The organism is Blautia schinkii (genome assembly GCF_013304825.1).
Taxonomy (GTDB): Bacteria; Bacillota; Clostridia; order Lachnospirales; family Lachnospiraceae; genus Blautia_A; species Blautia_A schinkii_B.
This window is the reverse complement of the sequence record NZ_JAAWUO010000013.1, coordinates 57,672-115,342: the sequence shown is the minus strand read 5'-3', so window position 1 is coordinate 115,342 and position 57,671 is coordinate 57,672. Positions and strand designations below refer to the sequence as shown.

Here is a 57,671-nt window from a genome sequence, read left to right as displayed (position 1 = left end):
GGATGAAATATATTCCGCTGTTTTTGTACTCGTTCCGGTGGAATATTGAAACAAGCTACTATGAGCAGAAAACCTTCTGGTTACTTTGCTGTTATATGGTACGAAGCTGCAAAGGTATTGAAATGCTGGTAAATCTGATCAATATCTGTTATTGTGCAATGAAGATCTTACCCTATCAGGATGAGCAGTTTTCCGAATACCGTACAAAAAGTGTACAGGAGTTTCGTTTTGAATTAAGTCAGGGCATTCGCAGCCAGATATTTTTGACCAATTTCGTTAGAAACATCGAAACACATATAAAATCAAATGTTATCATAAAGGCTTTAAAACAGCTGATTCGTCAGCAAGTCTATTAATTATAAAGTTGTAAACTGGTGTAATAAACAGAATCAAAAAAATTCGTCTAAAGAGAATAAGATATAAAAACAGAATATAAAGCGTAAGAGCATGTAGAATCTATCTATGTGCTCTATTTTTTATATTTTTTCAAGAAAAGGGACTAACAGTCCGGCAGAAAGGAAATGGAAGCGATATTGCTTGGGTATAAAAGATGGACTGAGCCTAAAAAGTACGGTAAAATCAGTATTAGAAATGAAGCTCTGAAATCGGGAGCTGATGGAGGATAATCGTTATGATCAGAAAGATGCAGAATACAGATATTAATAGAGTTGCTGACATATGGTTAAAGACCAATTTAAAAGCACATGATTTTATTCCTGAGCAATATTGGACAAGTAATTATGAATTAGTGAAAGAAATGATGTCACAAGCGGAAGTCTATGTGTATGAAGATAATAAAATGATTCAGGGATTTGTAGGACTAAGTAACGAATACATTGAAGGGATTTTTGTTTCTAATGAAATGCAGTCATGTGGTATAGGTAAACTTTTATTAGACTATATCAAGAATAAAAAAATTAGGTTACGATTAAACGTATACCAGAAGAATGCCAGAGCCATCTCTTTTTACCAAAGAGAAGGGTTCGATATTCAATGTGAAGGATTAGATGATGCTACTGGTGAAAAAGAATACATAATGTTGTGGCAACAGAAATAGAAAGCGGATTTTGGGGGAGAATTTTATATGGAGTTACACTGCAGCCAAGGGTGGGATTTCAGCATTAACTCATGCGTTGGCAGTCAGTCTTGCAGGAAGAGTACGAGTCAATTCAATCTCTCCGGGATGGATAGATACTGACTTTATCGAATATACAGGAGCAGATGCAGTGCAGCAGCCGGTTCATCGTGTCGGAAATCCTATGGATATTGCCAATATGGTACTGTTTCTTTGCTCTGAAAAAGCAGGCTTTATCACAGGTGAAAACATCTGTATTGATGGTGGCATGACAAAACAAATGATTTACCATGGTGATTGCGGTTGGAGATTTGACATGAAGATTTAAAAAGCAGAATATGAAGATATATAATGCAATATCAGAAATAAAATTACGGAAACAGGTATATAAAACATAAAAATTGGAAATATCTGCTGGAGAAATCTAAGTCAATCTCCAGTGTAGTCAAAGATAAAATCTGGAGAATTAGACTTTTCATGAAAGATAAAAATCGTTATAATTAGAATACGTGTAAGGGACAGAATTTGCTTGAATATACATCAATAATGGTGCGTAAACAGTTATATATTACTAAAGGATAAAACGCGCAGATTTCAAAAGTGAGTAAAATCAATTATAGAGATGGATATTGATAAACAATATATTAAGAACAGAGAGGTCGTGATAGGATGTTAAAAATATGGTACTATGCCAATATCGAATACATGAAAGATGCACCTTCGTATTTTGATAATGTATATGAAGATGAATGGATTGAAGATAGTTTTGTAAAAGAAATGATTCAGGATGTGGATCATTGCACAGTTATCAGTTCACATGTTATTGACAGTCCTATACTGGGAGCCATAACGCCACGCGAATTGTCTGGTGGTGTGAAAGTTTTGATTCTTATGTTGAAGGATGATTCTTTTATTTACAACATGTCTAATTGTGGAGATAACTGCGCAAAATGGATTTTAAAGATTGCAGAGAAAAAGGATCTGACAGTATATTTGCAACATATAATGCGGTTTGAAGGTGAATTTAAAATTCAAATTATGAATACAGGGAAGATTGTATGCAATTCTGCAGAATATGTAGAAGGATTATTGGAAGCAGAGGAGATGGAAGATGAAAGGAAGTTACTGGTTTAAGGCTAAGAGTAAAAAAGTATTATTTGAATTTTCCATTAGAAGAAATATTACCATTATAAAAGGTGACAGTGCAACAGGAAAGACTACTCTTTTACGTATTTTATATGAATACTTGAGAATTGGAAGGCAGTCAGGATATGCTGTTTCTACAAATGCATCATATTATGTATATATTCGAGATGAAGTGGGACGTGATTGGAAGGATGCATTATATCCGTTAAAAAATACAGTTATTTTTATTGAAGAAAATAATGAATTTGTATTTACAAAGGAATTTGCCAGTTATGTAAAAGAATCTGGAAATTATTTTGTTTTTGTAACTCGTGCACCATTGAAGATGCTGCCTTATAGCATTCACGAAATTTATGAAATTATTACGGATGGAAAGCGTACAGATATAAAAGAATCTTATCATGAATTCAAAGAAATATATAGCAATTATCCTATTATAGAAAATAACAAAATTCAGAATGTTGTTACAGAGGATAGTAATTCAGGATATCAGTTCTGGATGCACGCATTTAAGAATAGTAATGTTACCAGTTCTAATGGAAATGGGAATCTCATTAAATGTGTAAAAGAACTGGGATTAGGAGATACATTGGTAATAGCTGATGGGGCTGCTTTTGGCTCCTTAATTGAAACTTGCATAAGTTCATTTCAGATACAAACAGAACGAAGAATTTCATTATGGCTTCCAGAATCATTTGAATATTTGATTTTGAAATCTGGTATTCTTAAGTCCGAAAAATTAATTCAGATTTTAGATAATATTCCTGAATATGTCGAATGTGAAAAATATGAAAGTTGGGAAAAGTTTTTTACAGAGATTTTGATTACGTTGACTGCGGATGGCGTTGAGAAGTATTCTAAGAACATACTGAATAGTTACTATTTGCAAGATTGGGTAGTTGATAAGATAAAAGAACAATTGCCTATAGAAGTTATAAACAAATAGGTGCCAACTTGCCTACCAACTCAGTACTTATGTAAGTTGTCTGCTGAGCGCTTACGAAATAGCCAGGCATCAGCGTTATAGACCAAATAGTATTCCATTGACGTAAAATTTATATACACAACGCCTCAGTTTTGCTGTATAATATAGAAGTAGACCATTTATAACAGATGAAAATTTAATAGAGTTACCAATTCCGCGAAAGTACGGAGTCGGTAGCCTATAGATTGATTGGCGCAGGATTTGAGCGCCGTCTACACAGTGACTGGCAATCCGGTACTGAGAACTTTATTAGCTCATGCCAACAAAATGCCAACATTTATGCCTGAAACGGGAGCTTTCAAGGACGATATAAAAGCTGACAGCGAAGTGCCCACGAGAGCTAAGAAAGCCCGTAAATCAGGGGTTTTCAAAGACAGTATAAAACATAAATAGTCCCAGAGGAAGATGCCGAGTGCCTTGCTCCTAAGCTCTAGCTGTGGGTTCGATTCCCGCAGGGGATGCTTTAATGGACTAAAGTGGAAATGGATAGCAGGTAATGCTGGACCATCTCCACTTTTTTTCTTGGTCAAAAACTTCTGTTAACTAAATTCGCTGATCTGTTAGCAAGTTGCTAACGGAATCCGGTACCCTGCTAACATCACTTAAAATAGGGGAAAGATTTGGAGTTCGATTTGCTAACGCCCACAAAAGGGAAAGCTATGCTAATCGTTGGGGAAAGCCTGGGTTCGTTAGAGTCCAAAATGGAAATGAAAAATAACATATCCGGATCATTCCGGGAGCAGATATGAAGCTCGTTTGGGTTAAATTATGAAAAATCAACCTGACTGGTAAGTTCATCTGCAAGAAACGACGCTTTTTCACGGAGAATCGTAAGCGCTTAAATCTTGGGTAGCTTTACTGTCTACGTTTTTAAACTCATAATGATAGTAAATAGATTTTTACTACACTCCGCTTGATAGGAGATAGAAATTTACTACATTTGGAGGTTTCATTATGAGTAAGAAACGTGCCCCAGGGCGTTCCCTGGACGAATGGATGGAACTGGTAACCGAATGCAGACAAAGTGGCCCGACAGATGCTGCATGGTGTAATGAGCATGGGATATCTCCCAGCTGTTTTTACAATGCAGTTACCCGTCTCCGCAAAAAAGCCTGTCAGATACCGGATCCAGTTGGAAAAGCCAGCACTCTTGACCTTACATCCCATAAACAGGATGTAGTCCAGATTGCTATAGAACCGGAGTCTTCTCCAGCAGGACTGATCCCAGATAATGGGAACAGACCTATGCACCTTGCTACGAGTTTTATTTTCATAGCAAGGTGCTCCGGCTACTGAAAAGTAGTCGGGGATTTTTCTATCATACCTAAAAATTAAGCGCTTACATTGGAAGAGAGTTTCTGCAGTTGATTGAAACAACGGATATGCAGAAAGTGTATAAGATGCCGATCCTGTACGGTTTCTATAACGAGGGAGACGTACGGCTGGCTGTTACAGATGCTGAGGTAGTGGAGAGCTGGAAAAAGTTCTTTGATCGAGGAACGAACTGGAAGGATTTTCCAAAAGTAACCTCATACGAAGAGTATCGGAAGATAACAGACAAACAGCATTTAAGCAAAGCCAAAAGTATGCCGATTAAGTTTTTAAAAGCTTCGGGTAAAGGATTTTTTATAGATAGGGACGGCTATGCACTGGGAATACGAGATGAATTGGCAGATGTAATTAAAGTTGATGCATTTAAGAAGCAGATGAAAGATATTATTGAGTATCGTACGATGGAATATTATCGGAGAAGGTATGTAGAAAACTGATTCTTAATATTATCTCCAGAGGAATTGAGTTATGATGTACACAGTAAAACGAATCGATGAAGACCTGAATTTTGGTTGTGAAGAACGACCGGATGATGCACCAGTCATGGCAATAGTGACTCTTGTGGATTCTTCAGGAAAAGAAGTGACAGTAAAAGCGGAGGACGCCAGGCTCTATGAGCGTAATATCAATGAAGGAGACAAAGTTTGTCTCGATGTAAATAATAAATTGGAAAAAGTAGAATGAAAGCTACAGGGAGAAAAAATGGTAAAGCAAATTGTAAGAGACATTTTCTTTTTAGGCCAGCCATCTGAACCAGCCACGAAAGCAGATATTCAGGTTGGGAAGGATCTGCAGGACACACTGCAGGCGAACCGGGAGCGATGCGTTGGTATGGCTGCCAATATGATTGGTGTAAAGAAGAATATCATCATTGTGAATATGGGATTCATGGATGTTGTGATGTTCAATCCGGTGATTGTTTCAAAGCGTGATATGTATGAGACAGAAGAAGGCTGTCTGTCTCTGGATGGTGTTCGTAAGACGACCAGATACCAGGAAATTGAAGTAGAATATTATGACTTCAACTGGAAAAAACAGCGCCAGAAATTGTCAGGATGGACAGCACAGATTTGCCAGCATGAAATTGATCATTTGTCTGGAAAGATTATTTAACCGCATGCGGATTGCGAATATTCGCTTGACTCAAAGCGGATTGTGAGGTGACGGATATGCTGAAAAACGTACTGATCGTGGTGGATGATATAGAAAAATCCATAGAGTTTTATAAGGACTTATTTGGACTGCAAGTGATTCTTAAGAATGAAGGTAATGTGATCTTATCGGAGGGACTTGTTTTGCAGGACGCCGACGTATGGGGGAAAACATTGAATGAAACTTCTACGCCATTCAATAACATGATGGAACTGTATTTCGAGGACTTTGATATAGATGGATTGCTTGCGAAATATGAATCTGGTAAGTATTTCGTTCGATATGCCACAGAACTGACAGAACTTGCAGGTGGGCAGATGCTTGTAAGACTCTATGATCCCAGTGGTAATCTTATTGAGGTTCGTACGCCATTTAGTTGCAATTAAAGGAGAAAATATGCAGATTTTTGTTGATGCAGATGCCTGTCCGGTAGTTGGTATTGTAGAAAAAGTTGCAAAAGAGCATAGTGTCCCGGTAACGTTGTTGTGTGATACCAATCATGTGTTAGCATCTGATTACAGTGAAGTGATCGTAGTTGGAGCCGGAGCAGATGCAGTGGATTATAAACTGATCAGCATTTGCCATAAAGGCGATATTGTTGTATCACAGGATTATGGAGTTGCGGCAATGGCACTTGGAAAGGGCGCATATGCGATTCATCAATCCGGGAAATGGTATACCAATGAGAATATTGACCAGATGCTTATGGAGCGTCACTTAAATAAGAAAGCACGAAGGGCATCCGGAAAGAATCACTTAAAAGGCCCAAGAAAACGAACATCGGAGGATGATGAGCATTTCAGAGAATCCTTCGAGAAAATGATACATATGGCGATGGATAAGGAGAACTGATTTGAATATACAGATTTTTGGGACAAAGAAGTGCAATGATACAAAGAAAGCAGAACGTTTCTTTAAGGAACGTGGGATCAAGTTTCAGTTTATTGATATGAAAGAAAAGGGCATGAGTAAGGGCGAATTTAATTCAGTTGCTCAGGCAAATGGTGGACTGGAAAATATGATCAACTGGGAGGGCAAGGATAAAGATCTGCTTGCGCTCATTAAGTACATTGCAGAGGAAGATAAACTTGAGAAGGTACTGGAAAACCCGCAGGTAATTAAGACACCGGTGGTTCGTAATGGAAAACAATCCACTCTTGGATATCAGCCGGATATCTGGAAGACGTGGAAGTAAGAGTGCCGGTAGATTTTTGACCAGGATAAAACAAATGATTCAACTGAAAGGCAAGGTACGTGGTGGAGCCATGCAAGATATCCTGAGCGAGAGACACCTAAAAATTTCAACATTCCGGAGACGGAAACCCGGCGTCCAGCCTTTTTGGCAGCTTCCGTCTTCTCAGACACTTCAAGATAAATGGCTTCCGTCATTTTCCCAGAATGTTGATTGCTTTTTTTAACACATCAAGTGCATCTTGGGCATCACGTAATTCACGTCTGAGACGGGCAATTTCCTTCTGCTCATACAGCATGATGAAAATGTACTTCTTCTGCGGACGAAAAACGTGATGTCAACCCTGACATCTGAAAGCGTAAATCACCGTAAATATATGTTCATGAGCTGTAAGGAACGTCTGATGAAGTATCTTTTAGAGTCCTACGCATGTAAAAAAGAAATAAATACTTGCATATTGCGGCTGAACAAGACACAGATGGAGCTGTCCGACAGAGTTGGATTCAATGTGAGAAGTGTTCAGAGAAGTATTGCAGCCTTGGAAAAAGAGAATCTGATCACCCTGGAAAGCGGAAAGATTACCGTATCTCAAGAACAGTTCGTGAAAATGAGGGAATATTTGGAAGAGTAGGAAGGAGACAAAAACCATGAAGAAATATAAGAGAATATTTACTATTGTAATAGACTCTTTTGGGGCAGGAGAAATGCCGGATGCGGCTCAGTATGGGGATGAAGGAACAGATACTATGGGACATATTTCCCAGAATGTAGATGAATTTACGATTCCAAACCTTCAGAAACTTGGAATTGCAAATCTTCATCCGTTGAAACAGGTTGCAGCAGTGGAACGACCAATGGGTTATTATACATTTTTAGAAGAAGCCAGTACCGGAAAAGACACTATGACAGGACACTGGGAAATGATGGGACTTCACATCACAAAACCGTTTAAGACTTTTACTGAGACCGGATTTCCAAAAGAGCTGATCGATGAGCTTGAGAAGAGAACGGGACATAAAGTAATTGGAAACAAGAGCTCCAGTGGAACAGAGATCCTTGATGAACTGGCTGAGGAAGAAATCGCTACCGGTCATATGATCGTTTACACATCTGCTGATTCTGTATTACAGATCTGCGGAAACGAGGAGACATTCGGACTGGATGAACTGTATCGCTGCTGTGAGATCGCTCGTGATATCACTATGAGGGATGAGTGGAAAGTCGGACGTGTTATTGCAAGACCTTACCTTGGCAAGAAAAAAGGTGAGTTCAAACGTACCAGCAACCGCCATGATTATGCACTGAAGCCCTACGGGAAAACTGCGCTTAATGCATTGAAGGATGCAGGTTATGATGTGATCTCCGTTGGAAAGATTTTTGATATTTTTGACGGTGAGGGACTGACAGAGTCCAATAAGTCAAAAAGCTCTGTTCATGGAATGGAGCAGACAATTGACATTGCAAAAAGAGAATTTGAGGGGCTTTGTTTTGTAAATCTTGTAGATTTCGATGCTCTTTGGGGACATCGACGCAATGTAAAGGGATATGCAGAGGAACTTGAAAGATTTGATGTAAAACTTGGTGAACTTCTTGATGAACTTCGTGAGGATGACCTTCTGATCATTACAGCTGACCACGGAAATGATCCGACACATACAGGAACTGATCACACAAGAGAAAAAGTACCATTTTTTGCTTATTCCCCATCTATGGAGGGATATGGAAAGCTGGAAGATCAGAATACTTTTGCAGTAATTGGTGCAACAATCGCAGATAATTTTGAGGTTAAGATGCCAGAAGGAACAATTGGAAGTTCTCTTCTGAGTGAACTGAAGTAAAAGGAACGGGAAAGAGGAAACTGGTATGAAACCCTTATTAAATGTGGTTGGGATTTTGTGAAGAAAACGGTGTGTATGTAAAAGAACTATAAAAATACATTAGGTAATCGATATAAAATGATTCGTGCGAACCAATAACTAAAAGACAGGTCTAGATACATTGAAATGATTTCAGTGTGTCCAGACCTGTTTTTTTTACAGCTTCAGGTAGTTCAGATGCAATACAGATTTTTCTCTTTCTGAGAATGGATTTCATTTTTGACCACATTTTTTCAATAGGGTTTAAATCCAGGCTGTTTTATGTTTACTTTATACAGTACTATTTCTGATTGCACTGATTTTTTCGATATAGAAGAAACAGCATAAATAATAGAATTACCGGAAAAATAAGTCCGCATCCCATGCCAATCCGAATATTATTTCCAGCATTTTGAGTAATACGACCAACGATTCCAGGTCCAATACTGCCGCCTAAATCTCCCGCCATGGCAAGAAGAGAGAACATAGCCGTTCCGCCTGTTGGAAAAGTTTTTGAGGAAATACTGATTGTTCCAGGCCACATGATTCCAACTGAAAATCCACATGCAATACAACCGATAAGTCCGATAATCGGGCTGGATGACAAAGCGGCAAGTAGATAACAGACAACGCATAATATGCCTGAACCACTCATAAACTTCATTAAATCTAACTGTTCTCCATATTTACCAAAAATTATACGGCTGATTCCCATTGTTACTGCAAACATACATGGACCTGTTAAATCTCCTAGGGCTTTTGATAATCCAAGTGCTGATTCTGCATAAGCAGATGCCCATTGAGCCATTGCAAGTTCAGAAGCTCCGGAACAGATCATCAGACATATTGCAACCCAGAAAAATGGTTTGGAAAACAGATTCTTAATTCTCATTCCAGAACCATTGTCAACCAGAGATTCAATGGGACAGGTTATGAAGTTATAAGTATTAACTGCAGGAATGATTGCCCATATTACAGCGAGCCATTTCCAGTTGTCTATTCCAAATATCAGGAAAAATAAGCTGGAAATCAAAATTGTCCCAACAGCTCCCCAACAGTAAAACGAATGGAGCAGACTCATAGTTGCTTCTTTGTTTTCAAACGGACAGGCCTCGATAATAGGGCTACAAAGTACTTCTATTAAACCGCTTCCGATGGCATAAATAATAACACTACATATAATTCCAATAAAAGGATCAGGTAAAAAATCAGGTAAAAATGCCAGTCCAAGCAGACCCAGTGCAGAAAATATTTCTGATGCAATAATGCACACACGATATCCGATATGATCTACGAATTTGGCACAGAACAGGTCAACCAGAAGCTGTGTGAAAAAGAAGAAAGTGGATATCAGAGCAATGTTACCGAGAGAAATATGGTAGTCACTGTGAAATTTCAAAAAAAGAAGCGGTGCGAAGTTTGCCGCAATAGCCTGTGTGATAAAGCCCATATAACAGGCAATTTTTGTCTTATGGTAGTCAGTTTTTTTAATAGCATTCATTTTTTATTTTCCACTCCGAATGTTTTTAACAGTTTTATGTTCGATAGAAAGATGCTCATAACAACATTTTGCCTAGTGACTGTCATCTGCCATTACCATTACAGAAGCAGAATCATAGGTCTCTTTAAAATCATGAGATACTTTTACTTTAAGGATAAAGTCGCCTTCAATGCTGATCTCACTTTCATTCATCCATTTAAAAATCATAAGAATACCTCTTTCCTTTTTTTTACTTGATTATATAGCAAATATTAGATATATACATTGAATTAAATTGTAGAAATACTGTATAATATCGTAAAAGAAAGAATGTGATATGAAGATGGATTATAATAAAACATATAATAAGATACTTACAGACGAGGAGTTCATGGAAATTAAACAGCATGGAAGCAGTGCTTATCCATTCCAGTATTATTATGATAATCTGGAATTGTTTGATTTTCATTGTATTGAATGGCACTGGCACAGGGAATTTGAGTTTTTATATGTCGAGTCTGGACAAGTTACATGTGGGATAGGCGAAAAAAAGATTATATTGTCAGAAGGAGAAGCGATTTTTATCAATTCTAAAATATTACATCAGTTTTATGCATCATCTGATGGTGTTATTCCTAATTTTGTATGTATGCCCGAATTTATTGCGCCAGAGAACAGTTTGATCTATAAAAAATATATTTTACCAATCATTTCATCGAATATATCCTTTCAATGTTTTCGAATTAATGAATCATGGCAGGTAAAAATTATACAAATTATGATAAAAATAATGGAAATACAGGAGAATGAGAAAATAAGAGAGCTTGCTACTTTGGCATTGTTGCAGAATTTATGGCTGATTTTTTATGAAAATGTAAAGTTATCTGGTAAAGAAGAGGTGCAAACAGTTGATGAGGCTGCACAGAAAAGAGTACAGTTAATGATGCAATATATACATGAAAATTATAATCATGGGTTGTCGCTGGATGAAATAGCTTCACATATAGGAGTAAGCAAAAGTACAGCACTTAATTTGTTTCGACGATTTTTACATACTACGCCGGTTGATTATCTGATAGGATATCGTTTACAGGCAGCTTCCTGGTTATTGAAAAATACGAATAAAAAAGTAAAAACAATTGCTTATGAAAGCGGATTCCGTAATGTGGATTATTTTTGTAGATTGTTTAAAAGGCGTTATCATTTAACACCATCAGAATATCGTTGCATATGCTTAAAATAGTATAATTTATGAATAATAAAAAGATTCTGCATATGAAGGAATTCGTCAAATTCTTGTAGATAAGGAGACGGGAGTTAATTACCTTTGTTGGACATCCGGAAATGGAGCCGGTATTACACTTCTTCTGGATTCTGAAGAGTTTGATAAGAGTTTTACTTACAAAGAGAAACTCAAGCTCCCAGGATAACTTTTCTAAAAGGAAATTAATCTGATGATGGTGGGGAGATTTACTTCTCCCCGCTTGAAATCGACAAATTTATAACCAGGAAGTCGCTGGGGAATAGATATGGAAGTAAGATCTGGTTGATTTTTATGGAATCAGTGCACAGATGAAGACTTTTATTGACCGTACTTATCCAATCTGGCAGCATCTTGGTAAAAAAGAGGTTTACTATATTATATCGGCTGGTCTGGGTGAGGACATTATTTAAAGTAAGGGGATGTGTTGATTTGCTATCCGGTACCGGCGTTAATTTATACAGGTGATATTATGAAAATTACTTACATTAATCACAGTGGATTTTTACTTGAAACAAGAGACTGCTACTATATTTTTGATTATTACAAGGGTGAATTACCGAATCTTGACAAGGAAAAAGAAGTGATCGTCTTTTGCAGTCACTTCCATAAGGATCATTTTAACCCACAAATCTTTGGGATCCTTGATGATATGGGTATGACTTATCAGGCAGTTCTGGCGAATGATATACGAAAAAGGAACCATTTGTCGGGTATGAAGATCACATATGTTTATCATGATCAAACTTATAATCTGGATAATGGAACCCAAGTCGATACATTACTATCCAACGATAGTGGTGTTGCATTTATTGTTAAAACAAAGGAAGGCATCATTTACCATGCCGGTGACTTAAACGACTGGTATTGGGATGGTGAGTCGAAAACTGATAATCAGAGACTTACTTCAGCATATCGTGCGGAGATCAGGAAAATCAAGGGTATGTATTTTGACGCTGCATTTGTTCCACTGGATCCGAGACAGGGAGATCACTATGCCGACGGGATCCTGTATTTTCTTAAAAATGTAGATTGCAATGTCATTTTTCCAATGCATTACTGGAATGATGCCAATGTAATTAAGCGGTTTATTACTGAATATCCGCAATATAAGTCACGCATTAGAAACACAGAATGTACAAAACTAATTTTGATGAAAGGAAGAATAAGTGAAATTATGAAACCTGTGGGGGAATATGATAATGTCAAAAGATGAGTATTTAATCACAGATGCGCCTCTTAAAGCGCTGACGTTTTTTGCAATGCCAATGATTCTGGGCAGTTTTTTTCAGCAAATATATAATATGGCTGACTCCATCATCGTTGGTCAGTTTGTTGGCTCCTCCGCACTTGCGGCTGTCGGTGCCTGTGCAGCACTGACCAACGTTTTCATTTGTGTGGCACTGGGCGCCGGGGTCGGTGCAGGTGTGCTCGTGAGCCGCTATTTCGGTGCCAGGGAGTATGGAAAAATGAAAACCATCGTGTCAACATCCTTGTTTAGCTTTTTAATTCTAAGCATAGTCCTTGGTGTTTTCGGCTTTTGCTTTTCCCACTGGATGATGAGTGTGTTGCAAACCCCTGGAGATATACTGAATGATGCAGTGTTATATCTGCGGGTATATTTCGTGGGATTTCCTTTTTTGTTTATGTATAACATTCTTTCCAATATGTTTACTTCCATAGGCGAATCAAAAATCCCACTGGGGCTTTTGATATTTTCGTCAATCTTAAATATTTTTATGGACCTTTGGATGGTGGCCGGACTTGGTCTCGGCGTGTTTGGCGCAGCTCTTGCGACTCTTATAGCACAGGGAATTTCTGCGGTGTTTTCACTCTTGCTTTTCCTTAGCAGGATGCGTCGATATAAAAGTCACTTTGACTGGTTTGACAGGCAGGAGTTACATTCCATGCTTCAAATTGCTGTACCATCGGTTCTTCAGCAGTCTACAGTGTCCATCGGTATGATGATCGTACAGGCAGTTGTAAATCCCTTCGGTACACAGGCACTCGCGGGGTATGCTGCGACGATGCGGGTAGAGAATGTTTTTTCATTGATTTTTGTATCGATTGGCAATGCGGTTTCCCCATATGTTTCCCAGAATCTTGGTGCAAAGAAAATTGAACGGATCAAAAAAGGATATCACGCAGCACTGGTGTTAGATATATGTTTTGCAGTTCTTGCTTTTATAGTCATTGAAACATTACATACTCAGATTTCCTCGCTATTTCTTGGTAAAGATGGAACTGCCTTGGCTTACCAGGTATCCGAGGGTTATATGAGATGGCTCGGTTACTTCTTCATCTTTATGGGAATCAAAATGGCAACAGATGGGGTCCTTCGTGGTCTCGGAATCATGCGCCCGTTCCTCATTGCAAACATGGTGAACCTGGCGATTCGCCTGTCTGTTGCTTTGATCTGTGCACCGCGTTTTGGCATTGTATTTGTCTGGCTCGCTGTACCAGCTGGTTGGTTTGCGAACTTTTTAATATCCTATGTGGCTCTCAGAAGATCATGGCCGCCTGTTGAAGTGGTGTCACAATTGCCAGGGACACCTGGCTTGAAAAACTGATGGCATAACAATATGATGCTATGCTATAATAAAGTGAACGATTTGAAATATAAATTCAGAAATTCAGAAATTCGGGAAGAAAATGGCAAATGGAGAAACTTGGAATTAGGCAGAAAACCAAAAATCATTTTGGATTTTCAGGCGGGGGAAAAGAGTATGGATGATTTCAAAAAACTCACAGAGCAGCTTTTGAAAATATATATTAACGCTGATTCAGCAAATGATCTGGGTATCGAAAATTACTTTGACGAAAATATCAGTCTGATTGGAACCGGGAAACATGAACTTTACAGGAATCTGCAGGAGTTTTTAGAATCATTTAAATTGGATGTAAAACGGAGAGATAAAATCAGAATTGAAGTGCGAAATTTACATCAGGAAGAAGAAAGACTTGATGATGACCATGTTCTTGCATATGGGACAGTAGATTTTGTGGGTCTGTTTAAGGATGGTTCAAGCTGTTTTGAAATGGAGACAAGATTTACGATTATCTATAAGCGGGCGAATGGGAAATGGCTGGTTCAGCATCTGCATCAATCAGTACCAGATCTGGAACAGATGGACGGTGAAGAGTTTCCTCTCACATTGGGAAAGCAGGTCAAAAAAACTCGGCAGGCACTTCAGGGATTGGGCACTGCCTATTATCACATCTCAAGGCTGAATTTAAAAACAAAGAAGGTTGAACTTGTCAAAAGATCTCGAAAAATGGATTTGGATATAAAAGATAATATTGCAGATTGGGATCCTCAGTTTAAGATTATTGAAGGTGTGATAGCAGAACCGTTTGTACAGAAGTATATAGATTTTTTTGATTTACAAACCATGGCGGCACGGCTCCATAATAAAGAATCTATGTCTTCCGAATTCAAAAAAAAGGATGGAGCATGGTTTCTTTCCATGGTTGTTCCTCAGAGCTATGATAAAAATGGAAAGGTTACATCAGTTCTGATTGCAAATCGAGATGTGACAGAAGAAAAACTGCGGGAATTAAGACAAGAGGAAGAATTGCGGGAAGCTAAATTAAAAGCAGAATGTGCAAATAAAGCAAAATCATCATTCCTGTTCAATATGTCTCATGACATCAGGACTCCTATGAATGCAATTATTGGTTATGCAGATCTGGCATCCAGACATTTGAAAGAAACAGAAAAACTTGGCAGATATCTTGAAACAATACAAATATGCGGAGAAAGACTTTTGTCGTTACTCAGTAATGTTCTGGATCTTGCAAGGATTGAAAATAATAAGATCGAAATGGAATATGATGTTTCGGATGTCCATGAAAACTTTGAAAATTGTGTCGCTATGTTCCAACAGCTGGCAGAAAGTAAAAATCAGACAATCTCTCTGACGGAACAAATTATGTATCCGTATGTATATATGGATGCACCACACTTATCAGAAATCTGTTTCAACATTATAAGCAATGCTATAAAGTATACAAATACAGGAGGTACGATATCCTGTGATGTTGTACAGAAATCCTGTGAAAAAGATGACTGGTGCAATATGATCATCACCATTACCGATAATGGAATTGGTATGTCTGAAGATTTTCAAAAGCACATTTTTGAAATTTTTGAAAGAGAACGTAACTCTACAGTCAGTCATATTGAGGGCAGCGGCATCGGAATGGGTATTACGAAAAAGCTTGTAGATCTCATGGATGGCACAATAGAAGTGAAAAGCAAGCAGGGTGAGGGATCCATATTTACAGTGACTGTTCCTTGCAGAAAAGCGTCAAAAGAAGATTCTATGATGAAGAAAAAAAGTAATCTGCGTAATAAGAATTGCCTGAACGGCGTTCGGATTTTATTAGTCGAAGATAATGAGATCAACGCAGAAATCGCAACGGAGCTATTGACGGAAGAAGGCTGTATTGTTGAGACTGCAAATGATGGTGTTGCATGCATTGACATGATTGAAAAGGCTGATGCTGATTATTACAAGATGATCCTTATGGATATTCAGATGCCGGTTATGAATGGATATGATGCCACATTAGCCATTCGAAAGATGAAGGATACTAAAAAAGCCGGGATTCCAATTATTGCGATGACTGCCAATGCCTTCGCGGAAGATACACAAAAGATTCTTTCTGTTGGAATGAATGCTCATATTGCAAAGCCTGTTGATATGAATATTCTTGTTCCAACAATGATGAAATATTTATAAAGAACATAAAGAAACAACATACCGCTAAGGCTCTTATGAAATGGTAGAAGCCCCCACTATTTTGTGGGGGCTTTGAAAAATTTATTTATTATGCTTCACCAGTGCTTTGAGGTCTTCTTCCGGTGTGGTAATAGGTGCAATACCATAATTTTCTACCAGAAAATTCAAAATATTAGGAGAAAGGAATGCCGGAAGAGAAGGACCAAGACGGATATTTTTGATACCCAGATGCAGGAGGGTTAACAGGATACAGACTGCTTTCTGTTCATACCAGGAGAGTACGAAGGAAAGCGGAAGCTCATTTACAGAACATCCAAATGCATCTGCAAGTGCCACAGCAACCTGGATCGCACCATAAGCATCATTACACTGTCCCATATCCATCAGTCGTGGCAGACCACCGATCTCTCCCAGATCGAGATCATTGAAACGGAATTTTCCACATGCCAGGGTGAGGACAATACTGTCAGAAGGTGTCTGCTTCACAAATTCCGTATAATAGTTTCGACCTGGCTTGGCACCGTCACAGCCGGCAACCAGGAAGAAATGGCGGATCGCGCCTGATTTTACAGCTTCTACCACAGTACCTGCATGGGACAGGATAGCTGCATGACCAAAACCGGTTGTCACTTTTTTACCACCGTTGATACCGGAGAACATCTGATCTTCTTTGTAACCACCCAGCTCCAGTGCTTTTTCAATAAGCGGTGTGAAATCTTTCTTCTCGTCAATATGGACAGCTCCTGGGAAGGCAACTACTTCTGTTGTAAATACTCTGTCAGCGTAGCTGCTTTTTGGAGGCATCAGACAGTTGGTAGTGTAGAGGATCGGGGCCGGAAGATGGTCAAATTCTTTCTGCTGATTCTGCCATGCAGTTCCGAAATTGCCTTTCAGGTGAGAGTATTTCTTTAAGAATGGATAGGCATGGGCAGGGAGCATTTCACCATGTGTATAGATATTGATTCCTTTTCCCTCAGTCTGTTCAAGCAAAAGCTGCAAATCTTTCAGATCATGTCCGGTCACGACAATAAAAGGCCCTTTTTCTACTGTAAGTGTAACATCAGTTGGCTCTGGTGTTCCATAGGTTTCTGTATTTGCCTTATCAAGAAGTGCCATGCACTTCAGATTGATCTCTCCTGTTTTGAGTACTGTGGAAAGCAGTGCTTCTGTGCTTTCTTCATAACCGATCTTAGATAATGCCTCGCAGAAGAACTGATTCACTTCGGCATCTTCATAATTCAGAACATTTGCATGATAGGCATAGGCAGCCATTCCGCGGATACCAAAGAGAATAAGAGATTTCAAGGAGCGGATATCTTCATTGGCATTCCACAGCTGCTGAAGATCATATTCCTTTGTTCTGCAGTCAGGAGCCAGCCTTTCTTTTTCAGCTCTGACTTTTTGTATCATATTTTCGATTGCTGCATTGTCAAAACTTACATTTGTAACTGTAGTAAACAGTCCTTCGATTATGATCTGTCCGGTCCTTTTTGAAATAGTTTCCGTGCTGTCGGCAGCTTTAGCCAGACTGATCAACGCACCTGTCAGTTCGTCCTGTAATTTCGCTGTATCTGCTTTTTTTCCGCAGACACCGGCATTTCCTGTACAGCCGGTACATCCGACTGTCTGTTCACACTGAAAACAAAACATTTTTTTATCCATTATTGTATTCTCCTTTTATTCTGTGATTTTTCCGAAGGATCTTTCTTATTATTTTATCCTCGGCCAGTAGTATTTATCCTTGGTTTCTGTTAGGAGTATAGTATAATAATTACAACGTGTATGTTTGATTTCCAACAGGAGGATTAATTTTGAAAAAATATTTATCCATTCTAAGAACGAGCCCTTTCTTTAAAGGTCTTACTGATAATGAGATATTATCCATACTGCATTGTGTAAATGCAGCAACGATCTCCAGAAAACGGGATTCTTATATTTTCAGAGCCGGAGACTCTACTGAAGTAATGGGACTTGTGGTGTCAGGCTGTGTTCTTGTTATTCAGGAAGACCTGTGGGGACATCGGAATATTCTGTCAAAATGTCATGCAGGAGATTTTTTTGGTGAACCATATGCAGCAAGTCCGGGAGCTGTTCTGAATGTCAGTGTGGTAGCAGACGAGGATTGTGAGATTATTTTATTAAATGTTCAAAGGCTTCTGGTTTCCTGCCCAACAGTATGTGACCATCATCAGAAGCTGATCCGTAACCTGGTCGGGGTCCTGGCAAATAAGATCCTGATCCTCAACGATAAGATCACACATGTTGGCAAGCGAACGACAAGGGATAAGCTGCTGTCCTATCTGTCGGCAGTATCCATCAGACAGGCATCGTTATCCTTTGACATTCCTTTTGACCGGCAGCAGCTGGCAGATTATCTTTGCATTGACCGTGCGGCAATGTCTTCGGAGATATCAAAGCTGCAAAAAGAAGGGCTTATAAAAACAAACAGAAACCATTTTGAGCTGACTGTCTGTAATGATACGGATTCAGGAATAAAAATGTGATATACATCACGGAAAACGATAAACTTTTTCATTATAATACAAAAGGAAAGCGAGACAAGAGTAGTTTATTATCAGAAACTGCAAAAGCTATACCAGTGAGGTTGATACAATGGGACAGATAACACTCAGGGAACTGGAGAAGATGGATTTTTTTAAAGAAATACCAAAGGATATTCTGCAGAACCTGCTTAATGAAAGTAAAGTTGTTTCTTATAAGAAAAAAGAAGTGATTTTTCATTCACGCAGCAGAACCAAAACAGTATATTTTGTGTATTCCGGCGAAGTGATGCTTTATAATCTGACCAAGCATGGAAATCGAAAGGTGATTTTTATCCTGGGAAAAGGACGGCTTTTAAATCAGAGCATTGTAAGCAAAAAGCCGAATGCACTTTTTTGTGAGGCTGCCTGTCCGGTGCAGGTGATAGAAATTGCAGAAAAACAGTTTCTTCAGCTTATGGAACAGAGCCATGCTTTGACAAGATCTGTTCTGAGAGAGTATGAGAGAAATCTCTGGCGAATGGGGCACCAGCTAAAGAATACGACCGGAAACATGCAGATGGAGCGAAAAATAGCTGCAAAATTATGGAAGCTCGGTCGTGATTTTGGCGTAGATACGGAAGACGGGGTGATGATAGATATTGATCTTACCATTACCCTGATGGCTGATCTGGTTGGTGCACCAAGGGAAAATGTATCTCGTGCCTGTAAGGTTCTTACGGACAGAGGTCTGATCTGTTATGGCAATAAGCGATTTATTCTGATAGATTTTGATGGTCTTGCAAAATTTTATAAAATGTGATTATGAGAAAGGGGTATCTGATGGGAAAACGAGTCAGCAGTGATGAGATGCAGAATATTTTTAAAATTTTGCAGAAATCCTATGATGTGTATGGACCGAAAATTTACCAGGGGACAGGATGCTTTTCAGATACAGATGTAGTTCGTTATGGTCTGCTGAACAGCTGGGAAGAGATTGTCTGGAATCAGAAGTCGGATTACAGCTTTAAGGAGGTACTGCTTCCGATTTCTGAGACGATTCTTTATTTTACGGAGAATGAGATGAAAACAGCAGACGGAGCAGCAAGACAGCGGTTGATTTTCTTAAAAAGCTGTGATTTTCATGCCCTGAAACGCCTGGACGACATGTATTTGAAAAATGGTGCAGAGGATTATTATTACAGAAGAATGCGGGAAAATACAGTTTTTGCTGTGATGGGGTGTAAGGAATCCGGAAAAAATTGTTTTTGCGTAAGTATGGGAACGAATCGTTGTGAAGAATATGATATGTATATTTTTCAGGATGAAAATGGATGTTACATGGAGCTGAAATGCAGAGAACTGGAAGAATTATTATGGGATTATGGACAGAATGTTCAGGAGAAACCGATTTTTGTGGAAAATAATGAGGTTCATGTAGAGGTTCCGGAAAAACTTCCAAATATAATTCACCAGGATTCCATGTGGCAGGAATATGGCAGTCGATGTATTGGCTGTGGACGCTGTAATTTTGTCTGTCCTACGTGTACCTGTTTTACTATGCAGGATATTTTTTATAAAGATAATCCAAAGGCCGGAGAGCGTCGTCGTGTATGGGCTTCCTGCCAGGTAGATGGATATTCTGATATTGCCGGAGGACACAGCTTCCGCCAAAGTCAGGGTGAAAGAATGCGTTTTAAGGTATTACATAAAATTTCAGATCATAAGAAAAGATTCGGATATCATATGTGCGTCGGCTGCGGACGTTGTGAAAATGTCTGTCCGGAGTATATTTCCTATATTGCATGTCTTCAGAAACTGAAAGAAAAGGAGGGAAAGTGAGATGACGAATGAATATATTCCTTTCTTATCTAAGATAAAAGAAATCGTGAAGCATACAGAGACAGAATATACATTCCGTATGACATATGTGGGTGAAGTAAGACCGGGACAGTTTTTTGAAGTTTCTATTCCTAAATATGGTGAGGCACCGATTTCTGTCAGTGGCATAGGAGAAGATTATGTCGACCTGACCATACGTAAGGTTGGTAAGGTGACCGGAGAGATTTTTGAATTGAATGAGGGAAGCAGTTTTTTTATGCGTGGCCCGTATGGAAATGGTTTTGAGAAGGAGAATTATCAGGGAAAAGAACTGATCGTGGTAGCTGGTGGAACAGGAGTATCTCCTGTGAGAGGAGTGATCAGTTACTTCGGTGAGCATCCGGATGAAGTGAAAAAATTACACACGATCCTTGGGTTTAAATCGCCGTCAGATATTTTGTTCCGTGAGGATCTGAAGATCTGGGAACAGCAGATGGAGCTGATCCTGACAGTGGATTCCGCTGATGACGATTCTTATAGGACAGGACTTGTTACAAAATATATTCCGGAACTTGAGCTTGATAATATCCATGAGACTGCAGCTATTGTTGTCGGACCACCGGTCATGATGAAATTTGCAGTAGCAGAGCTTTTAAAGCTGGGAATGAAGGAAGAACAGATCTGGATATCTCAGGAGAGAAAAATGTGCTGTGGACTTGGTAAATGCGGACATTGTCGAATGAATGATACATATATTTGTCTGGATGGTCCGGTATTCTGTTATTCAGAAGGCAAAAAACTGTTTGATTAGGGGGGAGGAAATTGTAATGGATATCAATACAAAGAAACTGAAGAAAAATGCCTTCCGTGTATCAAAGGTCCGTGGGCTTACGGCTTCCAGAGTGCGTGTTCCGGGAGGGTGCTGTAATGCAGATGTTATGCAGCAGGTGGTGGATATTGCCAGAAAATATGGAAACGGACAGATCCATGTTACCACCCGTCAGGGATTCGAAATTGAAGGAATCCATATGGAAGATATGGATAAAGTTAATGAGATGCTTCAACCGATCATTGATAATCTTCAGATCAATCAAAATGAGGCAGGTACCGGGTATTCAGCATCAGGAACCAGAAATGTCTGTGCATGTATCGGAAACAGAGTCTGTCCTTTTGGAAATTATAATACAGCAGCTTTTGCGAAGAGAATCGAAAAGGCTATATTTCCTAATGATCTTCATTTTAAAATTGCACTTACAGGTTGTGCCAATGACTGTATCAAAGCAAGAATGCACGATTTTGGAATTATTGGTATGACAGAGCCACAATATGACCCTGATCGTTGTGTATCCTGTGGCGCCTGTGTAAAAGGCTGTGATAAGCTTTCGGTGGATGCGTTAAAGATGGATAATTACAGAATCGTGCGCAATGAAGAAAAATGCGTAGGCTGTGGAGTATGTGTGACAAAATGTCCGACCAGAGCATGGACCAGAAGCGAAAAGAAATATTATCGTCTGACACTTATGGGACGAACAGGAAAGAAAAATCCACGCCTGGGAGAAGATTTTTTGATCTGGGCAGATGAAGACACCATCATCAAAGTTATCCTGAACACCTATAAATTTGTAAAAAAATATATTGATCCAAGTGCGCCTGGTGGCAAGGAACATGTGGGATATATTATTGACCGTGTAGGGTTTGCAGAATATAAAAGGTGGGCATTGGATGGTGTAGTGCTTCCGAAGGAAACGATAGTGAAAGATAATATTTACTGGAGCGGAATACATTACAGATAATTATAAATAAGATAATTCCAATATAAGGAATTTTGCAAAAGAAGGTTGAACGGAAAAAAATTGCCTGTCTAAAATGATGCTATTGTTATAAGCTTTCTTAAGTGATATACCGAATATACACAGGGAAAGAAACCATGTGAAATTACAGTTTTGTTTTCACATGGTTTCTTTTATATACAGAGGTTAGTTTACACTAACAGAAGAGGGCGGATTGCTTTTGCAACCGTCGATTTTTCTTTACCAGGAATCCACACGATGGTATTATGGTATGTATAAAGAACCTATAAAATCAGTTGTTGAGAAACAGGGAGGATAAAAATGATCATTAGAAAAGCAGAAGAAAAAGATATTCCGAGAATCCTGGAATTGTTAGGGCAGGTGCTGCAGATTCATGCAGATATAAGGCCTGATATTTTTATTCCAGCCACAACAAAATATAAGACAGACGAATTAGCAGAGCTTCTGAAAAACGAAGAAAAGCCAATATATGTTGCAGCAGATGAGGCTGATGTTTGTGTGGGATATGCATTCTGTCAATTACAGGAGCAGCCTTTTTCAAACAATATGGTGCCGTTTAAGTCTCTTTTTATAGATGATCTGTGTGTCGATCAGGAGGCACGAGGTCAGCATATTGGGGAAAGCCTGTTTGAATATGTAAAAAACGAAGCAAAGCAGCTGGGATGCTATGAAGTAACATTGAATGTATGGGCAGGTAATATTTCAGCAGAAAAATTTTATGAGAAAATGGGAATGCGGACAAAAGAAAGGCAGCTGGAATATATATTATAAGGCGGTTCGCTTGTTCAGGGAAAATTTGTTTCATAAAGTGCGGCATCTGCATAGCACATGAGCTGTGAACGGCTGGATGCAAATGGGATCATGTTAGGGAGAATACTGAAAAAACCTCGCGGTTTTGTAAGGTATATGATATACTGTTCTCTATAAGTAAATAGCTTATAGGAATTCACTGAGGACCTGAGTAGTGCTGCAAAACCGGTCCTGGACAGATGAGAATTTCCTTCCACTCAATGACAGGATGGAGCTGTATTTTGAGGACTTCGATATGGACGGATTGCCTGCGAAAGATGAGTCAGTCAGGCATTTTGTCAGATATGCCACAGGATTATAAATTCTAAGAACTAAGGAAGAACTGTTGTATGTTAAATAAAAAAGATTTCTTGAAATATGCATCAAAATTAGCATTTCCGATCATGATTCAAAATCTGATCGGAACACTGGTAAATGTTGCTGATACCGTAATGCTGGGATATGTAAGCCAGACTGCCATGTCGGCTTCGTCCCTTGCCAACCAGTATACATTTATTCTTTTCTGTTTATATTACGGCATGGCCACAGGTACCTCGGTTTTATGTGCCCAGTACTGGGGAAAGGGGGATAAAAAGACAGTAGAAAAGATTCTCGGCCTGGCAGAGAGAATCTCGCTGATCGTTTCTCTTGTATTTTTCGTTATCTCCTTTTCCATGCCGACTACGATTATGAAGATTTTCACAAACAGTCCGGATACTATTGCTGCCGGCAGTGAATATTTGAAGGTAATCTCATTTTCCTTTATGTTTATGGGATTCTCTCAGGTTTTTATGAGTGCTCTTCGAAGTGTCGGAAAAATAATGATACCTTCTGTTACATACATTGTATCTCTTTGTGTCAATGTGCTTTGTAATGCCTCCTTTATCTTTGGATTGTTTGGACTTCCAAAGCTTGGCGTTACAGGTGTTGCTCTTGGTACTGTTATTGCCAGAATCGCAGAGGTATTGATTTGTCTCATCTATTCATTAAACAGCTCCGATGTCAGATTCCGGATAAAATATTTCTTTGCAAAATCTGGTATTCTGTTTCGGGACTTTATGAAAATTGCCTCTCCGGCTGTAATAAATGATGTTGTCTGGAGCTTTGCCAGCTCAGCATTTGCAGCGATTCTTGGCCACATTGGTGATGATATGGTTGCCGCAAATGCCGTTGCTGTTATGGTGGTAAACATTGGTGCTATCGCCTGTCGCGGCTTTGCCAACGCTACTACCATTATTATCAGCCAGGAGCTTGGTAAAGACCATAAGGATACAGCAAGAGAATATGGGAAACGTATGCTGATAATAACAATTATTGTAAGTCTGATCGGATGTGCCATTATTTTGGCAGTCCGTCCTATGATACTTGATTTCTACCGGGATAAACTGACAGAGACAGCCATTTATTATCTTGGCATTTTTATAGTTATGACCACCTGGCGTCTTGTGGGAGAGGGTATCAATACCTGTCTTATATGCGGCTGTTTCAGAGGCGGTGGTGATTCCAGGTTTGGAATGATCGTGGATTCCATATTTATGTGGCTTGTTGCAGTTCCTCTTACTTTCCTTGCAGCATATGTTTTAAAACTGCCGCCTGTCTGGGTATATTTTATAATGACTCTGGATGAGTTCGAAAAAATGCCTGTGGTATTCATCCACTATTTCAGAAATAAGTGGCTTACGAACATTACCAGAGATTTTGACTGATCATGTGGCTGCAGCTATCAGAACTGTATAGATCAACGGAGACTTACCGGACGATGAGAGAAGAAATACTTGGAATTTTAATAAAATTTAAAGGGATATATTGACGTGGTAAACTTATGGTATTATTCTTATCAAAGAAAATAAAATAATAAAGAGCAAAACGGTTGAAAAGCCGTGACGCAAAGCCAAATGGGACTAAAGTCAGAGAAATTGACCATGTCAGCCGGTTGCCACTGTTTTTATATGAATAAAGATGTGATAAAGAGAAATGCCAGCATTTTTTATGCTATATAAATATGTGATGATTTAGAAAAAACATAGCAAGGGCACCTGCAGACTTATCTGACAGGTGCCTTTTTTTCGTGGCTGGAATTAATGAAAAGCAGAATGGATCAGGATAGCAATAGCATAAGATGGGGGAGAATTTCTAAGAAATGAGTTGTATAAGGAACTATGAAGATAAAATATATTCTTCAAACATGACAGCACTTGGAGATAATGTATTTGAGGCACTTCAGAAAACAATAGTAAATAATGGTGGAGTAGGCACGATCACGGGCTATTTTGATTCAGAGCTGACTATTTTGTCAGTAAGTGAACTGTTGTTATATAATATTGGTTATACATATGAGTCTTTTATGAAGCAGACAAAAGGTTCCCTTAAGAATCTTTTTTACGGTGAAAATGTCAGCTTTCTGGATGAAGAACGTTTCCCCTTTATCAAAGGGAGAGGAGAAGGGCGGATTCTTACAGCAGACGGATCTCCGATCAATGTGTATCTTTATAAGGAGAATACAACAGATAAGAATGGTCAGGAAATCTGGGCGATGTCTGTACAGGTTAACTGGGAATATGAGAATCTGACCCTGATAAACGGAGCAATCTGTTCCGGACACTGGTATTTTGATTGTGACGAAAACGGCAAAATCGTTGATGTAAGCTGGAGTCATGCTTTTCGAAGAATGCTGGGCTATCAAGATATTCTGGATTTTCCGAATAAACTTGATTCCTGGTCAGAGCTTTTGCACCCGCAGGATAAAGAAAGGGTGATGAATCAGCTTTATTCAGCGATTGCAGATAGGACCAATCAGATAAAATATAATGTAGAATACCGTCTCAGAATGAAGGATAACAGATATCAGTGGTTTCGTGCATCAGCAGAAGTGATACGCCGCGTGGATGGTACGGCCAACAGGATTGCGGGAATTTTTGTTAATATCGATACAGAGAAAAAAAGAATTATACAGGAACAGAAGTTAGCTGCCCTTCACCGTGCTTTTACAAAGTCGAATTTATGCGAATATTATGTAAATCTGGAAAAAAATTCTTTTGATACCTTTAAGGTGGAAGCTTCTTTGATGACTGCATTTGAAAAAAGCCATACCTGGGATGAACTTATCAGTCATTTTGTAGAATATTATGTTATAGATGAGAACAAAAAGGCAGTAACAGATTTCTATAATCGTTCTTATATCGCAGAAAAATTAAAGGGTCTGGAGACGGAGCTGAGTTTGGAATGCCGTATCATACTGAACGGAAAAGAACGCTGGGTACGCAATGTGATCATGCGTGGTGAAATAGAAGATTCTGAATATGCCATGATTTTCCTCAGAGATATTACAGAGGCAAAGGAAGAAAATATAAAGCTGCAAAAAATGGCTTCTGATAATGCTAACAAGGAACAGCTGATCCAGAGTATGGTGCGTCTGGTTGACCGTTTTGCTGTCTGTGATCTGAAAAATGACAGGTACAGATTTTATAATCTGAAGGGGCAGATGATCTATAAACCGCTGGGCAGATACAGTGAGTTTCAGGAGCAGCTTCTTGTAAATTATAAAACTATGAAACCACTGGAACCAATGGATATGCTGCTTTCACCGGAAAATATCTGTAAAAATCTGACCGGAGAAAATGATATTTATAAATTTGAATATTGTTCCCGAAATGAAGATGTTTATAAAATCGCTTCCTTTATCCCATTGGAATGGGAGGCTGAAAAGCCGGTAAAGGTATTGTGGGTTTCCATGGATGTATCTCAGGAGAAAAAGGCAGAGATTGAATCTCACAAAGCTCTGAAGGATGCATACAAGGCAGCAGAAAATGCCAGCCGTGCGAAGTCAGAGTTCCTTTCTAATATGTCTCATGATATCCGGACTCCGATGAATGCCATTGTCGGACTGACTGCGATCGCAGGTGCGAATATTGATAATAAGGCCAGAGTGATGGAATGTCTGTGTAAGATCACGAAATCAAGCCGCCATTTGCTGGGGCTGGTAAATGAAGTACTGGATATGGCACGCATTGAAAGCGGAAGGATGTCACTGTCAGAGGAAGATTTCAGTCTGCCTGAACTGGTAGATAATCTTGTTACACTTACAAAACCGAGTATAGACGAGCATAAGCATGCTCTGGAAGTGCATGTCAGACACATTGAACATGAGGCTGTTTGCGGTGACAGTCTGAAAATCCAGCAGCTGTTTGTAAACCTGTTGAGTAATGCTATCAAATATACTCCGGATGGAGGAAATATTACGTTTTCCATTGAGGAAATACCAAATGGATTTTCGGAGCTTGGCTGTTATGAGTTTATCATCGAGGATAACGGGATCGGTATGTCACCTGAATTTCAGAAGATCATGTTTGAGCCCTTCAGCCGTGCAGACGATCAGAGAACTACCAGGATTCAGGGAACAGGTCTTGGTATGGCAATTACCAGAAATATTGTGAATCTGATGAATGGCAGCATCAAGGTTGACAGTGCACTGAACCGGGGAACAAAGATAACAGTAACTATTTTTCTGAAGCTTCAGGAAAGTGAAAAAGAGCAGGAAAAGGAACTGGCCGAACTTCCGGTTCTGGTTGTGGATGATGATAAAATCTGTTGTGAAAGTACAGTGGCAACTTTGAGTGAAATAGGAATTGCCGGTGAATGGGTGCTTTCCGGGAAAGAAGCGGTACAAAGATGTTATGAGCACCACGAAAAAAAAGAAGATTATTTTGCCATAATCCTGGACTGGAAGATGCCGGAGATGGATGGAATTGAAACCGCCCGCCAGATCAGAAAACGTATTGGAAGTGATATTACGATCATTCTCCTGTCTTCTTTTGAATTCAGTGAGATTGAGGAGGAGGCAAAGGCAGCAGGTGTAGATGCTTTTATAGCAAAACCGCTGTTTCGATCCAGGCTGACTGCTACACTGAGACGATTTGTTTCAGAAAAAAAAGAAAAGACAGCAAGGGATTATCTGGAAAGCGCAGATTACAGCGGAAAACGAATTTTACTGGTGGAAGATAATGAATTAAACAGAGAAATTACTTCTGAGATTCTGCAGATGACAGGTGTTGAAGTCGAATATGCCGAAAATGGAAAGATCGCAGTGGAAAAGGTTCTGAATGCTCCTGCAAACAGGTATGATCTTGCATTTATGGATATTCAGATGCCCGTTATGAACGGCTATGAGGCAACAGCTGCTATCCGTGGGTTATCGGGTGAACGAGGACAGCTGCCGATTGTTGCCATGACTGCAAACGCCTTTGCTGAAGATGTACAGATGGCAAAAAATGCAGGAATGAATGGGCATATCGCGAAACCACTGGATGTAAAGAAGCTGAGCGAAATTTTGAAAAAATGGCTGTAAATTATTATATAAAATATCGGAGCTGCTGACAGGCAGAAAACGAAATAAAGTACTTGATTTTGATAGCGTGCTTGCTACCGATGACGGAATTGCAGTCATTGCGGTTAAATATGCAAAGCATGATTTCTGTGCATCGCGAAGCGCGTTGCTGGTCACGGAGTGAATAGTAACTGTTGTTGAGAAAACAGGAAAAAGAGTTTCACAGTTCTGATGGAACAGCATACGTGCATGTGGTACAATAAAAATAAAGACGAACAGTTTTGTCAGATGAATACAGATAAGTGTATAACAAAGAGGTTATGAACAGGATATAGATGCTTATTTTGCTGTAGGAAGGTGGGATTATAGTTGTATGAACATACAGATTTTTGGAACAAAGAAGAGTTTTGACAGTAAGAAAGCAGAACGTTATTTCAAGGAACGGGGAATTAAATATCAGTTTGTGGATATGAAGGAAAAAGGCCTGAGCAAAGGTGAATTTAACCGAATCAAGTAAGTCCCTGCTTCAATTGCGAGGAGCAATAAGCAGTGGGTGGGACTTACTTGTATCAGGAGGGGTACAAGCCCCTCCTGATAAACTGCGGAGCAGTTATTCGGTTATGAGCAAGTAGCGAAAGCGGATTGCGAATATCCGATTGACTTCTGTATGCCAGGCTGTGGGCGGTTATGAGAAACTGATCGATGAGAACTGCAAGGATAAAGATCTGCTGGCACTGATCAAATATATTGCAGAGGAAGACCGTGCAGAAAAAATTCTTGAAAATCAGAAAGTGCTGAAACTTCCCATCGTCAGAAACGGAAAACAGGCCACGGTGGGATATCAGCCGGATGTATGGAAAAACTGGAAGTAAGGAAAGCGAGGAAAAGAAAATGAGTAAAATCGTAAATATTACATCAAAAGAGGATAAAGAGCAGAAGCTGCAGGATATTGCAAATTCCCTGCAGGAATTGAAAGAAGTTATGGCAGAGGTGATCGAGGCCTACGAAGAAGAAAATGCAGATAACAGAAAAATGGATACACTGACAGAAGCACTGGATGCGTTGGAGGATGCTTACGATGCAGTTAGTGATGTGATGCTGGACGAGCTGTAAAGAAACAGAGAGAAGATATAAGCTGCAGAGCGGTTATCCGGTGTGCTTTGTGGTGTATGGAAGTAATAAGCTGGAAGAGCGTATGCAGCTACGGCTGGAAGTGATAAAAAGTTTGCGGAGGAAAGTTCCGGGACAGAATTTGCTGCCGCAGAAATCCTGCAAAGAGTGTCATGATGGAATGTCTGGTTGACCAATAGAAAAGATGTTGGAATGATTTTCAGGAGGTAAGAACATGGGAGCTTTGATCGAGACAGTAATGGGCGATATTACAAAGGTTACAGATGTTGAAGCGATTGTTAATGCTGCGAACAACAGTCTTCTTGGCGGAGGTGGTGTAGACGGCGCAATTCACCATGCAGCAGGACCGGAATTGCTGAAAGAGTGTGCAGGCCTGCATGGATGTAAAACAGGTCAGGCGAAGCTTACAGGGGCTTACAGGCTGCCATGTAAATACGTGATCCATACAGTGGGGCCAATCTGGCATGGAGGAGACAGTGGAGAACCGGAAGATTTGAGAAATGCCTATCATAATTCTCTACAGGTGGCATCAGATCATGGAATCCGCAGGATCGCATTTCCGTCCATATCCACAGGAGTATATCACTATCCTTTAGAAAAAGCAGCCCGTATTGCTGTAAAAACAGTAAAAGAATTCTGTGAAGCAAATCCCGGCCAGTTTGATGTTGTACGATTTGTTCTGTTCAATGAGAGAACGTTGAAAGCATATGAGGATGTTTTATCTGCCTGATGAAAGCTTGTCTGAATACAAATGAATGTCTTACTGAAAATGTTTTGCTGAAGTGGACAGGATGGAGGAACTTTAATAGTGAAATGTAAAGTGCTGAGGATAGAAGAAGATATCGATTTTGGCTGTGAAGAACGGCAGCCAGGGGCAGAACTTATGTCGGTAGTTCTTCTGGAAAATGAGGATGGACAGGAGATCAGTCTGCGGCACAACGACAGGCTGCTGTATGAGGGAGATATTAATGAAGGTGATACGGTCATGCTGGATGAGAACCGTGAATTAAAAAAAGTGTAATTGTAATATCTGACCGCTATGTGTTTCACGTGAAACATATGGCGGCTTTTATATACGCTTTTATAGTGAAAACGATTGCAAAAAAAGCTCAGTACACATTCTTGACAGTCACAGACAGAAAAAGTAAAGTATAACGTGAAAATAAAAGAAAGGAAATCCATCTGAGGTATGAAGAAAAAAGCATTTAAAGCAGCTTTGCCATACACTCTGCCTATTTGTGTGGGGTTTCTGTTTCTGGGCATGTCCTATGGTTTTATGATGCGAAGCAAGGGCTTTTCTTTTGTATATCCGTTGTGCATGAGCTTTTTTATTTACGCAGGATCTATGGAGTTTGTTACGGCGAATCTACTTTTATCAGCGTTTAATCCGGTATATGCGTTCTTTCTTACGTTAATGGTAAATGCGAGACATCTGTTCTATGGTATTTCCATGCTGGAAAAGTACAAAAATACAGGCTGGAAGAAGTTTTATCTTATCTTTGGCATGTGTGATGAGTCATTTACTGTTAACTGTACTGTAGACCCGCCGGAAGATGTGGACAGAGGCTGGTTTATGTTTTTTGTTAATGCACTGAATCAGTTTTACTGGGTGACTGGAGCGACAGCAGGGGCACTTCTGGGGTATGTGATCCATTTCAATACAACTGGTATTGAATTCGTTATGACTGCATTGTTTGTGGTTATGTTCATCAATCAATGGGAAGAAGCAAAGGATCATAAGTCGGCACTGGTAGGAGTGGCATGCTCGGTGATATGCCTGATGATTTTCGGAAGTGATAATTTTATACTTCCGGCTATGGCATCTATTATTCTGTGTTTTGTGGGAATGAAAAAACATGATGAGAATAAAAGAAAAGAGAGACTGGGAAAGGCTGAGAAGACGATATCATAGCAATAAAGCAGACTGCATGACGAAAGGAAATATAAAATGACAATAACACAACAGATTGTAACTATCGCAGTGGTCGTTCTGGGTACGATGACAACACGTTTTCTGCCGTTTCTTATCTTTCCGGAAGGAAAAGAACCGCCTGCAGTGATCACATATCTCGGCACTGTGTTGCCGTATGCAGTGATCGGACTGCTGGTAGTGTACTGTATGAAGGATGTTCCGGGAAGCGGCCATTATGGTGTTCCGGAGCTGATCACAATTGTATTTATTGCAATACTGCATAAGTGGAAGAGGAGTACGCTGCTTAGTATTGGGGGTGGAACTGTGCTGTATATGCTGCTTGTACAGATGGTATTTTAACCGAATCAAGTAAGTCCCCTGCTTCAATTGCGAGGAGCAATAAGCAGTGGGTGGAGACTTACCTTTATCGGGATAAGCAAGCAGTGGATGTGGATGATTTTATCGGATGCCTGACAGAAATCAATCAATAGTCTTTTGCCTGACTGTGAAAAACAGTCAGCAGAGGACTTTTTTTATGCGTTAAGTGCATTTCGGCATAAATTCTATGGGAAAACAATGATGTCCGTAATATACGCACAAATGTATTTCTTTCTTGCTGCAAAAATATTGAAATATAAGGGGTGAAATCTCAAAAATGGATGTATCTCGGGAGCTTATGGGAGTAATTCTTATAGTTTATAGTCCCTCTTTTATATATTCTCTCTATGAATCAGCCGGTTTTTCTGCCTTAATCTGTGATTGTCTGTTATGGAAATAACGAAAATGAGTATCTTTTGAGCTGATATTGAATGAAAAACAACAACATAATATGCGAAATTTTAAACAAAAATCAGCTAATACAAGACTTCCTAATGTAAATTAAAAAAGGATAGAAAGTGTGAATAAATTAACATGTATTTTTAAACAACATACTCAAGATATAACCATGACATATTGACAAAAATTAAAATAAATGATAATATGTGACCATAACAAAGAAAAACGACACAATATAAATATAACCATGAAACAAAATCAAAAAATGAAAGGGGTATTGTTAAAAATGGCTGAAATTAAAAAAATGGGTTACTGTGTAAACGGTGAGTGGAAAGAGTCCAAAGCAGAGAAATATATGGATGTAACAGATTCCAGTACAGGCGAGGTGATTGCACAGGTTCCCTGCTGTACACCAGATGAGGTGGAGGAGGCGATTGCATCTGCACAGGCTGCATATCCGGAATGGTCAGCACTTTCACTGGCTAAGAGACAGCAGTACATGTTTAAATGGAGAGATATCCTTTATGCACATAAAGAAGAGCTTTCCGTGCTTTGTGCGAAAGAACTCGGAAAGAATATTAAAGAAGCAAGAGGAGATGTTCAGAAAGCGATCGAGCCTACAGAAGAGGCCTGTGCACTTCCGACCATGATCCAGGGTGATGCTGCAATGCAGGTAACAACAGGCTATGATACAGCTACATATCGTAAACCACTTGGAGTAACTGCTGGTATTGTTCCGATGAACTTCCCTGCAATGATCCCCTGGGGCTGGATGGTTCCGCTTTCCATCGCATGCGGAAATACAGTCGTACTGAAAGCGAGCTCCCAGACACCGCTTACATCTATGAGAATCATGGAGCTCTTTTACAAAGAAGGTGGATTCCCGAAGGGAGTTGTAAACCTTGTAACCTGCAGCCGTGTAGAGGCCGATATCCTTCTTACAGATGAGAGGGTAAAAGCTGTCACATTCGTAGGAACAACAGGTGTTGGTAAACAGGTATATTCCAAAGCAGCAGCTCATGGTAAACGTGTTCAGGCTCAGTGTGAAGCTAAGAACCATGCACTTGTTCTTGAGGACTGTAACCTTGAGGCAACTGTAAATGCTATCATCAACTCTACATATGGATGTGCCGGTATGAGATGTATGGCTCTTCCGGTTGTATGCGTACAGGAGAGTATCGCAGACGAGTTCGTTGCACTTCTTAAGAAGAAAGCAGAAGCTATGAAACTTGGATGTGCTTACGATGAAGATACAGACCTTGGCCCGGTTGTAAACGCCGGACATAAAGAGAAAATCTGCAGCTGGATCCAGAAAGGTATTGATGAGGGTGCAGAGCTTGTTCTTGACGGACGTAATGTAGTAGTTCCGGGATATGAGAACGGATTCTTTGTAGGGCCGACAATCCTTGATCATGTAACATCGGAAATGACAGTAGGAAACCGAGAGATCTTCGGACCTGTTACATGTATCAAACGTGTGAAAGATTATGAAGAGGGAATCAGGGTCATGAATGCTAACCCGTTTGCAAATGGTTCCTGTATCTTTACACAGAGCGGATACTACAGCCGTAAATTTGCTATGGAAACAGACGGCGGTATGGTAGGAATCAACGTTGGTATTCCGGTTCCGACAGCATACTTCCCATTCTCCGGAAATAAAGATTCTTTCTTCGGTGATCTTCATGTTCTCGGAAGAGATGGATATCGTTTCTTCACAAGAGCAAAAACAGTTACAACTCACTGGTTCGACGAGGCTGCCGGAAAGAGAAAAGTCGGCACATGGGAAGGAAGTACTGAGGCATAATACAGACCTCGTGAATAAATCTATGTTAATACAGAGCGGATTATAAAGATCCGCTCACAAGATAAAATCCTCTGATGAAATAAGCATATTCAAAAATAATGCACCTGCTGAATTCTTGGCAGGTGCATTATTTTTTGATAAAAGCTGATCAGTCGATAGTCATAACCCGGATTCCGTGATCCTGACAGAAGCTGTCGTATTCTTCGGGCAGGGTCTGGTCTGTAACAATACCATCCAGTTTTTCCATTGGAGAGTAAGTCATAAGTGAGATCCGGCCGAATTTGGAATGGTCGGCAAGAAGGATCAGGCTGTTGGCATTCTCTGCAATGGCTTTCTTGGTGATGTATTCTTCTGCACTGGCATTGGTGAGACCGCTCTTTATAGTAACGCCTGTACAGGCCATAAATGCCATGGAAATGTTGTAAGTCTTCAGATAATCATTGATATCCGGGCCTGTGAAGGACAGAGTTTTACGATTCAGTCTTCCGGGAACGGAGATGATATCCAGGTTAGGATAAGATGCTGCTTTGTTGAAGATAAGAAGACTGTTTGTAAGGATGGTGCAATGTTTGTCTGCAATATAATCGACCAGGTTCAGGCAGGTTGTGCCGGTATCAATATAGATGGTGTCGTCTTCAGCCACAAGCTCTGCGGCGCGGCGGCAGATTTCTTTCTTTTCTTCAGGGAAACGGCCGCCCCGTTCTTCGTAGGACAGAAGAGGAAGTGTCTGAGGGGTCTCAAGTGCGGCAACACCGCCGTATACCTTCATAATACTGCCACGTTTCAGAAGGATATCGACATCTCTTCTGATGGTGTTTTTTGATACGTTGAATGTTTCACATAATGTATCAAGAGAAGCGTTCTTGTGTTCCAACACATATTCTTCGATCATATCAAGTCGCTGTGATTTCATAGAGGTCTGCCTTCTTTCTGTTGGTTAAGTCTTGGTTATATTTTATCATAAAAAAAGGTGGAGATAAAGTGCTTTTATGCGAACATACCAGTTTTTTTGACTGCGAAATGAAGAATCAGAAAATCAGTGACATATGTTACGAAAAAACGGCTTGACGAAAAATTTTTTTGAATGTAATATGAAAACGGTTTTCAAATTCAAATTTTAACCGAATCAAGTAAGTCCCCTGCTTCAATTGCGAGGAGCAATAAGCAGTGGGTGGGACTTACTTGTATCAGGAGGGGTACAAGCCCCTCCTGATAAACTGCGGAGCAGTTATTCGGTTATGAGCAAGTAGCGAAAGCGGATTGCGAATATCCGATTGACGATTGAGTGATTATAGTACTCCCGGAAATTACTGCATCAGGTTCAGCTGTGCAGAACATGAATTGTCGGAATTGCTATAGTTGAAAGAGAGTGGCAGATATATGGAAGAAAAAATTAAATACAGTACCAGGCAGCAGAAATTGATTCTGGAATGTCTGCAGGAGCATGGAGATATTTTTTATACGATTGATCAGTTTATGGATATTCTTCGCGGAAAGGATATCCATATAGGAAGGACGACGGTGTACAGGGGGCTTGAGCGGCTGCAGAAAGAAGGTGCGGTGCTGAAGGTTCCGTCTGTGGAAGGAGCAGCGGCTCAGTACCGTTTTGTCCGGGACGAAGAGCGGAAAAATTATGGAAAGCTTGTGTGCCTGGAATGCGGACATACGATTCCGCTGCAGTGCGGCTGTATTGATCATTTCGTTGGGCATGTGCTGGATGAGCATGGGTTTGAAATCGATCAGAGCCGGACGGTATTTTATGGATATTGTGATGGATGCCGGAGGAAGAGAAGATAATGAGTTCTAACAAAAATAAGATCGGGGCGGCAGCAGTTCTGGCAGCAACGATCCTTATCGTTGGCAGTGTGGTTGGATATGGACTGCACAGAGCCGGAACTGTGGGGAAGCCTTTTTCGGATGACGGGCAGATTAAGGTTATGGCGAGTTTTTATCCCATGTACGACTTCGCGCAGAAAGTTGGCGGAGATAAGGTTGAGGTGAAAGACATGGTTCCGGCGGGAACGGAGCCTCATGACTGGGAACCTGCAGCTACGGATATCCGTAATCTTGAGGATGCGGATGTTTTTGTATATAACGGTGCAGATCTGGAGCACTGGGCTGAGGATGTGCTGGCCACGCTGGAGAATCAGGATCTGATCGCAGCTGAGGCATCGGATGGTGTGGAACTTCTGGATGGTGAGGGGGATCATGCTCATGGAGATAACGGGAAAGATCCTCATGTCTGGCTGGATCCTCTGAGGGCAAAGCAGGAGATGAAAAATATTCGAGATGCTTTTTGCCAGGCAGATCCGGAGAACCGGGATTATTATGAAGCAAACTACGAGAAGTATGCGGGGGAGTTTGATGAATTGGATCAGGAATTCCGGGAAGGGCTGGCAGATATAAAGAGCAGGGATATCATTGTGGCTCATGAAGCTTTCGGGTATCTGTGTAATGCTTATGATCTGAAGCAGCTGGCCATTGAAGGTTTGACACCGGATTCGGAACCGGATCCTGCGAAGATGCAGGAAGTGATTGAATATGCGAAAGAGTTTGATATCCATACCATTTTCTTTGAGGAGCTGGCAAGCCCCAAGGTGGCGAAAACGGTGGCAAAGGAAGTGGATGCGGTTACGGCTGTGCTGAATCCTATTGAGGGATTAAGTGAGGAGGATATTCAGGACGGAGAGGATTATTTTTCTGTGATGAGAAAGAATCTGGCAGCATTGAAGATGGCGTTAAACTAAGGGATTGATGGTCATGGCTGAACAGCTGTGCTGCATGGCATGAAATAGAAAGCAGGTGAGATGATGGGAATTTCAATAGAGAATCTTTCGTTTCATTATACTGGGACGCCTGTGCTGGATCAGGTGAATCTGGAGGTGAAGGATGGCGATTATGCGATTCTTACCGGTGAGAACGGAAGTGGAAAAAGTACATTTCTGAAGCTTCTTCTTGGTGAGCTGAAAGCTCAGGAGGGAAGTATTAAAGTAAATGGAAAAGATATCTCCGCAACATTCGGAAAGGGAGATCTGGGATATGTTCCGCAAAACAGTATCAGCAGGAACCAGAATTTTCCGGCTACTGTGGAGGAGATTATGATGACGGGAATCTATTCCTCATCATGGAGGGCGCGTTTTCGGGCGAAAAAGGAGATCCCCCGGCTGAAAGCTGTTCTTGCGGAAATGGAGATGGAAGAATACTGGAAAAGGCGGATCGGTGAGCTTTCCGGCGGGCAGCAGCAGAGAGTCATGCTGGCACGTGCACTGGTGGGAAATCCGAAAATCCTGATCCTGGATGAGCCGACAACGGGAATGGATACAGTTTCTGTGAAAACACTTGCCCGGGTTTTGAAGAAGCGTAATGAAGAACAGGGGCTTACGATCCTTATGGTGACACATGGAAACTCCAGTGAATTTAAAGGAGCCAACCGTTTTTTCAGAGCAGAAGAAGGGAGAATTGACGAGGTATGAGTATTTTACAATATGGATTTATGCAGAGGGCTTTTCTCGTGGGAATCCTTCTGGCTGTGATCACTCCCTGTATCGGAATAACGATCGTACTGAAGAGAATGTCCATGATCGGAGATGCACTTTCCCATTCGTCCCTGGCAGGAGTGGTGCTGGGACTGATCCTTGGGATAAATCCTGTGGCTGGTGCTGTGGTAATGTGTATTGTTGCGGCACTTGGGATTGAAGCCATCCGGAAAAAAATCCCGCGGTATTCGGAGGTGGCGATCTCGATCGTTATGTCTGCCGGGATCGGACTGGCAGGTGTTTTGTCCGGATTCGTGGAAAACGGTGCCAGTCTGAACAGCTTCTTATTCGGAAGTATTGTGTCTATCAGTGAGGGAGAGCTTGCACTGGTAGTTGTGATCAGTGTACTGGTTCTGGCTGCGGTACTGTTTTTTTACAGGGAGCTTTTTTATATTGGGTTTGATGAGAATGCAGCAAGGATCTCAGGGGTTTCTGTGCGGAATATTAATTTTATGTTTACGATCCTGACTGCGTTGACTGTCTCTGTTGCATCCCGTACAGTGGGAACGCTGATCGTTTCTTCCATGCTGGTCGTGCCGGTGGCCTGCGGCATGCAGATGGCAAAAAGCTATAAGGGGACACTGATCTGTGCGGTTCTTGTAGCTGTCTGCACTACCATTGCGGGACTTTTTCTTTCCTATTATGCCGGGCTGAAGCCGGGTGGAATGATCGTACTTCTTGAGGTTGCATGGTTTGTAATTGTGATGTCCGTGAAAAGTTTTAACAAATAAAACACATTTTTCCCACAAAGTAAACACAATTGGATCATATACTTTGAAGCATCAAAAGGAAACAGAGAGAACTTTTTCCAGGGAGGGACTTAATCATGAACAATAACAGAAAATTAAAAATAAAGAAACTTGTTAAAAAAGGTGCAACCATCAGCCTGTGTGCAGTGCTTGCTGGTGGTATTGGTGTCGGAGCTTACGAGGGTATTAACTATTTCTCAGGTGCACAGTCTGTACAGGCAGCAACAGATAGCTCTGAGAAGCTTACACTTATGAAATCCGAGAAGAAAGCTGATGAAGAAACAGAAGATACCAGTGATACAAAAGCTTCTGATACAAAAGGCAGTCTGGATGTATCCGATGTTGCTGAGGAAGCAATGCCTTCCGTTGTAGCGATCACAACAAAATCTGTTCAGGAGGTTCAGAATTACTACAGCATGTTCGGCTCTCAGTATGCACCGAGCCAGGAGCAGGAAGTAGAGGGAAGTGGTTCCGGTATTATCATCGGAAAAACAAAATCCGAGCTTCTGATCGCAACAAACTATCATGTAGTTGACGGAGCAGATACATTATCTGTTGCTTTTGCAGACGGCAGTGCTTATGAGGCAACTGTAAAAGGATTTGATGAAAATGAGGATCTGGCAGTTGTATCTGTTGATACAAAAGACGTTTCTGATGATACAATGGATGCTATTTCCGTTGCAAAGATCGGAAGCTCTGATGATCTGAAGATCGGTGAGCAGATTGTTGCCATTGGTAATGCACTTGGCTATGGACAGTCTGTTACTACAGGTATTGTCAGTGCAAAGAACCGTAAGATCGATTCTTCAGGTCAGGTTGAGTCGGATGATTCTTCTGATAACAGCAGCAGCCTGAATAAGGGCGTTAACCTGATCCAGACAGATGCGGCTATCAATCCTGGTAACAGTGGCGGTGCGCTTCTGAATATGGATGGTGAGGTTGTTGGTATTAACTCTTCCAAGCTTGCTTCTACTGAGGTTGAGGGTATGGGTTATGCCATTGCGATTTCTGATGTTGCAGATTCTCTTGAGAATATGATGAATGCGAAAGCCAGAGATAAGGTTGATAATCATGGTATTCTTGGAATCACAGGCAGTACAGTCAGTGATGAGGCTGTTCAGATCTATGGTATCCCGCAGGGTGTATTTGTTTCAAAGGTAACTGAGGATGGTCCTGCTGATGATGCTGGTATTACCAAGAATATGGTTATCACAGAGTTTGATGGTAAGACGATCACAAGTATTGATCAGTTGGTTGAACTGCTTCAGTATTATGAGCCGAAGGAAAAAATTGATGTGACAGTTGCTGTTCAGGATGGCAATGAGTATAAAGAGAAGACTTTTACTGTGAAGCTTGGTAAGGATGACAGTTCCGATAAGGATAGTAAGGACAGCTCTGAGGAGAGTGCGGCACAGGATAGTCAGGATTCCCAGGATGCGGATATCCAGGGTGGACAGGATGGTTCTAAGCAGGATGATGCAGATGTGTTTGCTGATGATGGTGAGGCCAGTATGTTCAGGGATTTTGAGCAGAATGGATTGTATGACTAACTGTATATAATGAGAAAGGCTCTGTGGCTGACCCGGGATCGGGTGGCTGCGGAGCCTTTTTCGGATAACCTTTTGACATTATTACTGCATGCGTAATCGGAGGAGTTCCCACCGGGAGGTTACATTGGTTTTGCGGAAGATATTCTGCAGGTGTTTCTGGAGGGTGTTTTCACGGATGCCGAGGGACTGGGCGATCTCGTCGTTGTTGCGGTACTGGAAGATCTGTTCGGCGATCTGAAGTTCTCTGGCAGTGAGATGGTTGTTGGTTTTCAGGTGGCCGAGGGTTTGCTTAAGGCTGTTGGTCTGAGGCTGCTGGTGGGCAATCTGGTAGAGGACTGCGTTTAAGTGCATGCCGATGGCCTGAAGGTAGAACATGTCTTCATTGGTGAAGGGACCGTCCTTTTCAGTGCGGAAGAGGGTGAGGACACCCAGGAGCTCCTGCTGGTAGACGCTGGCGTACTGCATGGAATCAAATATATGAAATTTGCGGTAGCAGTGGACATAGAGTGGAGAGTTAAGGCGCTGCTGATCCTCCAGGAGGTCGCTTTCACGGACAAGACGAGGCTCGCGGGAGTGGAGGAGCCAGAGGAGATGATCTTCATCGGCTACTTTCATGTATTCGTTTTCGGCTTCGATGAAGGCTTCCGGGATACAAATGGGACTGGTGAGACGGATGGTGTCGGGATCTTCGGTATTTTCATGGAGAAGGATGCTGGCGTAGCTGTAAGGGATCACCATTTTCAGGCGATGCAGAAATTTAGCCTTGATCTCGTTGAGACTGGTGCAGGAATAGAGATCGTAGATTATGTCGTTGATCATCAGGAAGGTATTTTTTTCCATGAGGGTTCTCCTTTTCTTATGCAGATTGCGAATAACACTTGACAATAAGTATACTGCTACATATACTTGAAATCAAGTAGATATAATTAAAAAGAATTAATTCAACTCCCGAAATTAAGCATTGTATCAGAAACGGAAAAAGAATAGTATATCAATATCAAAAAAGAAAAACACGAAACATATGAAACATACAATGGTGTATTTATTGCGATAGAGCAGTAAATGCGCCGTTTTTTGTTTCGGGAAAAAAGAGCTGTTTTATGCGAAGGGGCATATCCGTTGATCGGGTATGTCCTTTTTCGTTTGGCAGAAAGAAAGGGGAGAAAAAAATGAACACTGGATTGATTGCAATTTTTATTCTTCTGGTTATTATTGTTGGAGCTATCGCAACCAGAAGATGCGTGGTTTTATACAGATGCAACACTTCTTTCTTCACAGAGTGCAGGAATTGACAATATGGAGCACGCACTGACACAGCTTCCATACGTCATCATTGCAAGTGTACTTTCCGTTGTGGGATTTCTGATCTGCGGTTTCGTGATGTAGGAGGAAGGGCTTATGGGAAAATTTATTTTAAGAAGCAGAAATGTTTTTACAGGGCTTGAAGATTTCCCAAGACCGGCTGCGATTGCAGTTGAGGATAAAAAGATCCGGGCAGTTCTTCCATGGGATTACCACAGAGATAAGGATTATGCGGACTGGTCTCTTTATGATTACGGAGAAAAAATGATCATGTCATCTTTTCTGGATGCACATACACATCTTTTTTCCGGAGCCGTTGACGGAAGCAGATATGTGTGTTCAGATCTGGGAAGGGGACGTTCTCAGGCAGAATGTGTAAAGATCATAAAAGAATTTGCGGATGCACATCCGGATTATAAAAGAATTCGAGGTTCTGGATGGTTTATTACAAACTGGGGTGACGAACCACTTCCGGATAAGAGACTTCTGGATGAAGCTATTCCTGACAGACCGGTATATCTTACCTGTGCCGACTGCCACAGCATGTGGCTGAATTCCAGAGCACTGGAAGAGGCGGGGATCGATCCGGACCGGAAAATGGATAACGGTGTGAATGTAAAATTTGAGAATGGTGAGCTCAGCGGTCTTCTCCTGGAACCGGCAGCCTGCGAACCTGCACAGAAAAAATATATGGAGTTTTCAGAGGAAGAAATGCTGGAAATCCATCGGAATTTTCAGGATGTGCTGGCAGATCACGGAATTGCCGCTGCAAGCGAAATGTTTGCAGATGACTATACAGAAGATACCATGAAAAAATATGAGATTCTGAAAAAACTGGATGAGGAAGAGGGACTGAAAGCGCAGATTTTTTCCTACATGAAGCTTTTCGGATATACAGAATTTTCCAGGTATTTCAGATTTCAGAAACATTTTGATTCGCCTCATTTTCATATTGCAGGAGTGAAGGGATTTATTGATGGTGTGACAGAAACATATACGGGACTTCTGCTGGAGCCTTATACAGACAAGCCGGAAACCTGCGGCGAGGGGCTTCCGCTGTGGCCTGAGAAAAAAATGCAGAAGGAGATCATCGCAGCGAATAAGGCAGGAATACAGGTAAGGCTTCACTGTATTGCGGATGGTTCGGTGCGGATGGCACTGGATCTTTTTGAAAAGTCGGCAGAAGTGAACGGAGAGCACAGGCTTCGAAATACGATAGAGCATATCGAAAATATCCATCCAGATGATCTGGATCGTTTTGCAGAGCTGGATGTGATCCCTTCGATTCAGCCTTATCATGTAACACTTGCAGCTAATGGAAAGGTGAACCAGATCGGAGAAAAACGGGCAAGGCTTCAGTGGCCGTTCCGGACATTGGCAGAACATGGCGGCCAGCTTGCTCTTGGAACTGACTATCCAGTTGTTTCGGTAGATCCGTTTACAACGATCTATGCAGCAGTTACAAGAAGAGACGATGAGGGAAAACTTACATCGACCAACCCGTGGGAAAAAATTCCCATGGCAGATACACTGAAAGCTTACACTATTGGCGCGGCTCATGTTTATCATGTGGAGGATTCAATGGGAACGCTGGAGCCGGGAAAAATGGCGGATATCATTGTTCTGAGCGGAGATCTTTTTGATGTGGATAAGGAAGAGATCCGGGGAATGAAGGTGGAAGCGAATTATTTTGAAAGTGAAAAGATCAGATAAAGGAGGACGATTATGGAGCTTCAGAAAATGTTTATTGACGGTGAATGGGTAGAAGGCAGCACAGGAAAATCTGTTCCTACATTAAATCCTGCAAATGGTGAGGTTCTTGCCATGGTAACAGAAGGTAATGCCACGGATGTTGATAAAGCGATCGCAGCAGCAAAGAAATCTTTTTATGTGACAAGGGAATGGCGTGATATGGACAGCCAGACAAGGGCAGATGTTCTTCTTAAGATTGCAGATGCTATTGATGCAGAAAGAGATGATTTTGCGAAGCTGGACTGTATGGATCATGGAAAGCCTTTAAGAGAGGCGGAGGCAGATGTGGATGACGCCATCCATTGTTTCCGTTATTATGCCGGAATCTTAAAAATGCCTCATGGTGGTGTTTATGAAGTAAATGAGGGGTTCGGAAAAATGCATTCCTATACCGTTCATGAGCCGGTTGGTGTGTGCGGGCTGATCACTCCGTGGAACTATCCGCTCCTGATGGGCGTGTGGAAGCTGGCTCCTGCACTGGCGGCAGGAAACAGCGTTGTGTTTAAACCAAGCTCCAACTGTGTGCTTTCCTGCGTGAAGCTGTTTGGGATCTTTGAAAAGATCGGAATGCCGAAGGGCAGTGTGAACCTGATCCTGGGTCCCGGTGGAATTACAGGAAACCGTATTGCAGAGAGTAAGGATGTGGATATGGTTACTTTTACCGGAAGTACAGAGGTTGGACAGAGTATTATGCGTGCGGCAGCAGGTAATGTGAAAAAGATCGGCCTCGAGCTTGGCGGAAAATCCCCGAATGTGATCTTTGCAGATGCAGATCTGGATGGTGCAGTGGAGTGGGCTATGATCGGTGTTTTCCTGAATCAGGGAGAGGTGTGCTCTGCAGGCTCCAGAATTATCATTGAGGAAAGCATTAAGGATGAATTTGTGAAACGTCTTGCAAAGAAAGCAAATGCAATCACCATTGGAAATCCTATGGAAAATCCGGATATGGGCCCGTTGGTGTCTGAAAGCCATATGAATAAAGTTCTGGGTTACATTAAGAAGGGTGTTGAGGAAGGTGCTGTTCTTGTGTGCGGTGGTGAACGCTATACAGAGGGAGAGTGTGCGAACGGCTTTTATGTAAGACCAACCATATTTGATAACTGTACTCCTGATATGACCATTGTCCGGGAGGAGATTTTCGGACCGGTCGTGACTGTCCAGACGTTTAAAACAGAGCAGGAGGCCATTGATATGGCAAACGATACGGAGTATGGTCTGGCCGGAGCAGTATTTACCGCCGATGGTTCCAGAGCACTCAGGGTGATCAAAGAGATCCGTGCAGGTATTACCTGGGTCAACTGTTACAACCCGACATTTAACGAAGCTCCGTGGGGCGGCTACAAGAAATCCGGAATCGGCCGTGATCTTGGTGTTCAGGGACTTGAGGAATATCAGGAGATCAAACAGATCAATATCAATCTGAATCCTGGAATCGTTGGATGGTATGAACATTAAAAACATCAAATCGGGAGGAACTTTTATATGGGAAAAAGTAAATATGTAGTTACGATCACCAGGCAGTTCGGCAGCATGGGCCGTCCCATTGCAAAAAAAATGGCCGAAAAGCTTGGTATTGAATATTATTACAGGGATATCGTGGACCAGGCAGCCAGAAAACTGAATCTTCCGGTTTCTGTAGTGGATGAAGCAGAGGAGACGGCAAAAAAAGTTAAGGTAAGTCCTTTTTCCAGGATGATGTTTCCTCTTGGAAAAGGAACCAGCAATACCCAGGATAAGATTTTTGAGGCACAGCGGATTTCCTGGTAGATGCTGTTAAGAGAAAATTTCAGCTGTAGAATGTCAGAGATAGGATTTGCAGAGACGGGCAGTGAAGCGATGGATTGTTTGAACGTATGAAAAAAAACAGAAGGGATTTGGTGGATTATGCGGAAAGTTGTAGTGGCAGCTACGCAGATGGCATGCAGCTGGGACAGAGAGGCGACACTTGCGAAGGCAGAAAAACTGGTACGGGAGGCAGCTGCAAAAGAGCTGGACATTGTGATTCCGGTAAGTTTTTTTGAGCGTACGGGAAATGTGGCATTTAATTCCGTTGTGATAATTGATGCGGATGGCTGCCTGCCTGTGTTATTATAGCTGTATAAAATTTTTATAGAAAGCTTCTTTGAAATGTGGGGCTGACAGGAGGAGAAATTATGCAGGAACTGATGATCAGGCCGACGATTTACAGCTTTGATAATTGCCGGCAGTTTGCGGAGGAATTTAAGCTTGGTGAGGGAGATCTGCTGTTTACCAATAAGAGATTGTTTAAGAAATTTTTTGAGCCGCTTGGTCTTGGCTGTGATGTGATCTTCCGTGAGGATTATGGTAAGGGTGAGCCTACGGATGTGATGGCAGAGGCGATCTGGAAGGATGTGCCGAAGGATGCGAAGCGAGTGATTTCTGTTGGAGGCGGCAGTATTCTGGATCTTTCCAAGCTGTTTGCACTGGAGAATATTTCTCCGGTTACGGATCTTTATGACGGGCTTCTTCCGATCGTGAAGAATAAGGAGCTGGTGCTTGTTCCCACTACCTGTGGTACGGGTTCTGAGGTGACGAATATCTCGATCCTTGCGCTGACTACGAAGGGTACGAAGAAGGGGCTGGCTGTGGAGCAGCTTTACGGTGATTCTGCCGTGCTGATCCCGGAGCTTCTGGAGGATCTGCCGTTTCAGTTTTTTGCGACAAGTTCTATTGACGCGCTGGTTCATTCTGTGGAGTCCAGTCTTTCTCCTAAGGGAAATGAGACAACCAGAATGTTTGGATATAAGGCTATCGAGATGATCCTGAAGGGATATATGGAGATCAGGGATCATGGACAGGAAGCCAGAATTCCGCTGATGAAGGATTTCCTGATGGCTGCCAATTATGCAGGTATTGCCTTTGGTAATGCCGGGTGCGCAGCTGTTCATGCGCTGAGCTATCCTCTGGGTGCCAAGTATCACGTTGCTCATGGTGAGTCCAATTATGCAATGTTTACCGGTGTGCTCAATAATTATATGGAGATCAAGAGTGACGGAGAGATTGCACGCCTGAATAAATTTATGGCAGAAATTCTTGGATGCGATGTAGATGTTGTTTATGCAGAGCTGGAGAAGCTGCTTAATGTGATGATTCCGAAGAAGGCTCTGCATGAGTATGGTGTGACTGAGGCGGAGCTTGAGGAGTTTACGGATTCTGTGCTGGAGAACCAGGGCAGGTTGATGGCAAATAATTTCGTGGAATTGGATCGGGAGAGGGTTTATAAGATTTATCGGGAGTGCTTTTGAGTATGTTGCAGAGCAGAATGTGAAAAGCAGATTTTACAGTTGAATGATATGGATGAACCGGGCAGAGGTTTTGGAGCTGCCCGGTTCATTTTTTTGTACAAAAAATCAAACAGAAAACCGTTTGATCAGTGTAGTGGACACTTCAATCTTTACGGAATGCGGCACAGGTGTTTTGAGTTCACGGATGAGCTGTGCGGCGGCTGTCTGTCCCATGAATTTTCGTGGGACATCAATGGTGGTGAGAGCCGGATCGATAACGCGTCCTTCGGAGATATTGTCGAAGCCTGCGATGGCAATGTCTTCGGGGACTTTGTAGCCGCGAAGTTTCAAAGCTTTAATCGCTCCGATGGCAATGAGATCATTGTCCGCAAAGTACGCGCCGGCGAGAGGAGTTCCGCTGTCTATGATCTCCAGCATGTCGGAGAATGCGCCCTCAATAGATGGAGAGAGTTCGTGAATGATGGATTTTGCAGTGGACATCCCGTGTTCGCGCACCGCCCGGTGAAAACCGTGTGTCCGTTCGCGAAAGTTAGTGATTCTGTAGGAAGAGCAGAGATGTCCCGGCTGGCGGCCGCAGCGGTCGATGAGATAACCGGTGGCCAGATAAGCACCCTGCGCATTGTTGCTTAGTACGCAGCTGCAGTCAGCAGAATCGAAATAGGAATCCAGAAGAACTACAGGAACTGAAAGCTGAAGAAATTCCCTGCATACAGAAGCAGAAACTTCTGTACCAAGGAGAATAACACCTGCACACTGAGAAATGCGAAGCTCTTCAATGTATTTCTGAAGATCATCTGCTTTTTCATAAAGCTGAAAGGTTTTCAGATGATAGCCGTTTTTTCGGCACTCCTGTTCAATACCTTCTGTGAGCTCTGAGAAGATCGGCGTATAATTTAAGATTGCATTATGAGCCCGGCAGATAATGCAGTAAATATCTCCGGTCACATTTTTTTTCATGGAAAGCCGGCTGAAATCGTAGCCGGCTTTTTCTGCTTCCCGGATAACAAGAGCTCTGGTTTCTGTGCTTACGCCGGGTTTCCCGTTCAGAGCCATGGAAACGGCTGTGGCGGAGAGATTTAATCTGGCAGCAAGTTCTTTTGCTGTGATACTCATATATGTCATTCCTCCAGTCTGATAAAGTAAATATATCATCGGTATAGATTTCCCAAACTGTTTTAATTATAGAATGTTTTCCGGCCATTTACAACAATAAAGCTGGAAATAAAGTAGAAATCACTTTATTTTTTATAGAAATAAAGTAAAGATCAAGATATTATACAGATAACAAAAACGAACATAAAAAACGAATCACATATAAACAAATAAAACCGAAGACATGGATTTATGAAAGGAGTTCAAAAATGGACAAGATCAAAATTGGTTACGCACCAACCAGAAGAAGTATTTTCAGCGCACCGGATGCAGTGAAATATCGTGGACTTACTGCTAAGAGACTTGAGGAGCTTGGTGTTGATTTCGTAGATATCACAGACATTAACGATGAGGGGCTTCTCTACAACGATGAGGGACTTGAGAAGATCATTGCCAAATTCAAAAAAGAGAAGGTTGACGGACTTTTCCTTCCACACTGCAATTTTGGTACAGAGTATGAGTGTGCAAGACTTGCAAAAGCTCTTGATGTCCCGGTTCTTCTCTGGGGACCGCTGGATGAGAGACCGGAGCCGGACGGAACAAGACTTCGTGATACACAGTGCGGACTTTTTGCAACAGGTAAAGTTTTAAGAAGATTCCGCGTTCCGTTTACATACATGACAAACTGCAGACTGAATGATCCGGTATTCGAAAGAGGGATCAAAGATTTCCTTGCTGTCTGTAATGTAGTAAAAACATTCAAAAATATCCGTATCCTTCAGATTTCCACAAGACCGTTCGATTTCTGGACAACCATGTGCAACGAGGGCGAGCTTCTTGAGAAATTCAATATCCAGCTTGCACCGATCCCGATGCCGGAGCTTACTGATGAAGTAAAGAAAGCAAAAGCAGAGCAGACAGAGGTTCAGGAAGTTATGCAGTACTGCCGTGACAACATGGAGATCTGCATCAAAGAGGATGAGCTTGAGAACGTAGCAGCTCTTAAGGTTGCCATGAAACATCTGGCAGAGAAATATGGCTGCAAAGCAATCGCGATCCAGTGCTGGAATCAGCTTCAGAGCGAGCTTGGAATCATGCCATGTGCAGCAAATTCCCTGTTAAATGATGAGGGAATCCCGACTGTATGTGAGACAGATATCCACGGTGCGATCACAGCACTTATGGTAGAGGCAGCAGGTATGGGCGAGACAAGAAGCTTCTTTGCTGACTGGACAATCCGTCATCCTGATGTAGAGAACGGCGAGCTTCTTCAGCACTGCGGACCATGGCCGATCTCCATCGCAAAAGAAACTCCGAAGCTTACTTACCCGTTAGCATTCGAGCATCCGGGAAGCATCACAGCTGAGGCAAAACACGGCGATGTTTCTCTGGTACGTTTTGACGGAGACAACGGAGAGTATTCACTTCTTCTCGGAAATGCAAAAGGTATCGACGGACCGAAAGGTATGGGAACTTACCTCTGGGTTGAGGTTGAGAACATTAAACGTCTTGAGGCTAAACTGGTTGAGGGACCATACATTCATCACTGTGTCGGTATCCACAAGAATGTTGTTCCGGTACTTTACGAGGCATGTAAATATATCGGTGTAACACCGGATCTTTATGACCCGATCGAGGAAGATGTAAAGGCTTATCTCCGCGGAGAATGATAAACAGGAAACACAGCGGCACGGTTTTTTCAGGATAAAAAACGTGCCGGGCTGTGAATATGAAATATAGATTGAAAAAAGAAAGGACAGGAATCAGCATGGATTTTAGAGAATTAAGCAAACTTGCGTATGATCTCAGAAAAGACACAGTAGATATGATCGTTGCCGGCAAAGGCGGACATATCGGTGGTGATATGAGTGTTATGGAGACTCTGGTAACACTGTATTTTGACCAGATGAATATTTCCCCGGAGAATATGAATGATCCGGACAGAGACCTTTTTGTTATGAGTAAAGGACATTCTGTAGAAGCTTATTATGCAGTACTTGCAAAGAAAGGCTTCCTTGATATCAAAGAAGTAAACGAGAAATTCAGTAAATTCGGAACACAGTATATCGGACATCCGAACAACAAGCTTCCGGGAATCGAGATGAACTCCGGTTCTCTGGGACATGGACTTCCGGTTTGTGTAGGTATGGCACTTGCAGGAAAAATGAACAAGAAAGACTACCGTGTATACACAGTAATGGGTGATGGTGAGCTTGCAGAGGGTTCTGTATGGGAAGCTGCTATGGCAGGACACCAGTACAAACTGGATAATCTTTGTGCAATCGTTGACCGTAACAGACTTCAGATCTCCGGAAATACAGAGGACGTTATGGGACATGACGATCTTCATGAGAGATTCAAAAGCTTTGGATGGCATGTGATCGATGTTGCTGACGGAAACAGCATTGAGCAGCTTCATGCAGCATTTGAGGAAGCGAAACAGACAAAAGGCCAGCCGACAGTCCTGATCGCAAATACTGTTAAAGGTAAAGGCTCCGCAGTTATGGAAGATAAGGCAGCATGGCATCATCATGTACCGACTCAGGAAGAGTATGAGCAGATCATGAAAGATTTTGAAGAGAGAAAGGAGCAGCTGTAATTATGAATAAGATTCCAAACCGTAAAGCAATTTGTGACGTACTTTTAAAAGAAGCGGAAACCGATAAAGATATCGTTGTTCTCTGCAGTGACTCCAGAGGTTCTGCATCCTTAGCACCTTTTGCAGATGCATATCCGGAGCAGTTCGTTGAGATGGGAATCGCTGAGCAGGATCTTGTCAGCGTATCAGCAGGACTTGCACACTGCGGTAAAAAAGCTTTCGCAGCTTCTCCAGCATGCTTCCTTTCCACAAGAAGCTATGAGCAGTGCAAGATCGATGTTGCATACTCTAACACAAATGTAAAACTTATCGGAATCAGTGGTGGAATCAGCTATGGTGCTCTTGGAATGAGCCATCATTCCGCGCAGGATATTGCAGCTATGTCCGCAATCCCGAACATGAGAGTTTACCTTCCAAGTGACCGTTTCCAGACTGCAAAACTGGTTGAAGCACTTCTGAAAGATGAGAAACCGGCATACATCCGTGTAGGAAGAAACCCGGTCGAGGATATTTATACAGAGGATAACTGCCCGTTCGAAATGGATAAGGCAACTGTTCTTACAGAAGGAACAGACGCAGCGATCATCGCATGCGGCGAGATGGTCCGCCCGGCACTTGAGGCTGCAAAGCTTCTTGAGAAAGACGGCATCCACGCAACAGTTCTTGATATGTACTGCGTAAAACCTCTTGATAAAGAAGCAATCGTAAAAGCAGCATCCAATGCAAAAGTTGTTGTAACTGCTGAGGAGCATGCACCATTCGGCGGACTTGGTTCTATGGTAAGCCAGGTTGTTGGTGCTGAGTGCCCGCGTAAAGTTCTGAATATTGCACTTCCGGATGCACCGGTTGTAAGCGGAACCTCCCAGGAAGTATTTGATTACTACGGAATGAACGCAGAAGGAATTGCAAAAACTGTAAAAGATGCGCTGAAATAAGGTGAAAATTATGGAAAAAAAATATGTTCTTGCGGTTGATCAGAGTACCCAGGGAACGAAAGCGATCCTGTTCGATGTGAACGGTGATCTGGTCTGCAGAACAGACCTTCCTCACAGACAGCTGATCAACGAAAAAGGATGGGTTTCCCATGATCTTTCCGAGATCTACAGCAATACGATCCAGGTTGTAAAGAACCTTGTAGAGAAAGCCGGGATCCAGAAAGAAGAGATCGCGTGTCTTGGAATCAGTAATCAGAGAGAGACATCCGCAGCGTGGAGCCGCAGCACAGGCGAGCCTCTGGCACCTGCCATTGTATGGCAGTGCTCCAGAGCTTCCGAAATCTGTGAGCGTATTAAAACAAACGTGATGATCGATCCTGACCGTGAGCAGAAGAAAAACGGTGGTGTTGCAGAGATCATCCGCCAGAAGACAGGAATGCACCTTTCCCCGTATTTCCCGGCAGCGAAATTTGCATGGCTTCAGGAGAACGTAGAAGAGGTAAAACAGGCAAAAAGAGACAACGATCTCTGCCTGGGAACCATTGACACCTGGCTTCTGTTTAAACTGACAAAAGGCGAGGTTTATGCAACGGATTATTCCAATGCATCCAGAACCCAGCTTTTCAATATCCATAACCTGAAATGGGATAAAGAGATATGCACCTGGTTTGGCATTAATGCAGATATGCTTCCGGAAGTGTGCGATTCCAGCATGCAGTACGGAACAACTGATTTTGAGGGATATTTCCAGACTCCAATCCCGATCTGCGGTGTGATCGGAGATTCCCAGGGAGCACTGTTCGGACAGGGCTGTATCGAAAAGGGAATGGTCAAGGCTACATATGGGACAGGTTCCTCTGTTATGATGAACGCAGGAACAGAACCGATCATGTCAGATCTTGGTCTTGTAACTTCTCTTGCATGGGGGCTTAACGGCAAAGTTACCTATGTACTGGAAGGAAATATCAACTACACAGGCGCAGTTATCACATGGCTGAAAGACGACATGGGACTGATAACTTCTCCGGGAGAGACTCAGGAAATGTCAGAGCAGGCAAACAAAAACGATACTACATATCTGGTTCCTGCATTTTCCGGTCTGGGAGCACCTTACTGGAAATCCGATGCAAAAGCCATTATCTATGGAATGAGCAGGACAACCGGAAAGAAAGAGGTTGTAAAAGCAGCCCTGGAATCTATTGCTTATCAGATCACAGATATCGTTGAGATGATGAAGGCAGAAGATGGAATGACTGTAAAAGAGCTCTGTGTAGACGGCGGTCCTACAAGAAACCAGTATCTGATGAAGTTCCAGAGTGATATCTTAGGAACAACAGTAAGCCTTCCGAGATGTGAGGAGTCTTCCGCATTCGGAGCAGGCCTGATGGCCGGATTAAGCTGCGGACTTTATAAGATGGAGAGCATTTTTGAGGTGAAGAACCGTAATCAGTTTATTCCATCTATGAACTCGCAGGAAAGAAACCAGAAATACAGCGGCTGGAAAAACGCAGTAGAAAAAGTTCTCGTATAATTATAAAAAATTTCTCAGTATAAAAATGGGAGTTCAGGCAGCGGCATTTGCTTGACCCCATGTGTATGTCAGATTATAATAAAATAACAGGCATTTCCGGATACACTCCAGATGTATCGGAAATGACGGAAAGCCGGTCTTTGCCAGTATCATGTGCAGAGGCCGGCAAAAGTTATATTCAGAGATAAATGATCATCCATTTGCAGTGGCAGTGCAGTGGCATCCGGAGATGATGTATGATTCTTCGGAGCAGCTGAAGCTTCTTCGGGCATTTGTGGAGGCAGCAGGGAAGGAGACAGAAGCATGAATATTTGTATATATGGAGCATCCAGTGCAGAGCTGAAAAAGATTTATTATGAGAAAACAGAGGAACTGGGACGCAAGATGGGAAAACGTGGTCACGGTCTTGTTTTCGGCGGCGGAAAAGAAGGTCTGATGGGTGCGGCAGCCAGGGGCGTTGACAGAGAGAATGGTTATATTCTGGGTATTGCGCCGAGATTTTTTGACCAGCCGGGAGTTCTGTATGAGCATTGTACAGAGTTTATTTTTACTGAGAACATGAGAGAAAGAAAGCATCTGCTGGAAAGCCGATCTGATGCAACTATTGTGGTACCTGGGGGAATTGGTACTTATGAGGAGTTTTTTGAGATCCTGACATTGAAGAGTCTGGGACGGATCGACAGGCCGATCGTGCTTTATAATATTCAGGGGTATTATGACAGTATGAGGGCACTTCTGGAGTATACGGCCGGTGAGAAATTCATGTCCAGAGATGTTGTGGGTATGTGCCGGTTCATGAAAGACCCGGAGGAGATTCTGGATTATATTGAGAATTACCGGAATTATGGTGGAAAGTTATAAAGAAAATAAAGTGAAGAGGATCATAAAAAAGACGCGGCCTTTTATCGGAGGATAAAAAGGTACGCGTCTTTTTTCAGTATGATATTAGGGGATTATTATGGGTTTGTGCGTGCTTACATTTGATTACGATATTTGGGATCAGAATTCGTAATTTTTATGTCTTTTGAAGAAATCCTTAGTTTCCTTCACAACCACACCGCTCAGGGCAAGAAGAGCGATCAGGTTCGGGAATGCCATCAGGGCATTGAAGATATCTGCGATGTTCCATACAGCTGCTACAGTCATATATGGTCCGATGAATACGCAGATGATGTACAGCCAGCGGTATGTTGTAACTGCGGCTTTGTTTCTGTTGAACAGGTATTCCAGACATCTTTCACCGTAGTAATCCCATCCGAGGATTGTTGTGAATGCGAAGAATACCAGGCACAGCATCAGTGAGAAGGATGCTACAACCGGCGGGAAAGGAAGTCCTTTCTGGAATGCGGCTGTTGTGATGGCAACACCCTCAAGACCTGTGTTCCATGTTTCTGTAATGACGATGGAAAGACCTGTCATTGTACAGATAACGATAGTATCAATGAATGTACCTGTCATGGATACAAGACCCTGACGTACCGGCTCCTTTGTCTGAGCTGCAGCGGCTGCGATCGGGGCACTACCAAGACCGGACTCATTGGAGAAGATACCGCGGGCGATACCCTTCTGCATAGCTACGACCATGGTTCCCATTGCGCCACCTGCAAGTGCGCTTCCTGTGAAAGCAGATTTTACGATAGTTACGATCGCTGCAGGAACTGCAGTGATGTTTGTGATCACGATGATCAGTGCCAGTACAACATAGAGAACTGCCATAAACGGTACAACGACCTGGGATACCTTTGCGATCCTCTTGATTCCGCCGAGAACGACAAGTCCTACACATACGGTAAGTATCAGACATGCGACTACAGTTGCCCAGGAATATGTATTTCCGAAAAGTGCTACTGTGTGTGCTTTATCCGGGTCAAAGAAATTGGTAACTGCAGATGCGATACCGTTTACCTGTGTAAAGGTTCCGATACCGAAAAGTCCCACACCTGCTCCGAAAAATGCGAAGATCTTGGCAAGCCACCTCCACTGTTTTCCCATACCGTTTTCGATGTAGTAGAATGGTCCGCCGAGAACGTGGCCCTCTTTGTCAATGGTACGGTACTTGATAGCCAGAAGTCCTTCTGCGTATTTGGTTGCCATTCCGAAGAATGCGGCTACGATCATCCAGAAAAGTGCTCCTGGTCCGCCGGCTGCGATAGCAGTTGCGACACCTACGATATTTCCGGTTCCGATGGTTGCTGAAAGCGCAGTACACAGAGCTCCGAAGCTTGTGACCTCACCATCGCCGCCTTCTTCATTTTTTACCATGAATTTCAGTGCCTTTCCGAGGTGCCTTACCTGTAAAAGACCTAACCGAGAGGTTAACAGAATTCCTGTGAACAGGATCAGAATGATCAGCGGAAGTCCCCAAACGACTCCGTCAAACCATGTGATAAAGTTGTTGATTTGTGTAAACATTACTCTTTCCTCCATCCTTTTGCCTGAGAGATTTACAGCATTTTGTGTGCTGCGTACACCTTCGGCGCTCTTCCCTTTTGATTTGAAGAGACTCTCCTGAGTTTTTTTATTTTTGAATGCTGCCAGAACCTTTTGTGTGCGGTAGTGGCGGTCATTCGTTCTGTGTAGAAATACACTGTAACACAGGTTATCACATGAATTGATGGATTTCAATGGGTTTTTTAAAAAAATTGCATTTATTAGAAAAATTAATCGATATATAATCGGGATTTTGGGGTATTTATACTGACCTGATTTGCTAGATGCCTTTTCTTGTTGCTTTTTGTTGTTTCTTGGGGTTTTGTGTTTTACAGGGGTGAGGTGGTGTGATAGAATATAAGCGTTGCAGCAGGCTGGTTATTAAGGTATTATCTGGTATGGATCCTGCGCAGTGAAGGTGGATCGTGGATATCTGCCTGACAATATTTTCAGAGAGGATGAGGTAGAAGGTTTATGGGGGAGTATTTGAAGAACATTAACTGGAAGCATGTTCTGATCATGTGTATCGGAAATGTTTTTGCAGGTATGGGGATTGGAATTTTCAAGCTGGCCGGGCTTGGAACGGATCCGTTCAGTGGAATGAATATGGCGGTTGCAGATACGCTTGGTATGGCTTATGGTAACTTTCAGCTGATTGTAAATATCGTGTTATTGATCATTGAGATTGCTTTTGGCAGAAGATTCCTGGGAATTGGAACTATTGTGAATGCGGTGTGCCTGGCTTATATTACTACGTTCTTTTATAATATTTATACAGGTGTGTTTGGATTGGAGCTTGTGGCACTGCCGGTGCGTTTGGTGGCACTGTGTGTGGGTGTTGTGATCTGTTGTCTGGGCTTGTCTATGTATCAGATGCCGGATGAGGGAGTTGCACCTTATGATAGTCTTTCCCTGATCATGACAGAGAGATGGCCGAAGATTCCTTATTTCTGGCACAGGATGTCCAATGATGTGCTTTGTGCGCTGATCTGCTATCTGACTGGCGGTGTTGTGGGTATTGGTACACTGGTGACGGCTTTTGGGCTGGGACCGGTGATCCATTTCTTTAATAGGGTTTTTACCGGGAAGCTGCTTGCCTGGGTTGATGGTGAGTGAGTTTGTAGTTGTATGGGTTGAGCTGAACTGGCTGCGGGATGTGGCTGGTTCGGCTTTTTTTGGTGAAAAGGGACGCCCGTGAGGCGTGTGCTGCCTGTCGCTGGGGCTTCGTCGGGGGCTGGCTTTTCAGGGCGGTAGGGTAGTGTGGCTGCTCGGGAGTTGGATGAGCTATCAGTGCTTAGCTGGATGCCTGGGATGACAGGTGGGGGATGTGATGAGATATAAGGAAACGATATGAAGAAGCAGACTTGTAATGCTCGTGGTTATGTAAAAAGTGCATATTGCTTTTTGACGGTATTACAGAGTTGCTATGCTGTGTTAAAATATAAACAATATTAATATAATACAGTTATATTATTCATTTTATAACTATTTATAAATGTGTTATGCTATCTTCTGATGAGAGATATATAATGAACACGGTCGTATGAAATGAGAGTGTTCATGAATAGCTGGCTGTCCGGGTTGCCGGGGCTTATGTGATGAAGGAGAGGATATTATTATGGAATTTAATCATGGCGTTTTGTTTTCAGATACATATCAGAAGAAGCTGAAGTCTCAGTTTTATTATGCAGATAAGGATCCGCAGTATGGTGCGAGACTTTTCTTTGAGAACTCTGGTGGTTCTCTGAGACTTAAGAAAGCTGTTGAGGCTAAGGCTGCTATCGAGGAGTTCCCGGATTGTCCGGAGCGTGCCCGCGGCAGAGGTTTTGATCTGGCAGATTATGTTAAGAATGGTACTAAGGAGATCCTTGAGGTTGTTTTTGGTGCAAAGAGTGGTGCTCTTATCACTGAGCTGACTGCTTCCCAGACCATGTTCCATGCAGTTGGTACGATCATGGAAGGTGTTGACTGGGGTAAGAATGCGGTTACTTCTGCTCTGGAGCATCCGTCTGCTCATGATGCGGTTGAGTATTACTGTAAAAAGACCGGCAGAGAGTTCCGTGAGGTTCCGGCTAATAAGGTAACCGGTGGTCTTGATCCGGATGAGATCATGAAGTATGTGGATAAGGATACTGTTCTTCTCAGTATTATGGCTGCTTCCAATATTTCCGGTAATATCATGGATATCAAGGAGATCGCACGTCGTGCGAAAGAGATCAACCCGGATATTTATGTTGTCAGTGATGCAGTTCAGCATGCGCCTCATGCAGTGATTGATGTTGAGGACTGGGATGTGGATGTCTGCAACTTTGCACCATATAAGTTCTTTGGTGTTCGTGGCTGCGGTTATGCTTATGTTTCTGACCGTGTTGCTGTAATGCCACATATCAAACTGACCTGCAAGGATGATAATGTATGGGCTCTTGGTACACCGGCTCCGGCTAACTTTGCGGCTATGATGGCTGTTATTGAGTATGTTTGCAGCATCGGTAAGCATTTCCTGGGAGATTCTGCACAGAAATATAATAAGCGTGAGCTTTTTGTTGAGGGTATGAATCACATTCATCTTCAGGAGAGAGCACTTCTGTACCGTATGCTGGAAGGTACCGATAAGGTTCCGGGGCTTCGTCATATTCCGGGAGTTCAGGTTTATGTTGATATGGAGGATCTTACATACAAAGATCTTATCGTTGCTATGGGTATCGAGGGGATTGAGTACGCAGAGTGTGCAAGAAGATATCTGGAGCATGGTGTTACGCTGTTCGAGCGTGTTAAGAGCAGCCCATATTCCAAACGTATCGTAGAGACTCTTGGACTTGAAGGTGCACTTCGTGTTTCCCCGCTTCACTGCCATGGA

58 protein-coding genes, 2 pseudogenes and 2 riboswitches (2 of these 62 cut by a window edge) are annotated in these 57,671 nt (G+C 42.0%); of the genes and pseudogenes, 53 read left to right on the top strand and 7 right to left on the bottom strand.

From position 1 onward, the window contains the following. From HFM85_RS11270 to HFM85_RS11205, 14 genes are all read left to right on the top strand, one after another. Positions 1-356: the 3' portion of a hypothetical protein gene (locus tag HFM85_RS11270; RefSeq protein WP_330594881.1), read on the top strand. 220 nt of this gene lie to the left of the window's left edge; only the last 356 of its 576 coding nucleotides appear in the window; the start codon falls outside the window, past its left edge; it ends in the stop codon at positions 354-356. Between the two features lie 275 nt (positions 357-631). Next, positions 632-1,057 (top strand): GNAT family N-acetyltransferase, encoded by a 426-nt coding sequence (locus tag HFM85_RS11265; RefSeq protein ID WP_173738215.1) that lies wholly within the window; start codon positions 632-634, stop codon positions 1,055-1,057. Between the two features lie 10 nt (positions 1,058-1,067). After that, positions 1,068-1,403, top strand: a complete 336-nt coding sequence (locus tag HFM85_RS11260) for an SDR family oxidoreductase (RefSeq protein ID WP_330594880.1) — start codon at positions 1,068-1,070, stop codon at positions 1,401-1,403. A 341-nt stretch (positions 1,404-1,744) separates the two neighbouring features. Continuing rightward, positions 1,745-2,209: a DUF4869 domain-containing protein gene (locus HFM85_RS11255; RefSeq protein ID WP_022213243.1), complete on the top strand. Its 465-nt coding sequence runs from the start codon at positions 1,745-1,747 to the stop codon at positions 2,207-2,209. Beyond that, on the top strand, positions 2,187-3,167 hold the full coding sequence (locus HFM85_RS11250) for a P-loop NTPase family protein (protein WP_173738214.1): 981 nt from the start codon (positions 2,187-2,189) through the stop codon (positions 3,165-3,167). Before HFM85_RS11255 ends, HFM85_RS11250 begins: the two co-directional genes overlap by 23 nt. A gap of 993 nt (positions 3,168-4,160) precedes the next feature. Beyond that, on the top strand, positions 4,161-4,502 hold the full coding sequence (gene tnpA / locus HFM85_RS11245; protein WP_243873874.1) for an IS66 family insertion sequence element accessory protein TnpA: 342 nt from the start codon (positions 4,161-4,163) through the stop codon (positions 4,500-4,502). Positions 4,503-4,570: 68 nt separating this feature from the next. Next, positions 4,571-4,975: a hypothetical protein gene (locus tag HFM85_RS11240; RefSeq protein WP_173738213.1), complete on the top strand. Its 405-nt coding sequence runs from the start codon at positions 4,571-4,573 to the stop codon at positions 4,973-4,975. Between the two features lie 31 nt (positions 4,976-5,006). Beyond that, entirely contained in the window at positions 5,007-5,222 is a 216-nt protein-coding gene (locus HFM85_RS11235; RefSeq protein ID WP_072522418.1) for a hypothetical protein, read from the top strand. Positions 5,223-5,240: 18 nt separating this feature from the next. Further along, positions 5,241-5,651 carry a peptide deformylase gene (locus tag HFM85_RS11230; protein WP_119240895.1) on the top strand — a complete coding sequence of 137 codons (411 nt, stop codon included), beginning with the start codon at positions 5,241-5,243 and terminating at the stop codon, positions 5,649-5,651. 56 nt (positions 5,652-5,707) lie between these two features. Beyond that, entirely contained in the window at positions 5,708-6,076 is a 369-nt protein-coding gene (locus HFM85_RS11225) for a VOC family protein (protein WP_173738212.1), read from the top strand. Positions 6,077-6,086: 10 nt separating this feature from the next. After that, positions 6,087-6,542, top strand: a complete 456-nt coding sequence (locus HFM85_RS11220) for a YaiI/YqxD family protein (RefSeq protein ID WP_119240893.1) — start codon at positions 6,087-6,089, stop codon at positions 6,540-6,542. Between the two features lies 1 nt (position 6,543). Next, entirely contained in the window at positions 6,544-6,885 is a 342-nt protein-coding gene (locus HFM85_RS11215) for an arsenate reductase family protein (RefSeq protein WP_119240892.1), read from the top strand. Positions 6,886-7,216: 331 nt separating this feature from the next. Then, positions 7,217-7,513: a helix-turn-helix domain-containing protein gene (locus HFM85_RS11210; RefSeq protein ID WP_173754667.1), complete on the top strand. Its 297-nt coding sequence runs from the start codon at positions 7,217-7,219 to the stop codon at positions 7,511-7,513. 16 nt (positions 7,514-7,529) lie between these two features. Next, positions 7,530-8,720 (top strand): phosphopentomutase, encoded by a 1,191-nt coding sequence (locus tag HFM85_RS11205; RefSeq protein ID WP_173738210.1) that lies wholly within the window; start codon positions 7,530-7,532, stop codon positions 8,718-8,720. Positions 8,721-9,039: 319 nt separating this feature from the next. Here HFM85_RS11205 and HFM85_RS11200 read toward each other — a convergent pair whose 3' ends face one another. Then, the gene (locus HFM85_RS11200; RefSeq protein ID WP_173738209.1) at positions 9,040-10,239 is read right to left on the bottom strand and encodes an MFS transporter; all 1,200 of its coding nucleotides are present in this window, start codon (positions 10,237-10,239) and stop codon (positions 9,040-9,042) included. Positions 10,240-10,311: 72 nt separating this feature from the next. Continuing rightward, positions 10,312-10,446 carry a DUF1349 domain-containing protein gene (locus HFM85_RS16320; RefSeq protein ID WP_147604293.1) on the bottom strand — a complete coding sequence of 45 codons (135 nt, stop codon included), beginning with the start codon at positions 10,444-10,446 and terminating at the stop codon, positions 10,312-10,314. A 163-nt stretch (positions 10,447-10,609) separates the two neighbouring features. Here HFM85_RS16320 and HFM85_RS11195 point away from each other — a divergent pair, with 163 nt between their 5' ends. The 5 genes from HFM85_RS11195 (at position 10,610) to HFM85_RS11180 (ending at position 16,224) form a co-directional block, all read left to right on the top strand. Continuing rightward, positions 10,610-11,461, top strand: a complete 852-nt coding sequence (locus HFM85_RS11195) for an AraC family transcriptional regulator (protein ID WP_243873873.1) — start codon at positions 10,610-10,612, stop codon at positions 11,459-11,461. Positions 11,462-11,501: 40 nt separating this feature from the next. Then, the gene (locus HFM85_RS16695; protein ID WP_334297458.1) at positions 11,502-11,648 is read left to right on the top strand and encodes a DUF6440 family protein; all 147 of its coding nucleotides are present in this window, start codon (positions 11,502-11,504) and stop codon (positions 11,646-11,648) included. 303 nt (positions 11,649-11,951) lie between these two features. Next, complete coding sequence (locus HFM85_RS11190) at positions 11,952-12,695, top strand: MBL fold metallo-hydrolase (protein WP_118063987.1); 744 nt, start codon at positions 11,952-11,954, stop codon at positions 12,693-12,695. Beyond that, a complete protein-coding gene (locus HFM85_RS11185; protein WP_119240418.1) occupies positions 12,682-14,049 on the top strand; it encodes an MATE family efflux transporter in 1,368 nt (455 codons plus the stop codon). The genes HFM85_RS11190 and HFM85_RS11185 overlap by 14 nt, the downstream gene beginning before the upstream one ends. 156 nt (positions 14,050-14,205) lie before the next feature. After that, complete coding sequence (locus tag HFM85_RS11180; protein ID WP_173738208.1) at positions 14,206-16,224, top strand: ATP-binding protein; 2,019 nt, start codon at positions 14,206-14,208, stop codon at positions 16,222-16,224. Positions 16,225-16,305: 81 nt separating this feature from the next. Here the strand turns inward: HFM85_RS11180 and hcp are convergent, their stop codons facing one another. Then, positions 16,306-17,886, bottom strand: coding sequence for a hydroxylamine reductase (gene hcp / locus HFM85_RS11175; RefSeq protein WP_173738207.1), 1,581 nt, complete (start codon positions 17,884-17,886; stop codon positions 16,306-16,308). 149 nt (positions 17,887-18,035) lie between these two features. Here hcp and HFM85_RS11170 point away from each other — a divergent pair, with 149 nt between their 5' ends. The 16 genes and pseudogenes from HFM85_RS11170 (at position 18,036) to HFM85_RS11095 (ending at position 34,072) form a co-directional block, all read left to right on the top strand. After that, on the top strand, positions 18,036-18,728 hold the full coding sequence (locus HFM85_RS11170) for a Crp/Fnr family transcriptional regulator (protein WP_173738206.1): 693 nt from the start codon (positions 18,036-18,038) through the stop codon (positions 18,726-18,728). 109 nt (positions 18,729-18,837) lie between these two features. After that, on the top strand, positions 18,838-19,527 hold the full coding sequence (locus tag HFM85_RS11165; protein ID WP_173738205.1) for a Crp/Fnr family transcriptional regulator: 690 nt from the start codon (positions 18,838-18,840) through the stop codon (positions 19,525-19,527). A gap of 20 nt (positions 19,528-19,547) precedes the next feature. Next, entirely contained in the window at positions 19,548-20,546 is a 999-nt protein-coding gene (asrA, locus tag HFM85_RS11160) for an anaerobic sulfite reductase subunit AsrA (RefSeq protein WP_173738204.1), read from the top strand. A gap of 1 nt (position 20,547) precedes the next feature. Beyond that, positions 20,548-21,336, top strand: a complete 789-nt coding sequence (gene asrB, locus HFM85_RS11155) for an anaerobic sulfite reductase subunit AsrB (protein ID WP_173738203.1) — start codon at positions 20,548-20,550, stop codon at positions 21,334-21,336. A gap of 16 nt (positions 21,337-21,352) precedes the next feature. After that, positions 21,353-22,318, top strand: coding sequence for a sulfite reductase subunit C (asrC, locus tag HFM85_RS11150; RefSeq protein WP_173738202.1), 966 nt, complete (start codon positions 21,353-21,355; stop codon positions 22,316-22,318). 318 nt (positions 22,319-22,636) lie between these two features. Continuing rightward, positions 22,637-23,107 (top strand): GNAT family N-acetyltransferase, encoded by a 471-nt coding sequence (locus HFM85_RS11145; RefSeq protein WP_173738201.1) that lies wholly within the window; start codon positions 22,637-22,639, stop codon positions 23,105-23,107. Positions 23,108-23,475: 368 nt separating this feature from the next. Then, positions 23,476-24,831, top strand: coding sequence for an MATE family efflux transporter (locus HFM85_RS11140; protein ID WP_173738200.1), 1,356 nt, complete (start codon positions 23,476-23,478; stop codon positions 24,829-24,831). 144 nt (positions 24,832-24,975) lie between these two features. Continuing rightward, positions 24,976-25,066, top strand: a riboswitch (cyclic di-GMP riboswitch). A gap of 208 nt (positions 25,067-25,274) precedes the next feature. Further along, on the top strand, positions 25,275-28,469 hold the full coding sequence (locus tag HFM85_RS11135; protein ID WP_173738233.1) for a response regulator: 3,195 nt from the start codon (positions 25,275-25,277) through the stop codon (positions 28,467-28,469). A gap of 352 nt (positions 28,470-28,821) precedes the next feature. Then, positions 28,822-28,959, top strand: a pseudogene (locus HFM85_RS11130) (arsenate reductase family protein); the annotation flags it as partial. A gap of 151 nt (positions 28,960-29,110) precedes the next feature. Further along, a pseudogene (locus HFM85_RS11125) lies at positions 29,111-29,320 on the top strand (arsenate reductase family protein); the annotation flags it as partial. Positions 29,321-29,339: 19 nt separating this feature from the next. Then, complete coding sequence (locus HFM85_RS11120) at positions 29,340-29,561, top strand: hypothetical protein (RefSeq protein ID WP_173738199.1); 222 nt, start codon at positions 29,340-29,342, stop codon at positions 29,559-29,561. Positions 29,562-29,793: 232 nt separating this feature from the next. Then, positions 29,794-30,309, top strand: a complete 516-nt coding sequence (locus tag HFM85_RS11115; RefSeq protein ID WP_173738198.1) for an O-acetyl-ADP-ribose deacetylase — start codon at positions 29,794-29,796, stop codon at positions 30,307-30,309. 78 nt (positions 30,310-30,387) lie between these two features. Then, positions 30,388-30,600: a hypothetical protein gene (locus HFM85_RS11110; RefSeq protein WP_173738197.1), complete on the top strand. Its 213-nt coding sequence runs from the start codon at positions 30,388-30,390 to the stop codon at positions 30,598-30,600. A 168-nt stretch (positions 30,601-30,768) separates the two neighbouring features. Next, positions 30,769-31,491 (top strand): AzlC family ABC transporter permease, encoded by a 723-nt coding sequence (locus tag HFM85_RS11105; protein WP_173738196.1) that lies wholly within the window; start codon positions 30,769-30,771, stop codon positions 31,489-31,491. Between the two features lie 36 nt (positions 31,492-31,527). Next, the gene (locus HFM85_RS11100) at positions 31,528-31,851 is read left to right on the top strand and encodes a branched-chain amino acid transporter permease (protein WP_173738195.1); all 324 of its coding nucleotides are present in this window, start codon (positions 31,528-31,530) and stop codon (positions 31,849-31,851) included. Positions 31,852-32,554: 703 nt separating this feature from the next. Further along, the gene (locus tag HFM85_RS11095) at positions 32,555-34,072 is read left to right on the top strand and encodes a CoA-acylating methylmalonate-semialdehyde dehydrogenase (protein ID WP_173738194.1); all 1,518 of its coding nucleotides are present in this window, start codon (positions 32,555-32,557) and stop codon (positions 34,070-34,072) included. Positions 34,073-34,220: 148 nt separating this feature from the next. Here HFM85_RS11095 and HFM85_RS11090 read toward each other — a convergent pair whose 3' ends face one another. After that, on the bottom strand, positions 34,221-34,985 hold the full coding sequence (locus tag HFM85_RS11090; protein ID WP_173738193.1) for a DeoR/GlpR family DNA-binding transcription regulator: 765 nt from the start codon (positions 34,983-34,985) through the stop codon (positions 34,221-34,223). A gap of 467 nt (positions 34,986-35,452) precedes the next feature. Between HFM85_RS11090 and HFM85_RS11085 the strand changes: the two genes are divergently transcribed. The 5 genes from HFM85_RS11085 (at position 35,453) to HFM85_RS11065 (ending at position 39,907) form a co-directional block, all read left to right on the top strand. Then, on the top strand, positions 35,453-35,869 hold the full coding sequence (locus tag HFM85_RS11085; protein WP_173738192.1) for a Fur family transcriptional regulator: 417 nt from the start codon (positions 35,453-35,455) through the stop codon (positions 35,867-35,869). After that, on the top strand, positions 35,869-36,819 hold the full coding sequence (locus HFM85_RS11080) for a metal ABC transporter substrate-binding protein (protein ID WP_173738191.1): 951 nt from the start codon (positions 35,869-35,871) through the stop codon (positions 36,817-36,819). Before HFM85_RS11085 ends, HFM85_RS11080 begins: the two co-directional genes overlap by 1 nt. Positions 36,820-36,879: 60 nt before the next feature. Continuing rightward, positions 36,880-37,545, top strand: coding sequence for a metal ABC transporter ATP-binding protein (locus tag HFM85_RS11075; protein ID WP_119240518.1), 666 nt, complete (start codon positions 36,880-36,882; stop codon positions 37,543-37,545). After that, positions 37,542-38,339 (top strand): metal ABC transporter permease, encoded by a 798-nt coding sequence (locus tag HFM85_RS11070; RefSeq protein WP_173738190.1) that lies wholly within the window; start codon positions 37,542-37,544, stop codon positions 38,337-38,339. The genes HFM85_RS11075 and HFM85_RS11070 overlap by 4 nt, the downstream gene beginning before the upstream one ends. A gap of 95 nt (positions 38,340-38,434) precedes the next feature. Continuing rightward, entirely contained in the window at positions 38,435-39,907 is a 1,473-nt protein-coding gene (locus HFM85_RS11065) for a S1C family serine protease (RefSeq protein ID WP_173738189.1), read from the top strand. 81 nt (positions 39,908-39,988) lie between these two features. On the opposite strand, the gene HFM85_RS11060 is transcribed toward HFM85_RS11065, so the two are convergent. Beyond that, positions 39,989-40,747 (bottom strand): helix-turn-helix transcriptional regulator, encoded by a 759-nt coding sequence (locus HFM85_RS11060; RefSeq protein ID WP_173738188.1) that lies wholly within the window; start codon positions 40,745-40,747, stop codon positions 39,989-39,991. Positions 40,748-41,122: 375 nt separating this feature from the next. Here HFM85_RS11060 and HFM85_RS11055 point away from each other — a divergent pair, with 375 nt between their 5' ends. From HFM85_RS11055 to HFM85_RS11030, 6 genes are all read left to right on the top strand, one after another. Beyond that, on the top strand, positions 41,123-41,293 hold the full coding sequence (locus HFM85_RS11055; protein ID WP_173738142.1) for a hypothetical protein: 171 nt from the start codon (positions 41,123-41,125) through the stop codon (positions 41,291-41,293). 12 nt (positions 41,294-41,305) lie between these two features. Beyond that, on the top strand, positions 41,306-42,922 hold the full coding sequence (locus HFM85_RS11050) for an amidohydrolase (protein ID WP_173738187.1): 1,617 nt from the start codon (positions 41,306-41,308) through the stop codon (positions 42,920-42,922). Positions 42,923-42,934: 12 nt separating this feature from the next. After that, on the top strand, positions 42,935-44,416 hold the full coding sequence (locus tag HFM85_RS11045; RefSeq protein ID WP_173738186.1) for an aldehyde dehydrogenase family protein: 1,482 nt from the start codon (positions 42,935-42,937) through the stop codon (positions 44,414-44,416). A gap of 27 nt (positions 44,417-44,443) precedes the next feature. Beyond that, positions 44,444-44,728: a cytidylate kinase family protein gene (locus tag HFM85_RS11040; RefSeq protein ID WP_173738185.1), complete on the top strand. Its 285-nt coding sequence runs from the start codon at positions 44,444-44,446 to the stop codon at positions 44,726-44,728. A gap of 117 nt (positions 44,729-44,845) precedes the next feature. Beyond that, the gene (locus tag HFM85_RS11035) at positions 44,846-45,055 is read left to right on the top strand and encodes a carbon-nitrogen hydrolase family protein (protein WP_243251564.1); all 210 of its coding nucleotides are present in this window, start codon (positions 44,846-44,848) and stop codon (positions 45,053-45,055) included. A 59-nt stretch (positions 45,056-45,114) separates the two neighbouring features. Further along, on the top strand, positions 45,115-46,227 hold the full coding sequence (locus tag HFM85_RS11030) for a 4-hydroxybutyrate dehydrogenase (RefSeq protein ID WP_173738184.1): 1,113 nt from the start codon (positions 45,115-45,117) through the stop codon (positions 46,225-46,227). A gap of 105 nt (positions 46,228-46,332) precedes the next feature. Here HFM85_RS11030 and HFM85_RS11025 read toward each other — a convergent pair whose 3' ends face one another. Then, on the bottom strand, positions 46,333-47,340 hold the full coding sequence (locus tag HFM85_RS11025; protein ID WP_119240512.1) for a LacI family DNA-binding transcriptional regulator: 1,008 nt from the start codon (positions 47,338-47,340) through the stop codon (positions 46,333-46,335). 248 nt (positions 47,341-47,588) lie between these two features. On the opposite strand from HFM85_RS11025, the gene HFM85_RS11020 reads away from it, so the two are divergent. From HFM85_RS11020 to HFM85_RS10995, 5 genes are all read left to right on the top strand, one after another. Beyond that, positions 47,589-48,989: an L-fucose/L-arabinose isomerase family protein gene (locus tag HFM85_RS11020; RefSeq protein WP_119240511.1), complete on the top strand. Its 1,401-nt coding sequence runs from the start codon at positions 47,589-47,591 to the stop codon at positions 48,987-48,989. Positions 48,990-49,087: 98 nt separating this feature from the next. After that, entirely contained in the window at positions 49,088-49,918 is an 831-nt protein-coding gene (locus HFM85_RS11015) for a transketolase (protein WP_173738183.1), read from the top strand. Between the two features lie 2 nt (positions 49,919-49,920). After that, the gene (locus tag HFM85_RS11010; RefSeq protein WP_119240510.1) at positions 49,921-50,853 is read left to right on the top strand and encodes a transketolase family protein; all 933 of its coding nucleotides are present in this window, start codon (positions 49,921-49,923) and stop codon (positions 50,851-50,853) included. Between the two features lie 10 nt (positions 50,854-50,863). Continuing rightward, positions 50,864-52,384 (top strand): FGGY-family carbohydrate kinase, encoded by a 1,521-nt coding sequence (locus HFM85_RS11005; protein ID WP_138276921.1) that lies wholly within the window; start codon positions 50,864-50,866, stop codon positions 52,382-52,384. Between the two features lie 303 nt (positions 52,385-52,687). After that, a complete protein-coding gene (locus tag HFM85_RS10995; protein ID WP_173738182.1) occupies positions 52,688-53,245 on the top strand; it encodes an LOG family protein in 558 nt (185 codons plus the stop codon). Between the two features lie 138 nt (positions 53,246-53,383). On the opposite strand, the gene HFM85_RS10990 is transcribed toward HFM85_RS10995, so the two are convergent. Next, positions 53,384-54,796, bottom strand: a complete 1,413-nt coding sequence (locus HFM85_RS10990) for an alanine/glycine:cation symporter family protein (RefSeq protein ID WP_173738181.1) — start codon at positions 54,794-54,796, stop codon at positions 53,384-53,386. Position 54,797: 1 nt separating this feature from the next. Next, positions 54,798-54,905: riboswitch (glycine riboswitch) on the bottom strand. A 383-nt stretch (positions 54,906-55,288) separates the two neighbouring features. Between HFM85_RS10990 and HFM85_RS10985 the strand changes: the two genes are divergently transcribed. Continuing rightward, on the top strand, positions 55,289-55,930 hold the full coding sequence (locus HFM85_RS10985) for a YczE/YyaS/YitT family protein (RefSeq protein ID WP_173738180.1): 642 nt from the start codon (positions 55,289-55,291) through the stop codon (positions 55,928-55,930). Positions 55,931-56,432: 502 nt separating this feature from the next. Further along, a protein-coding gene (locus HFM85_RS10980; RefSeq protein ID WP_173738179.1) for an aminotransferase class V-fold PLP-dependent enzyme crosses the window boundary here: on the top strand, positions 56,433-57,671 show its 5' portion. The gene runs 57 nt beyond the window's last position; the window shows 1,239 of its 1,296 coding nt (coding positions 1-1,239); its start codon is at positions 56,433-56,435; the stop codon falls past the right edge of the window.

Bases quoted from the DNA above. Each gene is read 5' to 3' on its own strand.
- HFM85_RS11040 (WP_173738185.1), top strand. From the start codon at position 44,444: ATGGGAAAAAGTAAATATGTAGTTACGATCACCAGGCAGTTCGGCAGC.
- HFM85_RS11010 (WP_119240510.1), top strand. From the start codon at position 49,921: ATGAATAAGATTCCAAACCGTAAAGCAATTTGTGACGTACTTTTAAAA.
- HFM85_RS11085 (WP_173738192.1), top strand. From the start codon at position 35,453: ATGGAAGAAAAAATTAAATACAGTACCAGGCAGCAGAAATTGATTCTG.
- HFM85_RS10985 (WP_173738180.1), top strand. From the start codon at position 55,289: ATGGGGGAGTATTTGAAGAACATTAACTGGAAGCATGTTCTGATCATG.
- HFM85_RS11265 (WP_173738215.1), top strand. From the start codon at position 632: ATGATCAGAAAGATGCAGAATACAGATATTAATAGAGTTGCTGACATA.
- HFM85_RS11080 (WP_173738191.1), top strand. From the start codon at position 35,869: ATGAGTTCTAACAAAAATAAGATCGGGGCGGCAGCAGTTCTGGCAGCA.
- HFM85_RS11140 (WP_173738200.1), top strand. From the start codon at position 23,476: ATGTTAAATAAAAAAGATTTCTTGAAATATGCATCAAAATTAGCATTT.
- asrC (WP_173738202.1), top strand. From the start codon at position 21,353: ATGGATATCAATACAAAGAAACTGAAGAAAAATGCCTTCCGTGTATCA.
- HFM85_RS10990 (WP_173738181.1), bottom strand. From the start codon at position 54,796: ATGTTTACACAAATCAACAACTTTATCACATGGTTTGACGGAGTCGTT.
- HFM85_RS11005 (WP_138276921.1), top strand. From the start codon at position 50,864: ATGGAAAAAAAATATGTTCTTGCGGTTGATCAGAGTACCCAGGGAACG.
- HFM85_RS11035 (WP_243251564.1), top strand. From the start codon at position 44,846: ATGCGGAAAGTTGTAGTGGCAGCTACGCAGATGGCATGCAGCTGGGAC.
- hcp (WP_173738207.1), bottom strand. From the start codon at position 17,886: ATGGATAAAAAAATGTTTTGTTTTCAGTGTGAACAGACAGTCGGATGT.
- HFM85_RS11250 (WP_173738214.1), top strand. From the start codon at position 2,187: ATGAAAGGAAGTTACTGGTTTAAGGCTAAGAGTAAAAAAGTATTATTT.
- asrB (WP_173738203.1), top strand. From the start codon at position 20,548: ATGACGAATGAATATATTCCTTTCTTATCTAAGATAAAAGAAATCGTG.
- HFM85_RS11195 (WP_243873873.1), top strand. From the start codon at position 10,610: ATGGAAATTAAACAGCATGGAAGCAGTGCTTATCCATTCCAGTATTAT.
- HFM85_RS11235 (WP_072522418.1), top strand. From the start codon at position 5,007: ATGATGTACACAGTAAAACGAATCGATGAAGACCTGAATTTTGGTTGT.
- HFM85_RS11205 (WP_173738210.1), top strand. From the start codon at position 7,530: ATGAAGAAATATAAGAGAATATTTACTATTGTAATAGACTCTTTTGGG.
- HFM85_RS11050 (WP_173738187.1), top strand. From the start codon at position 41,306: ATGGGAAAATTTATTTTAAGAAGCAGAAATGTTTTTACAGGGCTTGAA.
- HFM85_RS11165 (WP_173738205.1), top strand. From the start codon at position 18,838: ATGGGACAGATAACACTCAGGGAACTGGAGAAGATGGATTTTTTTAAA.
- HFM85_RS11220 (WP_119240893.1), top strand. From the start codon at position 6,087: ATGCAGATTTTTGTTGATGCAGATGCCTGTCCGGTAGTTGGTATTGTA.
- HFM85_RS11015 (WP_173738183.1), top strand. From the start codon at position 49,088: ATGGATTTTAGAGAATTAAGCAAACTTGCGTATGATCTCAGAAAAGAC.
- HFM85_RS11145 (WP_173738201.1), top strand. From the start codon at position 22,637: ATGATCATTAGAAAAGCAGAAGAAAAAGATATTCCGAGAATCCTGGAA.
- HFM85_RS11120 (WP_173738199.1), top strand. From the start codon at position 29,340: ATGAGTAAAATCGTAAATATTACATCAAAAGAGGATAAAGAGCAGAAG.
- HFM85_RS11185 (WP_119240418.1), top strand. From the start codon at position 12,682: ATGTCAAAAGATGAGTATTTAATCACAGATGCGCCTCTTAAAGCGCTG.
- HFM85_RS10995 (WP_173738182.1), top strand. From the start codon at position 52,688: ATGAATATTTGTATATATGGAGCATCCAGTGCAGAGCTGAAAAAGATT.
- HFM85_RS11070 (WP_173738190.1), top strand. From the start codon at position 37,542: ATGAGTATTTTACAATATGGATTTATGCAGAGGGCTTTTCTCGTGGGA.
- HFM85_RS11060 (WP_173738188.1), bottom strand. From the start codon at position 40,747: ATGGAAAAAAATACCTTCCTGATGATCAACGACATAATCTACGATCTC.
- HFM85_RS11020 (WP_119240511.1), top strand. From the start codon at position 47,589: ATGGACAAGATCAAAATTGGTTACGCACCAACCAGAAGAAGTATTTTC.
- HFM85_RS11030 (WP_173738184.1), top strand. From the start codon at position 45,115: ATGCAGGAACTGATGATCAGGCCGACGATTTACAGCTTTGATAATTGC.
- HFM85_RS11075 (WP_119240518.1), top strand. From the start codon at position 36,880: ATGATGGGAATTTCAATAGAGAATCTTTCGTTTCATTATACTGGGACG.
- HFM85_RS11065 (WP_173738189.1), top strand. From the start codon at position 38,435: ATGAACAATAACAGAAAATTAAAAATAAAGAAACTTGTTAAAAAAGGT.
- HFM85_RS11115 (WP_173738198.1), top strand. From the start codon at position 29,794: ATGGGAGCTTTGATCGAGACAGTAATGGGCGATATTACAAAGGTTACA.
- HFM85_RS11045 (WP_173738186.1), top strand. From the start codon at position 42,935: ATGGAGCTTCAGAAAATGTTTATTGACGGTGAATGGGTAGAAGGCAGC.
- HFM85_RS11105 (WP_173738196.1), top strand. From the start codon at position 30,769: ATGAAGAAAAAAGCATTTAAAGCAGCTTTGCCATACACTCTGCCTATT.
- HFM85_RS11225 (WP_173738212.1), top strand. From the start codon at position 5,708: ATGCTGAAAAACGTACTGATCGTGGTGGATGATATAGAAAAATCCATA.
- HFM85_RS11190 (WP_118063987.1), top strand. From the start codon at position 11,952: ATGAAAATTACTTACATTAATCACAGTGGATTTTTACTTGAAACAAGA.
- HFM85_RS16320 (WP_147604293.1), bottom strand. From the start codon at position 10,446: ATGATTTTTAAATGGATGAATGAAAGTGAGATCAGCATTGAAGGCGAC.
- asrA (WP_173738204.1), top strand. From the start codon at position 19,548: ATGGGAAAACGAGTCAGCAGTGATGAGATGCAGAATATTTTTAAAATT.
- HFM85_RS11100 (WP_173738195.1), top strand. From the start codon at position 31,528: ATGACAATAACACAACAGATTGTAACTATCGCAGTGGTCGTTCTGGGT.
- HFM85_RS11090 (WP_173738193.1), bottom strand. From the start codon at position 34,985: ATGAAATCACAGCGACTTGATATGATCGAAGAATATGTGTTGGAACAC.
- HFM85_RS11200 (WP_173738209.1), bottom strand. From the start codon at position 10,239: ATGAATGCTATTAAAAAAACTGACTACCATAAGACAAAAATTGCCTGT.
- HFM85_RS11230 (WP_119240895.1), top strand. From the start codon at position 5,241: ATGGTAAAGCAAATTGTAAGAGACATTTTCTTTTTAGGCCAGCCATCT.
- HFM85_RS11210 (WP_173754667.1), top strand. From the start codon at position 7,217: ATGTCAACCCTGACATCTGAAAGCGTAAATCACCGTAAATATATGTTC.
- HFM85_RS11095 (WP_173738194.1), top strand. From the start codon at position 32,555: ATGGCTGAAATTAAAAAAATGGGTTACTGTGTAAACGGTGAGTGGAAA.
- HFM85_RS11255 (WP_022213243.1), top strand. From the start codon at position 1,745: ATGTTAAAAATATGGTACTATGCCAATATCGAATACATGAAAGATGCA.
- HFM85_RS11025 (WP_119240512.1), bottom strand. From the start codon at position 47,340: ATGAGTATCACAGCAAAAGAACTTGCTGCCAGATTAAATCTCTCCGCC.
- tnpA (WP_243873874.1), top strand. From the start codon at position 4,161: ATGAGTAAGAAACGTGCCCCAGGGCGTTCCCTGGACGAATGGATGGAA.
- HFM85_RS11180 (WP_173738208.1), top strand. From the start codon at position 14,206: ATGGATGATTTCAAAAAACTCACAGAGCAGCTTTTGAAAATATATATT.